General features: G+C 67.3%; 45 protein-coding genes, 3 pseudogenes and 1 riboswitch (1 of these 49 running past the window's edge). Of the genes and pseudogenes, 22 read left to right on the forward strand and 26 right to left on the reverse strand.

Features of this window, described 5'->3' with window-relative positions; translation table 11 throughout:
• Positions 1-224: 224 nt before the first annotated feature.
• Together groL and AWC17_RS04635 are read right to left on the reverse strand one after the other, a co-directional pair.
• A complete protein-coding gene (gene groL, locus AWC17_RS04630) occupies positions 225-1850 on the reverse strand; it encodes a chaperonin GroEL (RefSeq protein ID WP_046187105.1) in 1626 nt (541 codons plus the stop codon).
• Positions 1851-2053: 203 nt separating this feature from the next.
• On the reverse strand, positions 2054-2620 hold the full coding sequence (locus AWC17_RS04635; protein ID WP_047322695.1) for a TetR/AcrR family transcriptional regulator: 567 nt from the start codon (positions 2618-2620) through the stop codon (positions 2054-2056).
• 102 nt (positions 2621-2722) lie between these two features.
• Between AWC17_RS04635 and AWC17_RS04640 the strand changes: the two genes are divergently transcribed.
• Positions 2723-3631, forward strand: a complete 909-nt coding sequence (locus AWC17_RS04640) for an SDR family NAD(P)-dependent oxidoreductase (RefSeq protein WP_046186187.1) — start codon at positions 2723-2725, stop codon at positions 3629-3631.
• 55 nt (positions 3632-3686) lie between these two features.
• Here the strand turns inward: AWC17_RS04640 and AWC17_RS04645 are convergent, their stop codons facing one another.
• On the reverse strand, positions 3687-4388 hold the full coding sequence (locus AWC17_RS04645; protein ID WP_046186188.1) for a M24 family metallopeptidase: 702 nt from the start codon (positions 4386-4388) through the stop codon (positions 3687-3689).
• Positions 4389-4418: 30 nt separating this feature from the next.
• Between AWC17_RS04645 and AWC17_RS04650 the strand changes: the two genes are divergently transcribed.
• The gene (locus tag AWC17_RS04650) at positions 4419-4913 is read left to right on the forward strand and encodes a cupin domain-containing protein (RefSeq protein WP_046186189.1); all 495 of its coding nucleotides are present in this window, start codon (positions 4419-4421) and stop codon (positions 4911-4913) included.
• A gap of 5 nt (positions 4914-4918) precedes the next feature.
• On the opposite strand, the gene AWC17_RS32520 is transcribed toward AWC17_RS04650, so the two are convergent.
• The 3 genes from AWC17_RS32520 to AWC17_RS04660 all read right to left on the reverse strand — a co-directional run bounded on the left by AWC17_RS32520 (position 4919) and on the right by AWC17_RS04660 (position 7151).
• A complete protein-coding gene (locus AWC17_RS32520) occupies positions 4919-5077 on the reverse strand; it encodes a hypothetical protein (protein ID WP_156174201.1) in 159 nt (52 codons plus the stop codon).
• 132 nt (positions 5078-5209) lie between these two features.
• On the reverse strand, positions 5210-6670 hold the full coding sequence (locus AWC17_RS04655) for a flavin-containing monooxygenase (protein WP_046186190.1): 1461 nt from the start codon (positions 6668-6670) through the stop codon (positions 5210-5212).
• Entirely contained in the window at positions 6663-7151 is a 489-nt protein-coding gene (locus AWC17_RS04660; protein ID WP_052742825.1) for a VOC family protein, read from the reverse strand. The genes AWC17_RS04655 and AWC17_RS04660 overlap by 8 nt, the downstream gene beginning before the upstream one ends.
• Before the next feature lie 119 nt (positions 7152-7270).
• On the opposite strand from AWC17_RS04660, the gene moeA reads away from it, so the two are divergent.
• The 4 genes from moeA to AWC17_RS04680 all read left to right on the forward strand — a co-directional run bounded on the left by moeA (position 7271) and on the right by AWC17_RS04680 (position 12431).
• On the forward strand, positions 7271-8476 hold the full coding sequence (moeA, locus tag AWC17_RS04665) for a molybdopterin molybdotransferase MoeA (protein ID WP_046186192.1): 1206 nt from the start codon (positions 7271-7273) through the stop codon (positions 8474-8476).
• A gap of 195 nt (positions 8477-8671) precedes the next feature.
• On the forward strand, positions 8672-9394 hold the full coding sequence (locus AWC17_RS04670; protein ID WP_047322698.1) for a phosphatidylserine decarboxylase: 723 nt from the start codon (positions 8672-8674) through the stop codon (positions 9392-9394).
• Positions 9391-10254 carry a CDP-diacylglycerol--serine O-phosphatidyltransferase gene (pssA, locus tag AWC17_RS04675; protein WP_046187269.1) on the forward strand — a complete coding sequence of 288 codons (864 nt, stop codon included), beginning with the start codon at positions 9391-9393 and terminating at the stop codon, positions 10252-10254. Before AWC17_RS04670 ends, pssA begins: the two co-directional genes overlap by 4 nt.
• Complete coding sequence (locus AWC17_RS04680; RefSeq protein WP_047322699.1) at positions 10251-12431, forward strand: AAA family ATPase; 2181 nt, start codon at positions 10251-10253, stop codon at positions 12429-12431. Before pssA ends, AWC17_RS04680 begins: the two co-directional genes overlap by 4 nt.
• On the opposite strand, the gene AWC17_RS04685 is transcribed toward AWC17_RS04680, so the two are convergent.
• Positions 12405-13001 carry a TetR/AcrR family transcriptional regulator gene (locus AWC17_RS04685; RefSeq protein WP_085164326.1) on the reverse strand — a complete coding sequence of 199 codons (597 nt, stop codon included), beginning with the start codon at positions 12999-13001 and terminating at the stop codon, positions 12405-12407. The genes AWC17_RS04680 and AWC17_RS04685 overlap by 27 nt on opposite strands.
• Before the next feature lie 21 nt (positions 13002-13022).
• On the opposite strand from AWC17_RS04685, the pseudogene AWC17_RS04690 reads away from it, so the two are divergent.
• Positions 13023-13816, forward strand: a pseudogene (locus AWC17_RS04690) (DUF2867 domain-containing protein).
• Complete coding sequence (locus tag AWC17_RS04695) at positions 13813-14724, forward strand: SDR family NAD(P)-dependent oxidoreductase (protein WP_046185805.1); 912 nt, start codon at positions 13813-13815, stop codon at positions 14722-14724. The pseudogene AWC17_RS04690 and the gene AWC17_RS04695 overlap by 4 nt, the downstream one beginning before the upstream one ends.
• Before the next feature lie 13 nt (positions 14725-14737).
• On the opposite strand, the gene AWC17_RS04700 is transcribed toward AWC17_RS04695, so the two are convergent.
• The 7 genes from AWC17_RS04700 to AWC17_RS04730 are packed head-to-tail and all read right to left on the reverse strand — an operon-like array spanning position 14738 to position 19881.
• Positions 14738-15550, reverse strand: a complete 813-nt coding sequence (locus AWC17_RS04700) for an enoyl-CoA hydratase-related protein (RefSeq protein ID WP_046185804.1) — start codon at positions 15548-15550, stop codon at positions 14738-14740.
• Positions 15547-16566 carry a TIGR03617 family F420-dependent LLM class oxidoreductase gene (locus AWC17_RS04705; RefSeq protein WP_046185803.1) on the reverse strand — a complete coding sequence of 340 codons (1020 nt, stop codon included), beginning with the start codon at positions 16564-16566 and terminating at the stop codon, positions 15547-15549. The genes AWC17_RS04700 and AWC17_RS04705 overlap by 4 nt, the downstream gene beginning before the upstream one ends.
• A gap of 21 nt (positions 16567-16587) precedes the next feature.
• Positions 16588-17214, reverse strand: a complete 627-nt coding sequence (locus tag AWC17_RS04710; protein ID WP_046185802.1) for an LON peptidase substrate-binding domain-containing protein — start codon at positions 17212-17214, stop codon at positions 16588-16590.
• Positions 17214-18344: a glutamate--cysteine ligase gene (locus AWC17_RS04715; protein ID WP_046185801.1), complete on the reverse strand. Its 1131-nt coding sequence runs from the start codon at positions 18342-18344 to the stop codon at positions 17214-17216. The genes AWC17_RS04710 and AWC17_RS04715 overlap by 1 nt, the downstream gene beginning before the upstream one ends.
• A complete protein-coding gene (gene sodC, locus AWC17_RS04720; protein WP_046185800.1) occupies positions 18334-19053 on the reverse strand; it encodes a superoxide dismutase[Cu-Zn] in 720 nt (239 codons plus the stop codon). Before sodC ends, AWC17_RS04715 begins: the two co-directional genes overlap by 11 nt.
• 24 nt (positions 19054-19077) lie before the next feature.
• On the reverse strand, positions 19078-19554 hold the full coding sequence (locus AWC17_RS04725) for a LytR C-terminal domain-containing protein (protein WP_046185799.1): 477 nt from the start codon (positions 19552-19554) through the stop codon (positions 19078-19080).
• 18 nt (positions 19555-19572) lie between these two features.
• On the reverse strand, positions 19573-19881 hold the full coding sequence (locus AWC17_RS04730) for a nucleoid-associated protein NapA (RefSeq protein WP_046185798.1): 309 nt from the start codon (positions 19879-19881) through the stop codon (positions 19573-19575).
• A 203-nt stretch (positions 19882-20084) separates the two neighbouring features.
• Here AWC17_RS04730 and AWC17_RS04735 point away from each other — a divergent pair, with 203 nt between their 5' ends.
• The 5 genes from AWC17_RS04735 (at position 20085) to AWC17_RS04755 (ending at position 27458) form a co-directional block, all read left to right on the forward strand.
• On the forward strand, positions 20085-20678 hold the full coding sequence (locus AWC17_RS04735) for a peptide deformylase (protein ID WP_046185797.1): 594 nt from the start codon (positions 20085-20087) through the stop codon (positions 20676-20678).
• A complete protein-coding gene (locus tag AWC17_RS04740; RefSeq protein WP_047322705.1) occupies positions 20678-21514 on the forward strand; it encodes a GNAT family N-acetyltransferase, cg3035/Rv0428c family in 837 nt (278 codons plus the stop codon). Before AWC17_RS04735 ends, AWC17_RS04740 begins: the two co-directional genes overlap by 1 nt.
• 2 nt (positions 21515-21516) lie before the next feature.
• The gene (locus AWC17_RS04745) at positions 21517-22338 is read left to right on the forward strand and encodes an exodeoxyribonuclease III (protein ID WP_046187239.1); all 822 of its coding nucleotides are present in this window, start codon (positions 21517-21519) and stop codon (positions 22336-22338) included.
• Between the two features lie 204 nt (positions 22339-22542).
• Entirely contained in the window at positions 22543-22992 is a 450-nt protein-coding gene (locus AWC17_RS04750) for a hypothetical protein (protein ID WP_047322706.1), read from the forward strand.
• 50 nt (positions 22993-23042) lie between these two features.
• Positions 23043-27458 carry a cation-translocating P-type ATPase gene (locus tag AWC17_RS04755; RefSeq protein ID WP_141224492.1) on the forward strand — a complete coding sequence of 1472 codons (4416 nt, stop codon included), beginning with the start codon at positions 23043-23045 and terminating at the stop codon, positions 27456-27458.
• On the opposite strand, the pseudogene AWC17_RS34120 reads toward AWC17_RS04755, so the two are convergent.
• Positions 27424-27642: pseudogene (locus AWC17_RS34120) on the reverse strand (hypothetical protein); the annotation flags it as partial. The gene AWC17_RS04755 and the pseudogene AWC17_RS34120 sit on opposite strands and share 35 nt — an antisense overlap.
• Between AWC17_RS34120 and AWC17_RS04760 the strand changes: the two are divergent.
• Positions 27565-27840 (forward strand): hypothetical protein, encoded by a 276-nt coding sequence (locus tag AWC17_RS04760; RefSeq protein WP_141224499.1) that lies wholly within the window; start codon positions 27565-27567, stop codon positions 27838-27840. The pseudogene AWC17_RS34120 and the gene AWC17_RS04760 overlap by 78 nt on opposite strands.
• Before the next feature lie 8 nt (positions 27841-27848).
• Here AWC17_RS04760 and AWC17_RS04765 read toward each other — a convergent pair whose 3' ends face one another.
• The 3 genes from AWC17_RS04765 to AWC17_RS04775 all read right to left on the reverse strand — a co-directional run bounded on the left by AWC17_RS04765 (position 27849) and on the right by AWC17_RS04775 (position 32874).
• Complete coding sequence (locus AWC17_RS04765) at positions 27849-31697, reverse strand: SpoIIE family protein phosphatase (RefSeq protein WP_047322708.1); 3849 nt, start codon at positions 31695-31697, stop codon at positions 27849-27851.
• Positions 31694-32056: an STAS domain-containing protein gene (locus AWC17_RS04770; RefSeq protein ID WP_046185894.1), complete on the reverse strand. Its 363-nt coding sequence runs from the start codon at positions 32054-32056 to the stop codon at positions 31694-31696. The genes AWC17_RS04765 and AWC17_RS04770 overlap by 4 nt, the downstream gene beginning before the upstream one ends.
• 110 nt (positions 32057-32166) lie before the next feature.
• Positions 32167-32874: a PAS and ANTAR domain-containing protein gene (locus AWC17_RS04775; RefSeq protein ID WP_082123150.1), complete on the reverse strand. Its 708-nt coding sequence runs from the start codon at positions 32872-32874 to the stop codon at positions 32167-32169.
• A 104-nt stretch (positions 32875-32978) separates the two neighbouring features.
• Positions 32979-33089: riboswitch (TPP riboswitch) on the forward strand.
• Here AWC17_RS04775 and thiC point away from each other — a divergent pair.
• From thiC to AWC17_RS04800, 5 genes are all read left to right on the forward strand, one after another.
• Positions 33083-34729 carry a phosphomethylpyrimidine synthase ThiC gene (gene thiC / locus AWC17_RS04780; protein ID WP_046185892.1) on the forward strand — a complete coding sequence of 549 codons (1647 nt, stop codon included), beginning with the start codon at positions 33083-33085 and terminating at the stop codon, positions 34727-34729. It overlaps the preceding riboswitch by 7 nt.
• A gap of 5 nt (positions 34730-34734) precedes the next feature.
• Positions 34735-35565 (forward strand): bifunctional hydroxymethylpyrimidine kinase/phosphomethylpyrimidine kinase, encoded by an 831-nt coding sequence (thiD, locus tag AWC17_RS04785; RefSeq protein WP_276038842.1) that lies wholly within the window; start codon positions 34735-34737, stop codon positions 35563-35565.
• The gene (locus AWC17_RS04790; RefSeq protein WP_047322709.1) at positions 35562-36185 is read left to right on the forward strand and encodes an alpha/beta hydrolase family protein; all 624 of its coding nucleotides are present in this window, start codon (positions 35562-35564) and stop codon (positions 36183-36185) included. The genes thiD and AWC17_RS04790 overlap by 4 nt, the downstream gene beginning before the upstream one ends.
• A gap of 46 nt (positions 36186-36231) precedes the next feature.
• The gene (locus AWC17_RS04795) at positions 36232-36666 is read left to right on the forward strand and encodes a MarR family winged helix-turn-helix transcriptional regulator (protein ID WP_046186954.1); all 435 of its coding nucleotides are present in this window, start codon (positions 36232-36234) and stop codon (positions 36664-36666) included.
• Between the two features lie 19 nt (positions 36667-36685).
• The gene (locus AWC17_RS04800; RefSeq protein ID WP_046186955.1) at positions 36686-37555 is read left to right on the forward strand and encodes an LLM class F420-dependent oxidoreductase; all 870 of its coding nucleotides are present in this window, start codon (positions 36686-36688) and stop codon (positions 37553-37555) included.
• 15 nt (positions 37556-37570) lie between these two features.
• Here AWC17_RS04800 and AWC17_RS04805 read toward each other — a convergent pair whose 3' ends face one another.
• Both AWC17_RS04805 and AWC17_RS04810 read right to left on the reverse strand, forming a co-directional pair.
• Positions 37571-39070 carry a neutral zinc metallopeptidase gene (locus AWC17_RS04805; protein ID WP_141224494.1) on the reverse strand — a complete coding sequence of 500 codons (1500 nt, stop codon included), beginning with the start codon at positions 39068-39070 and terminating at the stop codon, positions 37571-37573.
• 195 nt (positions 39071-39265) lie between these two features.
• Positions 39266-39640, reverse strand: coding sequence for a hypothetical protein (locus AWC17_RS04810; RefSeq protein WP_047322710.1), 375 nt, complete (start codon positions 39638-39640; stop codon positions 39266-39268).
• A 120-nt stretch (positions 39641-39760) separates the two neighbouring features.
• Here AWC17_RS04810 and AWC17_RS04815 point away from each other — a divergent pair, with 120 nt between their 5' ends.
• Positions 39761-40372 (forward strand): hypothetical protein, encoded by a 612-nt coding sequence (locus AWC17_RS04815; protein ID WP_085164328.1) that lies wholly within the window; start codon positions 39761-39763, stop codon positions 40370-40372.
• A gap of 2 nt (positions 40373-40374) precedes the next feature.
• On the opposite strand, the pseudogene AWC17_RS04820 reads toward AWC17_RS04815, so the two are convergent.
• The 5 genes and pseudogenes from AWC17_RS04820 to AWC17_RS04840 form a co-directional block, all read right to left on the reverse strand.
• Positions 40375-40740 (reverse strand): annotated as a pseudogene (locus AWC17_RS04820) (HNH endonuclease signature motif containing protein); the annotation flags it as partial.
• Positions 40741-40922: 182 nt separating this feature from the next.
• Positions 40923-44009, reverse strand: coding sequence for a nocobactin polyketide synthase NbtC (nbtC, locus tag AWC17_RS04825; protein ID WP_231588654.1), 3087 nt, complete (start codon positions 44007-44009; stop codon positions 40923-40925).
• A complete protein-coding gene (locus tag AWC17_RS04830) occupies positions 43990-45333 on the reverse strand; it encodes a beta-ketoacyl [acyl carrier protein] synthase domain-containing protein (protein WP_046186052.1) in 1344 nt (447 codons plus the stop codon). Before AWC17_RS04830 ends, nbtC begins: the two co-directional genes overlap by 20 nt.
• Positions 45315-46073, reverse strand: coding sequence for a thioesterase II family protein (locus AWC17_RS04835; protein ID WP_047322711.1), 759 nt, complete (start codon positions 46071-46073; stop codon positions 45315-45317). Before AWC17_RS04835 ends, AWC17_RS04830 begins: the two co-directional genes overlap by 19 nt.
• Positions 46074-46223: 150 nt before the next feature.
• A complete protein-coding gene (locus tag AWC17_RS04840; RefSeq protein WP_046184374.1) occupies positions 46224-46802 on the reverse strand; it encodes a GNAT family N-acetyltransferase in 579 nt (192 codons plus the stop codon).
• 257 nt (positions 46803-47059) lie between these two features.
• Between AWC17_RS04840 and AWC17_RS04845 the strand changes: the two genes are divergently transcribed.
• Both AWC17_RS04845 and AWC17_RS04850 read left to right on the forward strand, forming a co-directional pair.
• A complete protein-coding gene (locus tag AWC17_RS04845; protein WP_046184375.1) occupies positions 47060-52090 on the forward strand; it encodes a non-ribosomal peptide synthetase in 5031 nt (1676 codons plus the stop codon).
• A gap of 9 nt (positions 52091-52099) precedes the next feature.
• On the forward strand, positions 52100-56620 hold the full coding sequence (locus AWC17_RS04850) for a non-ribosomal peptide synthetase (RefSeq protein ID WP_046184376.1): 4521 nt from the start codon (positions 52100-52102) through the stop codon (positions 56618-56620).
• Between the two features lie 110 nt (positions 56621-56730).
• Here the strand turns inward: AWC17_RS04850 and AWC17_RS04855 are convergent, their stop codons facing one another.
• A protein-coding gene (locus AWC17_RS04855) for a SagB family peptide dehydrogenase (protein WP_046184377.1) crosses the window boundary here: on the reverse strand, positions 56731-57671 show its 3' portion. The gene runs 481 nt beyond the window's last position; 941 of the gene's 1422 nt are visible here — the last part of the coding sequence; its start codon lies beyond the right edge, outside the window — the gene reads right to left on this strand; the stop codon is at positions 56731-56733.

Below are 57671 nucleotides of genomic sequence, written 5' to 3' on the forward strand. Positions count from 1 at the left end.
CACCGAGCCTACGAGCCAGACACCAGGTGATCAGGATCCAACCACCGCACCACGCGGCAACCTCACCCTGACACTGAGTCGAACCTACCGGTCGCCGAGTGTGGGCCCCGCGCACGGGAACCGCCTCGATTTCGTTCATAGCCCACGCGCTCGGCGCACGCGAAAGAGCCCGGCCCCACAAGGGGACCGGGCTCTTTCGTAAAGGGGACTTTTCGCTGTTGGACTTAGAAGTCCATACCGCCCATGCCGCCGGTCGGGTCGCCCGCGGGAGCGGCCGCCTTCTCCGGCTTGTCGGCGACGACGGCCTCGGTCGTCAGGAACAGCCCGGCAATGGACGCCGCGTTCTGCAGCGCTGAGCGAGTGACCTTGACCGGGTCGGCAACGCCGGCCTTGAGCAGATCCTCGTACTCGTTGGTGGCCGCGTTCAGGCCGGTGCCGGCCTTCGAGTTGCGGACCTTCTCGGCGACAACGCCGGGCTCCAGCCCGGAGTTGAAGGCGATCTGCTTGAGCGGAGCCTCCAGCGCCACCTTGACGATGTTGGCGCCGGTCGCCTCGTCGCCGGACAGCTTCAGCTCGTCCAGGGACGGAGCCGCCTGCAGCAGGGCCACGCCACCACCGGCGACGATGCCCTCCTCGACGGCGGCCTTGGCGTTGCGGACCGCGTCCTCGATGCGGTGCTTGCGCTCCTTGAGCTCCACCTCGGTGGCCGCCCCGGCCTTGATCACCGCGACACCGCCGGCCAGCTTGGCCAGGCGCTCCTGCAGCTTCTCGCGGTCGTAGTCGGAGTCGCTGTTCTCGATCTCCTGGCGGATCTGGGCCACCCGTCCGGCGATGGCGTCGGTGTCACCGGCGCCCTCGACGATGGTGGTCTCGTCCTTGGTGACGACGACCTTGCGGGCCTTACCGAGCAGGGAGATGTCGGCGGTCTCCAGGGAGAGGCCGACCTCCTCGCTGACGACCTGACCACCGGTGAGGATGGCCATGTCCTGCAGCATCGCCTTGCGGCGGTCACCGAAGCCGGGGGCCTTGACCGCCACCGACTTGAAGGTGCCGCGGATCTTGTTGACAACCAGGGTGGACAGCGCCTCGCCCTCGACGTCCTCGGCGATGATCAGCAGCGGCTTGCCGGCCTGGATGACCTTCTCCAGCAGCGGGAGCAGGTCCTTGACGGTCGACACCTTGGAGCTGACCAGCAGGATGTAGGGGTCTTCCAGGACCGCTTCCTGACGCTCGGCGTCGGTGACGAAGTAGCCCGAGATGTAGCCCTTGTCGAACCGCATGCCCTCGGTGAGCTCGAGCTGCAGGCCGAAGGTGTTGGACTCCTCGACGGTGATGACGCCCTCGTTGCCGACCTTGTCCATCGCCTCGGCGATCAGGTCGCCGATCGACTGGTCGCCCGCGGAGATGGCCGCGGTGGCGGCGATCTGCTCCTTGGTCTCGACGTCCTTGGCCGACTTCAGCAGCGTCTCGGTGATCTTCTCGACGGCCTTCTCGATGCCGCGCTTGAGAGCCAACGGGTTGGCACCCGCCGCGACGTTGCGCAGGCCTTCCTTGACCAGGGCCTGGGCCAGCACCGTGGCCGTCGTCGTGCCGTCACCGGCGACGTCGTCGGTCTTCTTGGCGACTTCCTTGACCAGCTCGGCGCCGATCTTCTCGTACGGGTCCTCCAGCTCGATCTCCTTGGCGATGGACACACCATCGTTGGTGATCGTGGGGGCACCCCACTTCTTCTCCAGGACGACGTTGCGGCCCTTGGGGCCCAACGTCACCTTTACCGCGTCGGCGAGGGCATTCAGGCCCCGCTCGAGGCCGCGACGGGCCTCTTCGTCGTACGCAATTATCTTGGACATTGGGAAGTGATTCCTCCGGATCGGGGATGACACCGGGTGACCGCGTGTGGCCACCCCATTACTTACGCTGGCCGGGTGCAGTGCCCGCGACGGACGACCCCAGGTGTCTGCTGGTCTCACCGTCCCGACCTAGCACTCGCCAGTCGCGAGTGCCAACGTCATTCTTAGCACTCGCCTATGCCGAGTGCAAGAACAGTTAGGCCTTATCGCTGCACGCGTAAACCGTCGATGACGACGTTGGTCGCCCGCTCCGCCAGGGCCGCGTCGTAGGCCTGCACCGCCTGGCATCCGACGAGGATTGCCTTGAGATCCCGCATATCGATGTCGCGGCGCGCGGTGCCCGCGTCCTGCGCGGCGCGCAACAGCTCGCCGAGCATGGCCTTGAAGGCGTCTTCGGCCTCGGGCGCCGCGCAGGCGATGTCGATTCCGTACCCGGCCAGGGCGTCGACCAGGCCGCGGTCCGCCGCCCCCCACTGCAGCACCATCGAGCGCAGAAAGGCGAACAGTGCCTCACCGGCGCCCTCGGTTTCCAGCATGGTGTGGCCGTCGTCCACGAGCCGCTGCATCCGGTTTTCGATCACGGCCGCGAAGAGCGCTTCCTTGGTCGGGAAGTGCCGGTAGACCGTGCCGGCCCCGACCCCGGCGCGCCGGGCGACCTCGTCGATCGGCACCGACAGGCCCTCGGCCGCAAAGGTGTCGTAGGCGACCTCCAGCACGCGCGCCCGGTTGCGCGCCGCGTCGGCGCGCAGCGGCCGTGCGGGTTGCGCCATCTGTTCACCTCCGATCGGTTGACAAAGCGGGGCGCGCGTTCCGTATAGTGAAGAACAACCGGAGCGCTCGCCCCGTTTACCTTACTAGCTTAGGAGCTTCCCATGGCCAAGTGGACCGCCGCGGACATCCCCGACCAGACCGGCCGGGTCGCCGTCATCACCGGGGCCAACACCGGCCTCGGCTACGAGACCGCCCTGGCGCTCGCCGACCACGGCGCCCACGTGGTGCTGGCGGTGCGCAACCTCGACAAGGGCAAGGACGCCGCGGCCCGGATCACCGCGAGGAGCCCGCACGCCGACGTCGCGCTGGCCGAGCTCGACCTGACGTCGCTGGAGTCCGTCCGCGCCGCGGCCGAGCAGCTGCGCTCCGCGCACGACCGCATCGACCTGCTGATCAACAACGCGGGCGTGATGTTCACACCGAAGGGCACCACCAAGGACGGCTTCGAGCTGCAGTTCGGCACCAACCACCTCGGCCACTTCGCGCTCACCGGCCTGCTGCTGGACCGACTGTTGCCGGTCGCCGGCTCGCGGGTCGTCACGGTCAGCAGCATGGGCCACCGCTTCGGGCGGATCCGCTTCGATGACCTGCAATGGGAACGCGGCTACAGCCGGGTGGGGGCCTACGGGCAAGCCAAGCTCGCCAACCTGCTGTTCACCTACGAACTGCAGCGGCGGCTCGCGCCACACGGCACGACGATCGCCGTGGCCGCCCACCCCGGCGGCTCGCGGACCGAACTGACCCGCAACCTGCCCGCAGTGGTGGGGGCCCTCACGGCCGTGGTCGAACCACTCTTCCAGGGAGCGGATATGGGCGCCCTTCCGACGCTGCGCGCCGCCACCGACCCCGGCGTGCTCGGGGGCCAGTACTACGGCCCCGACGGGTTCGCCCAACAACGCGGCTACCCCAAGCTCGTGGGGTCCAACGACCGGTCCCACGACGTCGACGTGCAGCGGCGGTTGTGGGCGGTCTCGGAGGAGCTCACTGGCGTCACGTATCCCGTCAGCTGAGGTCGATGGTGCCGACCCGCCGCGCCCGGCGCATGCGCCGCGCTTGCGATCGGCACTAGGGCAAGTCGAGTAGCTGCTCGTAGAAACCGCCGAAGCCGCGGGCCCGATCGGCCAGATGGATCTCCAGGATCCAATGGCACGCGCGTCCCGTCGGGTCAGTGCGCCGCATCGGCTTGTCCGACCCGGGCATGATGTACCACTCGACGCCGGGGCCGGCGATCTTCTTGTGCGGGAACTCACCGACCAGGTGACCGGCGATGGAACTGGCGAACTCGAAGCCCTCGGCGTGCGCCACCCCGACGACGAAGTCGTATAGCTCGGCGCCGGTGACGTCCGGGCGCCGGTCGAAGTACTCGCGGCCGGCCTGCCACACCCGGGGCAGCGCGTCGCGGAGCGATGTTTTGTCCGGGTCGTCGCCCAGCACGAAGGTGCGGCCGAAGTCGGCCTCCCACTCCGCGAAGATCGGTCCGAGGTCGAGGAAGACGATGTCGCCGTCGGCGACCACCCGGTCCGGCGGACGCTCGTTGAAGGGTTGCAGCGTGTTCTCGCCGGCCCGCACGATCCGCCGATGCCAGTGTCGGGTGACTCCGAGCATTTCCGCGGCGAGCTGGTTGATTTCGTCGGACAACTGCTGTTCTGAGATGCCGGGGCGGATCATCGCGCGCCGCTCGATCTCGCCGAACAGCTGCTCCGCCTTCGCCTGGGCGTCGAGCAGCCGTTCCGCCCGAATCTCTTCCTGCGCCGTCCATCCCGCCACCTGGCGATGCTATAGCCGCACACTGGAGGCATGTCCCTCGTCGTGCCGCCCTATCCCCCGCCCCGATACACCGAGGACCAGCCGGAGGTCAGTGCCTGGCTCAAGCCGGCCGGCTCGCCGCCCGATTACGAAACCGGCGGGGTCAAGTACCACTACCTGGCCAACCAACAGGCGACCGACGGCGACTACGGGCTGTACCGGGTCGACATCCCCGCCACCGGCGGCGGGCCGGGGCCGCACTTCCACCGGGCGATGTCCGAGGCGTTCTTCGTGCTGTCCGGGACGATGAAGCTGTACGACGGCACCGAGTGGGCCGAGGGGCACCAAGGCGACTTCCTCTATGTCCCGCCCGGCGGCGTCCATGGCTTCCGCAACGAGGCGGACGAGCCGGCGTCGATCCTGATGCTCTTCGCGCCGGGCGCGCCGCGGGAGGCCTACTTCGAGGGCTTCGCGGCACTGGCCGACATGACCGACGACGAACGCAGGGAGTGGTTCGTTCGCCACGACAACTATTGGGTGCAGTAGTCGGGTTAATGGTGAGCGAACTTTCGGTGCCGGGCACCGATTCGCGGCACGGGTGCGACGTAGGGTTTGGCCGTGCAGGTGAGGTCGAAGCGCGCCGCGGCGTGGTTGCGGATGAAGGTCGAGACGGCGTTCAGCGCCCCGATCCGGACCGCGGAGCGGGTCAAGCGACCGAGCCGCCGCGGCTTGAGCCGCGGGCTGCCCGGTCGGGCCGCCGCGCCCTCGAGGGGCCGCCGCCGGCAGGCGGCGCCGACCGCGTCCGCCAGGGTCCGCGTGCTACGGCGCAGGCCCCCGGCTAACTACCGGTCGAAGCGGTAATCGGCGTCGAAGCGGTAATCGGCGTCGACCAGCTCGCGGGTGCGCTCGAAGAAAGTCCGCCCGCTGTAAGGCAATTGCGTGACCACCTTCCCGCTGGGATGCCGGAAGTAGTTGTTGCAGGCGAGCCAGACCTTGCCCGCCATGGCGGCCTGTATCTCGTCGTTGTAGCGGCGCTGCGCGTCGGGCGTCACCTCCACGGTGTGCGCGCCGCCGCCGTTCATCCGGTCGAGGATGTGGCGGATGAAGGTCGTCTGCGCCTCGTGGATGTAGATGATCGAGTTGACGCCGTTCGTGTTGGGGCCGTACAGCGTGAAGAAGTTCGGGTACCCGGCCACCAGCGTGCCCAGGTACGCCTCGGCGCCGTCGCTCCAGTCGTCGCGCAGCTGCCGGCCGCCGGTTCCGTACACGTCGATGCTGGCCAGATAGTCGGCCGCCTTGAACCCGGTGCCGTAGATGATGGTGTCGACGCGGTGCTCGACGCCGTCGACGGTGCGCACTCCCCGTTCGGTCAGTTCGGCGATGGCGGTCGTCTCCAGGGAGACGTTGGGCAACGCGAACGTGGGGTACCAGTCGCGTGACATCAGCGGCCGCTTGCAGCCGGCGGGATAGTCCGGCGTCAGCTTGGCCCGCAGCTCGGGGTCGGCGACCTTGCGCATGAGGTAACTGCGGGCCAGCTCGGTGGCCTCCCGCGTCTGGGCGGCCTCGACATCGAAGCTGGACGACTCGTAGGCGTCGAAGGCCTCGTCGCGCAGCTTCTGTGCCATGGCGGGCTCGCGTTCGAACAGCTCGTGTTGCTCGGGCGTGAACGGGAAGTCGAACCGGGGCGCGATCCAAATCGGCGTCCGCTGAAACACGGTCAGATGCGCGGTCTCTCGCGCGATCGCGGGCACGTACTGAATCGCGCTGGCGCCCGTCCCGATGGACGCCACCCGCTCCCCGGCCGTCGACTTGCTGTGATCCCAACGCGCCGAATGGAATCGGCGTCCCCGGAACCGCTGTGCCCCGGGGATGTCCGGGATGTGCGGCACGTCGAGCATCCCGACGGCGCTGACCACCACGTCGAACTCGTGCTCGCGAGCATCGTCGTCGGTCAGCGTCCAACGGCGCCGGGAGTCCGACCAGCGCACGGCGGCAATCGAGGTGTTCGCCCGCAGGCGCGCGCCCAGCCCGTGCCCGCCCGCCACCGCCTCGAGGTAGGCCAAGATCTCGGGCTGGTTGGCGTACGTCTTGCTCCACCGCGGGTTGGGCGCAAAGGAATACGAGTACAGGTGCGACGGGACGTCGCATGCCGCCCCCGGAAAGGTGTTGTGGCGCCAGGTCCCGCCGAATCCGTCGGCCCGGTCGAAGATGGTGAACTCGTAGCCGCCCTCGGCCAGCTGGATGCCCATGGCGATGCCGCCGGCGCCCGCGCCGATGATCCCGACGGTCGGCTGCTCACCCATTCAGACCCCATTGCGCGTAGTACGGTCGCTGCGGGCGGCTCTTCTCCACCAGGATGAACACCACACCCCAGGGGTCGACGAACCAGGTGGTGCGGACCCGCGCCACCTCCGCGATTCCGCTGACCAGAAACCGCACGCCCTTGCTCTCCAGCTCCGCCCGGGTGGCGTCGATGTCCTCACAGATCAGCCCGACGTGCGACAGCCCGTGATCGGTGAGGGCGGCACGGCTGCGCTGATCGGAACTTTCCGCGCCGAGGTATTCGATCACCTCGAGCACCCGATCGCCGTCGCCTTCGAATCCCACGATGGCCGCTTTCATGCTGGGATCGCCCACCAGCTCGCCCATGTCGTTGCGAATGGCGTTACCGGTCATGACATACGGCGGCGAGAGCACACGCAGGCCCAACACGTCGCGGTAGAACGCCACGGCGGCCTCGCAATCCGGAACGCACACCCCGATGTGGGCCATTCCGGTAATCACGTTCTTGACTTTACGTCGACAAGCAGTCCCACGACGAGGAGCTGCAGCGTCGGCTCTGGTCCGTGTCCGAACAACTCACCGGGGTCACCTGCGGAATCTGACGGGCCGATAATGGCCGGGTGCGGTCGGTCGAAGAACATCAGCGAGTCGTAGCCGAATTGATCCGTCCCCGGCCCGCGGTCACCGCCGCGCTGGCCGAGGCGCAAGGGCTGGTCCTGGCCGACGACGTGGTCGCGCGGCTGGCGCTGCCGGTCTTCGACAACTCCGCGATGGACGGATACGCGGTGCGCGCCGAGGACACCGCCGGCGCCACACCCGAGGACCCGGTGGTGCTCAAGGTCGCCGAGGACATTCCCGCCGGGCGCACCGACGAGTTGACCCTGCAGCCGAACACGGCGCACCGCATCATGACCGGCGCACCGCTGCCGGCCGGGGCGACGGCCGTCGTGCCGGTCGAAGACACCGACGGTGGTGTGGATGTCGTGTCGATCCGCGCGCCGCGCGAGCCCGGCAGGCACATCCGGCGCGCGGGTGAGGACGTCGCCCCCGGCACCACCGTGTTGCGGCGCGGCCAGGTGGTGACACCCGCCGTGCTCGGCCTGGCCGCGGCACTGGGAATGGCCGAGCTGCCGGTCCTCCCACGCCAACGGGTGCTGGTGATATCGACCGGGTCGGAGCTGGTGCCGCCGGGCCGCCCGCTGCGGCCGGGGCAGATCTACGAGTCCAACTCGATCATGCTGGCCGGGGCGGTTCGCGACGCCGGCGCCGACGTGGTCGAGGTGGCGACCGCCGAAGACGATGTCGCACAGTTCAGCTCGCTCATCGACCGGTACGCCGACCAGGTAGACCTGATCATCACCAGCGGCGGGGTCAGCGCCGGCGCCTACGAGGTCGTCAAGGACGCCTTCGGCCGCGAAGGCGACCAGGGTGTGGAGTTCGTCAAGGTGGCGATGCAGCCGGGGATGCCGCAAGGCATCGGCCGGGTGGCAGGCGCGACGATCGTCACGCTGCCCGGCAACCCGGTCAGCGCCCTGGTGTCATTCGAGGTCTTCATCCGGCCCGCGCTGCGCAAAGCCATGGGCCTGCCCGACCCGGAACGCCCGCACCGGGCCGCCGTGCTCACCGAGTCGTTGACCTCGCCGCGCGGCAAGCGGCAATTCCGCCGCGCGGTGCTGGACCGCGACACCGGCACCGTCACCAGTTACGGCCCGCCGGCCTCGCATCACCTGCGGTGGCTCGCGTCGGCGAACGTGCTGCTGGACATCCCCGAGGACGTCGTGGAGGTGTCGGCCGGGACCGAGCTGCAGGTCTGGGACCTCGCTTGATTCAGGCCGGCGACGATGCAGCCCGCGCAGCGGGGTGTTGAGGAGGCGGGCAATCAGACTTAGGCCGCGGGGCGGTGACGGCGATCTTGGCGCGGCGCAGCTGCGGTGCCCACTCGTCGTTCGGATGCACATCGAAGGTGGGCGTTCCCCCTGCGGGCGAGAACCAACCAGCCACACCTTTCGTAAGATGGCCGCGTGGCACGACGCCCCCGCCCTATCGGCCCCACGGCCGAGGATCCAACGTTCAGCCCGCGGCACGCGTTGGAGTTGGTGCGCTCGACCGTTCCGCCGGTACACCCGGCCGGCCGCCCGTTCATCGCCGCCGGTCTGGCGGTGGCGCTGGCCGGACGCAGGCACCGTTGGATTCGACGGGCCGGACTGCTGGCGGCGGGTGCGTGCGCGGGGTTCTTCCGCCATCCACCGCGGGTGCCGCCGACGCGGCCGGGCGCGATCGTCGCGCCCGCCGACGGGGTGGTGTGCGTCATCGACTCCGCCGCCCCGCCCGCCGAACTCGGCATGGGCGAGACGCCGCTGCCGCGGGTCAGCATCTTCCTTTCGCTGCTGGACGCCCACGTGCAGCGCGCCCCGGTGAGCGGCGAGGTGATCGCCGTGCAGCACCGGCCCGGCCGCTTCGGCTCGGCAGACCTGGCCGCGGCCAGCACCGAGAACGAGCGCACCAGCCTGCGGATCCGGACGCCCACCGGCGCGGAGGTGGTGGCGGTGCAGGTCGCCGGGCTGTTGGCGCGGCGCATCATCTGCGACGCGCGCGTCGGGGACAAGCTGACGATCGGTGACACCTACGGCCTGATCCGGTTCGGCTCCCGGCTCGACACCTATCTGCCGGCGGGCGCCGAACCGCTGGTCGGAGTGGGCCAGCGCGCGATCGCAGGCGAAACCGTGCTGGCCGAGCTGTCATGATCAGCAAGCCGCGCGGCAGACCGTCGGTCAACCTGCAGATCCTGCCCAGCGCGATGACCGTGCTGTCCATCTGCGCGGGTCTGACCTCGATCCGATTCGCCCTCGAGCACCAGCCCAAGGCCGCGATGGCATTGATCGCCGCGGCCGCCATTCTGGACGGGCTGGACGGCCGGGTGGCCCGCATCCTGGATGCCCAGTCGCGGATGGGCGAGGAGATCGACTCGCTGGCCGACGCGGTGAACTTCGGAGTGGCACCGGCGATCGTGCTCTATGTGACGCTGCTGACGAAGTCGCCGGCCGGCTGGGTGGTGATCCTGCTCTACGCGGTGTGCGTCGTGTTGCGGCTGGCGCGGTACAACGCGCTGCAGGACGACGGCAGCCAGCCCGCCTACACGCACGAGTTCTTCGTCGGCATGCCGGCGCCGGCGGGCGCGGTGTCGATGATCGGGCTGATCGGACTCAAACTGCAGTTCGGTGAGGGCTGGTGGACCTCCACGACGTTCCTGTGCATCTGGATCACCGGGACGTCGATGCTGATGATCAGCAAGATTCCGATGCGCAAGATGCACGCCGCGGCGGTGCCCCCCAGCTGGGCCGCCCCGCTGCTGGCGCTGCTGGCGATCTGCGCGGCCGCAGCGGTGCTGGCGCCCTACGTCCTGATCTGGGTCATCATCATCGCCTACCTCTGCCACGTCCCGTTCGCGGTCCGCAACCAGCGCTGGCTGGCCGCGCACCCCGAGGCGTGGGCCGACGAACCCAAGCAACGCCGCGCCGCGCGGCGCGCGATCCGCCGGGCACAGCCGAACCGCCGGTCGATGGCGCGGCTGGGTCTGCACAAACCGGGTGGGCGCCTGCGATGAGCCGGCAGGGCGAGGGTGCGGCCCGTCAGCTCACACTCACCGCGCGGTTGAACACCTCCGCCGTCGACTCACGCCGCGGCGTCGTCCGTCTGCATCCGAGTGCGGTTGCCGCACTTGGCATCCGGGAGTGGGACGCGGTGTCGCTGACGGGCTCGCGCACCACCGCGGCGGTCGCGGGCCTGGCCGGCCCGGACACCCCGGTCGGAACCGTGTTGCTCGACGACGTGACGCTGTCCAACGCCGGGCTGCGTGAGGACACCGCGGTGATCGTCAGCGCGGTCACCGTCTACGGCGCGCGATCGGTGACGCTGTCCGGCTCGACGCTGGCCAGCCAGTCGATTTCGCCGGTCACCTTGCGGCAGGCCTTGCTCGGCAAGGTGCTGACGGTCGGCGACGCCGTGTCGCTGCTGCCGCGCGACCTGGGCCCGGGCACGTCGACGTCGGCCGCGACCCGCGCGCTGGCCGCCTCGGTGGGCATCAGCTGGACGTCGGAGCTGTTGACCGTCACCGCCGTCGACCCCGCGGGACCGGTCAGCGTCCAGCCCAACTCGCTGGTCACCTGGGGGGTGGGCGTCCCTGCCGGCGGCGCGCCACCCTCGCTGGAACTGGTCGACGTCGCAAGCCCGGAGACTGTCGTCGAGGAGCTCAAGGGTTCGCAGCCGCAGGCCGCCAAGCTCGCCGAGTGGCTCAAGCTCGCGCTCGACGAACCGCACCTGCTGAAGTCGTTGGGCGCCGGCGCCAACCTCGGCGTGCTGGTGTCGGGTCCGGCCGGCGTCGGCAAGGTGACGCTGGTGCGCGCGGTGTGCGACGGCCGCAGGCTGGTGAAACTGGACGGCCCGGAGGTGGGCGCCTTGGCGCCGGAAGACCGGCTCAAGACCGTGGGCTCGGCGGTGCAGGCCGTCCGCGACGGCGGCGGCGTCCTGCTGATCACCGACGTCGACGCCCTGCTGCCGGCCACCCCCGAGCCGGTGGCCGCGCTGATCCTGGGCGAGCTTCGCACCGCCGTGGCGACGGAGGGCGTCGCGTTGATCGCCACCTCCGCGCGGCCCGACCAGCTCGACGCCCGGCTGCGCGCGCCGGACCTGTGCGACCGGGAGCTGAGCCTGCCGCTGCCCGACGCCGGCACCCGCAAGGCGCTGCTGGAATCGCTGCTGAAGAAGGTGCCCGCCGGTGCCCTAGACCTCGATGAGATCGCCGGGCGCACACCGGGTTTCGTGGTCGCCGACTTGGCGGCACTGCTGCGGGAGGCGGCGCTGCGGGCGGCGTCGCGCGCCAGCACCGACGGCCGGCCGCCCGAGCTGAACCAGGAGGATCTCGTCGGTGCGCTGACGGTCATCCGGCCGCTGTCGCGTTCGGGAAGCGAGGAAGTGACCGTCGGCAACGTCACCCTCAACGACGTCGGCGACATGGCCGAGGCGCGGCAGGCGCTGACCGAGGCCGTGTTGTGGCCGCTGCAGCATCCCGACACCTTTGCCCGGTTGGGTGTCGAACCCCCCCGCGGGGTGCTGCTGTACGGGCCGCCCGGCTGCGGCAAGACCTTCGTCGTGCGCGCGCTGGCCAGCACCGGGCGGCTGTCCGTGCACGCCGTCAAGGGCTCCGAACTGATGGACAAGTGGGTGGGCAGCTCGGAAAAGGCCGTCCGCGAACTGTTTCGGCGCGCCCGCGACTCGGCCCCGTCCCTGATATTCCTCGACGAGATAGACGCGCTGGCGCCCCGGCGCGGGCAGAGCTTCGACTCGGGGGTGACCGATCGGGTGGTGGCCGCGCTGCTGACCGAGCTGGACGGCGTCAATCCGCTGCGCGACGTCGTCGTGCTGGGCGCCACCAACCGGCCGGACCTGATCGACCCGGCGCTGCTGCGCCCGGGCCGGCTGGAGCGGCGGGTGTTCGTCGAACCACCCGATGCCGCCGCCCGCCGCGAAATCCTGCACACCGCAGGCAAATCCGTCCCACTGAGCGACGACGTCGACCTCGACCAGGTGGCCGCGGAGCTCGAAGGCTACAGCGCCGCCGACTGCGTGGCACTGTTGCGGGAGGCGGCACTCACCGCGATGCGGCGATCCATCGATGCCACCGACGTGACGGCCGCGGACATCGCGGCGGCACGCCAAATCGTGCGCCCCTCACTGGATCCCGCGCAGGTGGAGTCGCTACGGGCCTTCGCCAAAGCTCCGTAGCACGGCCAGCACCGACGCCGCGACGTCGTTTTCCAGCCAGGGGGGCATCGGGTCGTCATGGGCGTGGCGGCGGACCACGGCATACGGCAGGTCCGCGACCGCTCGCGCGACGGCGTCGACGGACCGGGCCTTGGTGTTCCCATACAGTTGCCGGGCCAATACCGCAATTCGCTCGGTCAGCGGCGCGTTCATCGCGGCCAGCGTCTCCCGGAATGCCGCATCGGGTTCCTCGTCGAGCAGGTCATCGGGCCGGATCGTCAACAACAGCCGGGCGTCGTCCGGCAGCTCGCGCGCGAAGCTGACGGCGGCCACGGCCATGGCGACCGCGGTGTCCGCCGGCGTCTCGCCCTCGGCGGCCAGGGCCCGCGCCTGGAAGCGTTCCAGCGCGCGCAGCCACGCCGCCGTCAGGATGCCGTCGCGGTTGCCGAACCGGTGATAGAGGGTGCCCGCGGGCGCGCCGCTGGTTTTGGCGATCGCCGCGACGCTGGCCGCGCGCGGTCCGCCGGCGAGCACCAGCGCCCGGGCTGCGTCGAGGATCACATCGGTTTCATGCTTCCGCGGAGGTGCCACGATCTAGTACATTCCTTCTATATGGAACGATTATCCTATATCGATGAGCATGCCATAACTGTTGACGCGGGGCGCGCGGACACGTGGTCGGCGCTGTTGCGGGTGATGTGCCGGGACCCCGGCGATCCGTCGACCGTGCCGATCGGCTTCGTGCTGGACGAGGCGCGACCGCCGGCGCGGTTCGCGCTGAAGGGCCGCCACCTCTTCGCGGTGTACCGCTGGGTGTTCGAGCTGGACGAGCTCGCCGACCCCCCACGCACCCGCGTGCGCGCGGCCACCTGGGCGGCCTTCCCGAGCGTGCACGGGAAGATCTACCGGACGCTCGTCATCGGCTCGGGCGGGCATCGCGTCGTCACGCGGTGGACCCTGAAACGCATTGCGGCGGCCGCCGAGCACGCCGATTACGTGGACGTCTTCGAAGTGCCGCTGCCACAAGGCGACTCGCGCACAGCCGAGGAGACATTCCGCGACGCGGTGGGGCGGCGGCCGGGCGCGGGCGGAGGCGTTGTCTCGTGGATCCACCGCCACGTGCTGGGGTTCCGCCTCGGGCCGTATTCGTCGCCCGATCACATCATCGGCTGGACGATCACGCGTTCGGATGACGACGAACTCGTGCTGACCGCGCGCGGGCCGCTCATGCACGGCGAGCTGACGTTGCGACGCCAGGACGATCGGCGCGCCAGCCTCACCACGCGCGTGCAGTACTGCCGCAGATCACCGCGCGAGCGGTCTGGGCCGTCGTCGGCCCGTTGCACCGTGCCGTGGCGCCGCGGCTGATGAAGCGCGCCGCGGTGTGGCAGCGTGTACCGGCATGACCGAGCATTCGACCGCGCTGCACGTCGTCGACGGAATCGACCTGTCCGGCAAGGTTTGTGTGGTCACGGGCGCATCCTCCGGGCTGGGGCGCGAGTCGGCCCGGGCCCTGGCCACCGCGGGCGCGCACGTCGTCCTGGCCGCCCGCAACCCGGCGGCGTTGGCGGAGGCGGCCCAGTGGATCGCGACGGAAGTGCCGGGTGCGCAAACCTCGACCGTCGGGCTCGACCTCACCACGCTGGCCGGCGTGCGGGCGGCGGTGGGCGCAATCCGCGACATCGCGCCGGTCATCGACGTTTTGATGAACAACGCCGGAGTGATGTTCACGCCTTTCGGCAGGACGCGCGATGGGTTCGAGATGCAGATCGGCACCAACCATTTCGGGCACTTCGAACTCACCCGGCTCCTCGTCCCGCAACTCGCCGCCGCCGGCAGGGCTCACGGGCAGGCCCGGATCGTCAACCTGTCGTCCGGCGGACACGTCATGGGTGACGTCGACTTCGACGATCCCAACTGGGAGCGTCGCGACTACGACAAGTTCGTCGCCTACGGCGCGTCGAAAACGGCGAACATCCTGCACGCCGTAGCAGCCGACCGACGTCTGCGCGACAAGGGAATCCGCGCCTACGCCGTCCACCCCGGCACGGTTGCCACTTCGCTGGCCCGGCACATGTCCCGGGCGGACTTCTCGCGGCTGCGCGAATCGGCGGGCGGCCTCCTCGACGTCATCACACCCGACCGTGGTGCGGCCACCCAGGTGTGGGCGGCGGTCAGCCCCGAGCTGACCGGCCGGGGTGGGCTGTATCTCGAGGACTGCGGGGTCAGCGAAAGGGTGGCGCCTTACGCTCGCGACGAGCAGCGTGCGGCCGAGTGGTGGGAGCTCTCCGAGAAGCTGTGCGCCACAAGGTGAGCCGCCCGCTCGGTCAGGGCTCGGGCAGCGCGGTCCACTCGCGGGAAAGCCGCGAGGTGAACGACGGCGGCCGGCGCTCCAGGAACGCGGCGACCCCTTCGCGCGCGTCGGCGCCGCCCATCACGCGGTGGTGCAGCTGCGTTTCCAGCGCGGCGACCTGGCGCGGGGTGTAGTTGTTGATCGCGGTGTCCCACAGCAGCCTCTTGCACAGCGCCGCCGACATCGGCGCCACGTTGACCGCGATGTCGCGGGCCACCTCCACCGCGTGGTCGAGCACCTGCCCGGCGGGCAGCACCCGGCTTGCGACTCCGAGCGCGACCGCCTCGGCGCCGCCGAACGTTCGCCCGGTGAGCAGGATGTCCGCCGCCACCCCCAACGTAGTCAGCTGCGCCAGCGTCCAGTGCGACATGCAGTCGGGTATCACTCCCCGACGGACCTGCACCACACCGTATTTGGCGTCTTCGGCGACGATGCGCAGGTCCGCCTGCAAGGCTATGGTCAGGCCGATGCCGATCGCGTGGCCGTTGACCGCGGCGATCACCGGCTTGCGCAGCTCGAACGCTGCCGGGGTGATCGGTGAGGCCGAGAACTCCTCGCCCGGGGTGTCGAATGGGCCTGTGTCGCCGGAGAAGTCCGCCCCGGCGCAGAAGGCTCGGCCCGCCCCGGTCACCACGATGGCCCGGACGTCGTCGTCGCCGTCGCAGTCGGAGTACGCGCGGCTCAGCAGCGCGCCCATCTCGGCGGTGTAGGCATTGAGCTGCTCGGGCCGATTGAGCGTGAGCACGGCCACGCCCGCGTCGACGTCGACCGTCAGATCGGGGCTCATCGCAGGGCCGGGGTGCGGTGCAAGGCGCCGATCAGGTCGGCGACGTCCGCGGTGCGCGGCGTGTAGCCCGGGAAGTAGCAGCACACCTCGGTGGCGTGCTCGGAGAACCGGTCGGCGATCTGCTGCGCGCATTCCTCGGGGGTGCCGACGATCCCGATCCGGGCCACCACCTCGTCGCCGATCAGCCGGCGCATCTCGGCGAAGCGGCCCTGCTTGGACAGCGCGTTGAGCTCGGGCTGGACGTCGGCCCACCCCTCGGCCTCGAGCACGGGCAGGTAGGCCGGAGTCGAGCCGTAAAACGAAATCAGTGCCGCCACACCGTCGATCGCGGCCGCCAGGTCGGCTTCGTCGCGGCCGACGGCGACCATGGCCTGGGCGATGATCTGGAACCCGTCGGTCGGTCGCCCCGCACGGCGCAGCCCGTCGGCGACGGCGGGGACGGTGCGTTCGGCGAAGTGGCGGGCGCTGTTGAACGGCATCACCAGCAGCCCGTCGGCCACCTCCGCGGCGGTGCGCGTCATCACCGGGCCCAGCGCGCCCAGTAGCACCGGCGGCGGCCCGAACGGGTTGGGCCCCGGATTGAAGTTGGGCGCCATGATGGTGTGGGTGAAGAACTCGCCGCGGAAGTCCAGGCGGTGGCCTTCCCAGGCCGCGAAGATCGCCTTGATCGCCGCGATGGTTTCGGCCATCCGGGCCGCGGGCCGCTCCCACTTACTGCCGTAGCGCTTTTCGATGTGAGCCTTCACCTGCGAGCCCAGTCCGAGCCGGAACCGGCCGCCGCTATAGAGCTGCAGGTCGTAGGCGGCGTGCGCCAGGTGCAGCGGGCTGCGGGGCGGGGCGATCGCCACGTTGGTCATCAGGTCCAGGCCGGTCGCGCCGGCGGCGAGGATCAGCGGGAAGAACACGTCGTGCTGGCCCTCGAAGGTGAACAGGCCGTCGGCGCCCGTCGCGGCGATGTCGGCGGCGCTCGCCGCCGCGTGCACCGGCGAGCCGTCGACCTGCAGATGTACCTTCATCTAATCCCCTGTCGGACAGTGTTATTCGGAGAGCTGGAACTCCACCACCTCGGCGACCGCGTCCACGGCCTCGCGGAGCGCGGCCAGGCGATCGGCGGCCGACGGCGCCGACAGCACGGCGTATCGGTCGGCCTTGCCGATGGGGATGCGAGACGCCAACGCGTACAACCGTTGTCCGGGATCGCCGCCGGTGTGCTCACCCAAGAGCGCCGCGCGGTCCGGCAGCGTCACGCCGCGCGCGTCGGCGATCCGCTCGAACAGGGCCATCACCCGGTCCTCCACCTCGAGCAGCTGGGCGGCGGTGACCGGGCCCCCCGGCTCGTCGGGCCAAAGCATCACCGCCGCCCGCGGGTAGGGATCGTCGGGCAGCCATTCGGACACCCGGATTCGCTCCCCGGTCCGGCAGTGCATCGCGTACCGGCCCGCGCCGTGGTCGACGCATTCGGTGATCCGGGACAAAACGCCGACGTCACAACGGGAATCACCGCCGCCGACCTCGCGGCCCCGCGAGATCAGCACCACGCCGAACGGATCGCCGGTGTCCAGGCAGTGCCGCACCAGCGCACCGTAGCGCGGCTCGAAGATTCGCAACGGCAGGTCCTGGTCGGGCAGCAGCGCCGACTCCAGCGGGAACATCGCCAGCTCCATCAGATTTCCAGCTCGGCCACCAGCGCGTCGACGACCGCCCGCAGGTCGCCGTCGTGTTCCTCGGCCACCCGGCGCTGCCGCTGATAAGAGGCGCCCCGCCTAGGGATCTCGGCCACCGCGGCAAGCTCGTCGACGCAATTCAACGACTTGGCGACGGGCTCGAGCCGATTCAGCACGTCGTCGAGATCCTCGGTGACGAGCCGCTCGTTGCTGTCGGCGTCTTGGATGATGATCGCGTCCAGCCCGTAGCGGGCGGCGCGCCACTTGTTTTCCTGGTTATGCCACGGCGGCATGGTCGGCAACGTCTCGTCGGCTTCCAGCCGGCGGTCCAGGTCCACCACCAGGCAATGTGTCAACGCCACCAGCGCGCCCAACTCGCGCAAGTTGGACACACCATCGCAGACCCGTACCTCGATGGTGCCCAAGTGCGGCGAAGGCCTGATGTCCCAACGGACTTCGTCGACGTGATCGATGATGCCGGTCTTCTTCTGGTCGTAGACGAACCCTTCGAACTCCGCCCAGGTCTGGAATTGGAACGGCAAGCCGGCGGTGGGCAGCTGCTGGAACATCATCGCGCGGTTGCTGGCGTAGCCGGTGTCCACGCCAGTCCACCACGGCGAGGATGCCGACAGCGCCAACAGGTGCGGGTAGTACTTCAACAACGACGTCATGATCGGCATCACCTTGTGCGCCGAGGAGATCCCGACGTGCACGTGCACGCCCCAGATCAACATCTGTCGCCCCCACCACTGGGTGCGCTTGATCAATTCGGCGTACCGGGGCGCGTCGGTGAGCTTCTGGGTGGACCACTGCGCGAACGGGTGTGCGCCGGCGCAGAAGAGCTCGATTCCCCGGTCCCGGACGATCCGGTGCGCGGGCCCCAACGTCTGCCGCAGATCCTCCATCGCCTCTCCGGTGGAATTGCAGACACCGCTGACGACTTCGACCGTGTTGCGCAGCAACTCCTTGTGTACGCGCGGATTTTCGCCGATCTCGGCGATCACCGCGGTGGCTTCGTTGCTCAGGTCGCGGGTCTTTGCGTCGACGAGCGCGAACTCCCACTCCACGCCGAGGGTCGGCCTCGGCGAACGGGCGAAATCGATGCGCGCGTTGGACCTGTTAGCCGGCACCGATCACACCGCACGCGACCCGCTTGCCGGCGTCACCGGTGCTCATCGTCGTCTGGTCGGGGCCCGGGGTTCCGTTGCTCTGGCTGTAACGCTCCGGCGGGATGTTGCCGAAGTTGTCGGCGCCGGCGTGAATGATGATCGCGGTCTTTTCGCCGGTGAGCAGGTCGTCCATGGCGAACGCGTCCGTGGTGGTCATCATCATCGCGGACCCGTCCTTGCGCACCTGAAGCGAGGTCAGGTCACCGCTGGCGGGCTCGGCGGCGTGCCCGGGCGTTTGGAAGTGCCCTCCGGCGGACAGGAAATCCCCGGGCGCGCCACCGGTCGGGGCCACGGAGTTGGGCTCGCACTTGCCGACCTTGTGGATGTGCACCCCGTGGAAGCCCGGCGTCAGCAGCCCGTCGCCGGTCGTCGCGATGGTGACGGTGGCGTAGCCGTTGTTGAACTGGAAGGTCGCCGTCGCGACCTCGGTGCCGTCGGGTGCCCTCAGGTGGGTGGTGATGTTCCGTCCCGGCGGGGCGGCGACGGGCCCGCCCTCCGGGGTCCCGGTCCCCGTCGGCGCCGGCGATCCGGTCCAGACCGCCGGCGTGGTACCCGGGGTTATCGCCACGTGCTCGGGCGACGAGCACGCGCCCAGCAGCGCGACGGAAGCCGCTGCGGAGAGCGCGGAAATGGTGACGGCGGCACTGCGGTGACCAGCGAGCTGAGGCATAGCGGAAGCCTAGTCGCTTGAGCGTCAACCCGTAACGAGGACGATGACCCCGGGCGGTTGGCCGCTGAGGGCGGGGATGCGCGGTTCGACGGGCACGCCCAGGTTTTTGCCCACCGCGTCGGCGGTCGCGTGCTCGTCGTCGGCGTCGGTGTAATACACCGTGGTGGTGGACACTTCCGGCACGGTCAGGTTGTCGACCTTGGTGACCTTGAAACCGGCGGTCGTGAGCTGATCCTTGGTGTGCGCGGCGACGCCCTCTTTCGCCGAGATGTTGTACACCTGCACCTCGGCCTGGGTGCCCGCGGGCTTAGTGCTCGTCGGCGTGGGCGACGCGCTGGTGGCTGTCGACGTGGAGACCGGCGACGCCGAGTCCTCGTCGGAGCTGCCGGAGGAACTCAGCGCCTGCCAGCCGAGCAGCAGGAAAATGACCCCCAGGAACAACAGCACCATCACCATTGCCCGTAGGGGAAGCCCCGTGGAGTCGGGGACTCGCTCTTTCATCGAGCCCACTGTAGCGAGTCAGGTCACCTCGAAGCCGAGGCGCCGGGCCGCCCGCGCCTTCTGGCGGCTGGCACGCAGCCGCCGCAACCGCTTCACCAGCATCGGGTCGGCGGCCAGAGCCTCGGGCCGGTCGACGAGCGCGTTGAGCACTTGGTAGTAGCGCGTCGCCGACATCGAGAACAGCTCTTTGATCGCTTCCTCTTTTACGCCCGCGAATTTCCACCACTGACGTTCGAAGGCGAGGATGTCGTGCTCGCGGCGGGTGAGTCCATCTGCAATCTCAGAATCGTCCCCCGATCGATTTGCCCGCGCCATGGCGCTGTCCATATAGCTTCCCCTGGACCCTTCCGGCGAATTCTCGGCTGCTCTGATGACTTGACTTACCTGAGGGCGTGTTTCGGCGAATATTGAACCACGGCGCAAACCCTCAAGCCGTCATCCAGACCCGCGAGTCGGCCGATTGCCTCAGATTGCCCGTACTCAAGATCGCCGGCTTCGATGCCCACGCGCGTGCGGTAGCTTAGCCGACCATGGCAGTCGTACCAATCCGGATCGTCGGCGATCCGGTCTTGCACACCCCGACGCAGCCGGTGCCCGTCGGCGCCGACGGCTCGCTGCCGGCGGACCTGCCGGAGCTGATCGCCGACATGTACGACACCATGGACGCCGCGCACGGAGTCGGCCTGGCCGCCAACCAGATCGGGGTCGGGCTGCGCGTCTTCGTCTACGACTGCGCCGACGACCGCGGCAGGACCGACCGCCGCCGCGGCGTGGTCGTCAACCCGGTGCTGGAAACCTCCGAGGTACCGGAGACCATGCCCGATCCGGACGACGATGACGAGGGTTGCCTCTCTGTCCCCGGCGAGTCGTTTCCCACCGGCCGCGCCACCTGGGCGCGGGTCACCGGTCTGGATGCCGACGGCAAGCCGGTCGACATCGAGGGCACCGGCCTGTTCGCGCGCATGCTGCAGCACGAAACCGGGCACCTGGACGGCTTTCTGTACCTGGACCGTCTCATCGGTCGCCACGCCCGCAGCGCCAAGCGCGCCGTCAAGGCGCACGGCTGGGGCGTGCCCGGCCTGTCGTGGCTGCCGGGCGAAGGGCCGGACCCCTTCGGTCACTGATGGTCTCGTGGCCGGACGTGGGCACGCGGGTGACGCTTCGCTACCGGCGTCCGGCCGGCTCGGTCCCGCCGCTGACCGATGCGGTGGGACACCTGCTGGCGGTCGGCCCGGTGGTGCGGGTTCGGACGAAGACGGGCGCGGTCGTCGAAGTGGCGGCCGACGACGTGGTCGCCCTGCGGGTGCTGACCGACGCACCGGTACGCACCTCCGAAATCCGGGCGCTCGAGCATGCGGCCGCCGCGGCGTCGCCGGGCGTGGAACGGGCCTGGCTCGAAGGCTGGCTGCTGCGCGCCGGCGATGGGGTCAATTATGCTGTGCCACTCGATGTTTCGGCTCATGCCGGTACCGTTGCAGCGATCGCGGCCTGGTATGAGCGCCGCGGCCTGACACCGCGACTGGCGATTCCGGATCGTTTGTTGCAGCTGCCTTCGGGGCTGAGCGCCGAACACACCGAACGCGTTTTGGTGCGCGCCGTCTCCGCTTCGGCACCGGCCGAACCCGACCCGTCCATCACGCTGTCGGCCGGCCCGGACCTCACCGACGGCGAGCTGATGGTCGGCATTCATTCCGGCGCGCCGATCGCGCGCGCGGCGGTGACCGATGCGCCCGACGGCACGCGGTGGGTGGGCCTGTCGGCAACGCGCACAGCCGAAGACCAAGCCACCACGGCGACGTGCGAGGCGCTGTTGGCCTGGGCCGCCGCGAGGGGCGCGACGCGCGGCTACTTGGTCGTCCCCGGCACCGGCACGATGCCACTCGCCGACGCGCTGGGCTTCCGGGCGCACCACCGTCGCCGCTACTTCCCGGCCCGCTCTGCCGCCTGGGATACGGTCTAGCCATGCCCGAAGGGGTCCTCCGGCTGGCCACCTGGAACGTGAATTCGATTCGCAGCCGCCTGCCCCGCGTCGTCGACTGGCTGGCCCGCGCCGACGTCGACGTGCTGGCCATGCAGGAGACCAAGTGTTCCGACAGCCAATTCCCCACCCTGCCGTTCTTCGAACTCGGCTACGAGGTAGCGCATGTCGGCTTCAATCAGTGGAACGGCGTGGCGATCGCGTCGCGCGTGGGCCTCGACAATATGGAGATCGGCTTCGACGGCCAGCCCACCTGGAGCAGCAAGCCGGAGGTGGCCGCGACGGCCGAAGCCCGCGCGCTGGCCGCCACCTGCGGCGGGATCCGGGTCTGGAGCCTTTACGTGCCCAACGGCCGCGCGCTGGGCGATCCACACTACACCTACAAGCTGGAATGGCTTGCCGCACTGCGTGATACGGCAGCCGGATGGTTGCGCGACGATCCCACCGCGCAGATCGCGCTGGCCGGCGACTGGAACATCGCCCCGACAGACGACGACGTCTGGAGCACCGAATTCTATGCCGGCGCCACCCACGTCTCCGAGCCGGAGCGCCGCGCGTTCGGCGCCATCGTCGACGCGCAATTCACCGACGTGGTAAGGCCTTTCGCGCCCGGCCCGGGCGTGTACACCTACTGGGACTACACCCAGCTGCGGTTCCCGAAACGGCAAGGCATGCGCATCGACTTCATCCTTGCCTCCCCGGAATTGGCCGGCCGCGTGACGGACGCCCAGATCGTCCGCGACGAACGCAAGGGAAAAGCCGCCAGCGATCACGCACCGGTACAGATCGATATCCGGCGCGACTGAATCGCGATTACTTCGCGCCCCGCGCATAACCAGGTTAAGCTCAGGCAAATTAAATGCGGCTGCTCGTTGTCTGCGCGTTTGCAAGGTGGCAGGCTTTGATTTGTTAGAAGCGACAAATAGTGTTGTTTTGCTGTTAACGATGCGTTCAGCGGCCTCGCTGGTGACGCGGGTTCACGGCAAGGGCAGGAAAGCCAGGGAGTCATCATGAGTGTCATCGGCGGAGCGGTCCGAGGCGTGGGTCAGGCGGTGAGTCGCGTGGCGACCACGACGACCGCGGCCGCCGGCGCTGTGGGTGGCGCGGCGGTCAACGGAGTCATCGGCGGGGTCACCGGAGCCGCCGAAGGCGTCAAAAAGGGAATGAGTAGCGGCAGCCACTCGGCGCCGGCGGCCGCGGTGGCCTTCGGCGCGCTGGGCGTCGCGGGACTGGTCGAGTGGCCGGTGCTGCTGGCGGTCGGCGGCAGCGCCCTGTTGCTGCAGAAACTGAGCAGCCGCAAGCGGGAACCGGCCAAGCCAACGGCAAAGGCGAGCCTCAAGGCGGTGCCGGTGGAACCGGCCCCGCAAAAAGCCGCGCCACAGAAAGCGGCCGCCAAGTCGACGGCCAAGAAGGCGGCCGGGCGCCGGCCCGGCGGCAGTCAGTTGCGTAGCACCAACTAACGGGACTGTCCGAACCCGCTTTGAGCATTGCGACCGCGTTACGACGATCTATGCCGTTGCGCGCCGTCGCGACCGGCGTCCAGGCGACCACCTCCCTCGTCGAGGCCGGCATCACCATCGCCGCGATTCCGCTGCGCGAAGGTGCCCGGGCGATCTCGGGCGAGCTGCCCCAGGAGATACCGGCAACACTGAGCCGGCGGTGCTGGCGCGGTGCGGAGCGGGCCTGGATCGAGGTCCGCGGCCTGGACGGCGCCACGAATGACGAACTCGGGCGCGCGGTGCTCGACGGGATGCTGGCCCATCCCGGGGTCACGTCGGCCGGCCTGAACTACCCGCTGTCGCGTGTGGTGGTCACCATCGGCGACGCGGACACGTCGCTGCGCGACCTATGCCGCATCGTCGACGCCGCCGAGAGGCATTGCGGCTCAGAAAAAGTGGTGAGGCCGGCGGCACCCCCGACGAGTCTGCCGGGCGACGGCGTGGTGCTGACGACGCGGGCCGCCACCGCGGCCGCCAGCGCGGCCGGGCTGGGCATAGCGCTGACCGGCCGGGCGCTGCGCTGGCCACGCATGCCCATCGGTGTCCTGGCGGGTGTGGTGGCCATCGACTACCAACCGTGGCTGCGCCGTCTGCTCGAGGACCGCATCGGCCGGCCCGCGACCGACACCGTACTGACGCTGGCCATGACGGCCGCCGAAACCGTCACGCTGTCTCCCGCATCGTTGTCGGTGGGTCTGCTGATGCAGTCGCTGAAAGCCGCCGAATGCCGGGCGGAAGCGCGCGCCTGGGTCCGGCACGAGCCGCAGCTGGCCAGTCACGCCGATCACCCGCACACCGACCCGTCGGCGGGTTCGAAGCCGCCGCGCGGCCGGCCCGCCGACCACCACGCCGATCGATTCGCGCTCGTCCAGGCGATCAGCGCCGGGATCGTCGGCGCCACCACCCGAAACCTCAACCAGGCGGCCCTGGCCGTCCTGGTGACCACCCCGGCGGCCAACCGCACCACGCCGGAGGCCTTCGCCGCGGCGCTCGGCCAGGGGTTGGCCGACCGGCACGCGGTCCTGTCGTTGCGTCCGGAGGCGCTGCGCCGCCTGGACCGGGTGGACGCGATCGTCATCGACCCCCGCGTGTTGTGCACCAAGAGCTTGCGGGTGTCGCTCATCCGCGGCGCCCGGGAAGCCGAGCTCCCCGCGGCATGGTCGCGCGCCCAGCTGATGCTGGAGAATGTTCGCCTGCGCCCGGGCTGGCACCCGGTGCCCGGAATATCGCCCAGTACGCCGACTTCCAAAGCGGAGGCGCTTTTCTGCTTCACGCACGACCCGTTGGCGTCGGCCGTTGTCGCCGAGGCGCACCGGACGGGATCCGAATTGGTTTCGGTCGAGGACGATTCGCTGGGCGAATTGCGCCCCGCGTTCGACGAGATCAGGCCGCTGGAGCGGGCGTCCATCGACGACGCCCTGGCCGGCGCCGTGGCGGATCTGCAGGCGGCGGGCCGCACCGTCGCCGTGCTGTCGTCGCCTGGGGCGCAATCGATTTGGTCGGCCGACGTGGCGCTGGGCATGATGCCCGAGCCCGGGGCCGGCCCACCGCCGTGGTACGCCGACCTGCTGCTGCCCGACCTGGCGGCCGCCTGGCGGGTGCTGCACGCGCTCCCGGCGGCCCGGGCCGCCGCCCAACGCGGCGCCGGGATCTCGGCCGGCGCAACGGCGATGGGCTCGCTGCTGATGATCCCAGGTGTCCGTGGCATCGGGCGCGGACCGGTGACCAGCGGCGCGGCGGCCGGTCTGCTGTCGGGATATCTGTTGGCGCGCGGCATCATCAAGGCGGACACGCCGCGCCCGGCTCCCGTCCGGGAATGGCATGCGATGGCGGTCGAGCACGTCCGCAGGGCGTTGCCGCCGCCCGGCTCCGAGCCGGCCGGCGATCCAAGGCAACTCGCGCTGGCCACCCTCGGTGCCCCGCAACCCGAAACGCCCATGCACGCCTTGCTGCAGTTTCTGGCCGCCGTCCGCGCCGAGTTGACCGACCCGCTGACCCCCGTGCTGGCGGTCGGCTCGGCGGCCAGCGCGGTGCTCGGCTCGCCGGTCGACGCCGTCCTGGTCTTCTCGGTGTTGGCCGGGAACTCGATGCTCGCCGCCAGCCAGCGGCTGCGCGCCGAAAACCGGCTGAATCATCTTCTGGCACAACAGATCCCACCGGCACGCAAGGTCGTATCCGATGACGCCGGGGATCGGGTGTACACCGACGTCATCGCGGCGCAGCTGCAGCCCGGCGACGTCATCGAGGTGCGCACCCACGAGGTTGTGCCCGCCGACGCCAGGATCATCGACGAGGTCGACGTCGAGGTTGACGAGTCGACGCTGACCGGTGAGTCGCTGTCGGTGGAGAAGCAGGTCGAGCCAACGCCCGGCGCCACTCTCGCCGAACGCCGCTGCATGCTCTACGCCGGGACGACCGTGGTGGCGGGTACCGCGGTGGCGGTCGTCACCGCGGTCGGGGCCGACACCCAGGAACGCCGCGCCGCCGAGCTGGTTTCCGGCGACCTGTCGTCGGACATCGGTCTGCAGCACCAGCTCAGCCAACTCACCAACCGGGCCTTCCCGGTCAGCATGACCGGCGGCGCACTGGTCAGCGTGCTGGGGCTGTTGCGGGGCTCGGTCCTGCGCCAGGCGGTCGCCAGCGGGATCGCCATCGCCGTCGCGGCGGTTCCCGAGGGGATGCCGTTGGTGGCGACCCTGGCGCAGGCGGCGTCGGCGCGGCGGCTGACGAAGTTCGGCGCGCTGGTCCGCGTGCCGCGTTCGGTGGAGGCGCTCGGCCGCATCGACGTGGTCTGCTTCGACAAGACCGGAACGCTCAGCCAAAACCGTCTGCGGGTGGCCGAGGTCGTTGCGGCGCCGGGAACTTCGCGCGAAGAGGTGCTGCGCTGCGCGGCGCACGCCGCGCCGCCGTCCAACGGCAACCCGCACGTGCACGCCACCGACGTCGCCATCGTCGAGGCCGCTTCAGCCGCCCTTGGGGCCGTGAACGGCCACAACTCGACCGCACCCGTCGCGCACCTGCCGTTCCGCTCCGGCCGGTCCTTCTCCGCCTCCGTCACGGACACCGAGCTGGCCGTCAAGGGTGCGCCCGAAGTGGTGCTGGCCGCCTGCGGGGACGTGAGCCCGGCCATGGAGGAGACGGTCGCTCACATGGCAGGCAGCGGCCTGCGGGTGATCGCGGTGGCGCGGCGGCAGCTGAGCCCCGCCCAGGCACAGGCGATCCAGCGGGAGCCCGACGACATCGCCGAGTTCGCCCGGGACGGGCTGACCCTGACCGGGTTCCTGGGATTGTCCGATACCCCGCGCGGCGAAGCGGCCCGCCTGCTCGGGGATCTGCGCCGGCTTTCGGTGGGCGTCAAGCTGATCACCGGCGACCATCCGATCACGGCCAAGGCCATCGCCGAGGAGCTCGGTCTGAGCGTCACCGCCGAGCAGGTTATCAGCGGCGCCGACTGGGATGCCTTGTCGCGCAAGGATCAAGAACGGGTGGTGACCGAGCGGGTGATCTTCGCCCGGATGACACCGGAGAACAAGGTCCAGGTCGTTCAAACCCTCGAGAGCGCGGGTGTGCGCACCGCCATGGTCGGTGACGGGGCCAACGACGCCGCCGCCACCCGCGCCGCCACCGTCGGCATCGGCGTTGTCGCCGGCGGCAGCGACCCGGCGCACATGGCCGCCGACGTGGTGCTGGTCGACGCCCGCATCGAGGGCCTGCTGCACGCCATCGAAGAGGGACGCCAACTCTGGCAACGAGTGCAGGCGGCGGTGTCCGTGCTGCTCGGCGGAAACGCCGGCGAGGTGTTGTTCGCCATCATCGGCAGCGCGATCACCGGGACCTCGCCGCTGAACACGCGGCAGCTGCTCTTGGTGAACATGATGACCGACGCGCTGCCGGCGGCGGCCCTCGCGGTCAGCAAGCCCAGCGGCCGGGTCGACCCGGGCATCTCGAGCGTTCGGGGCCCGGATCAGCCCGCGTTGTGGCGTGCCGTCGCCATCCGCGGCGTCACCACCGCCGCCGCGACGACGGCGGCTTGGGCGATGGGCAGTGTCACCGGTCGCCCCCAACGGGCATCCACCGTCGCGCTGGTCGCCCTGGTGGGCGCCGAGCTGGGTCAAACGCTGCTGGATTCACACGCCCCGCTGGTGGTGTTCACCGCGGTGGGCTCGCTCGCGGCGATGGGGACGCTGATCAGCATCCCGGTGGTCAGCCAATTGCTCGGCTGCACACCGCTGGGTCCAGTTGGCTGGGCACAGGGGCTGGGATCCGCTGCCGCGGCGACCGTCGCGATAGGCGTTTTGAATCGTGCGCTGACGGATCCGGACAAATCGGCCGATGCACCCGTTGAGGTGGGTGAACCTCGACGACCCCAGCGCGCCACAGCAGCGCATAGAGTTCCAGTAACGGCACCTTCAGCACCAGAGCAATAGATGAAACTAACGGATCGCCCCCGGTGTCGGTCATCGTCGACATAGGTCCGACGGTGGCCGCACGACCCGGCGAATCGGCAAACCCTTCGTTACTGAAAGGCAAATGATGGCGGAAAAGAAGGCGCGCAGGGGGACGTCGCAGCGCGAAGCGGTGCAAAAGATCCGCGAGGGCGAAACGTTCCATGTAAATCTTCCGGTGCTCGGTCCGATGGAGATTCCCCGGCCCGAGCAGCTGGCCTATTTCGGGGGCCTGGCCGCCCTCGCGGCGCTCGAACTCATCGACTGGCCCGTGGCCGTGGTCATCGCCGCCGGCCACATCCTGGCGAGCAACCACCACAACAAGCTCCTGGAAGAGCTCGGCGAGGCCATGGAAGAGGCTTGAGCACAGGCCTAGCCGGCCGGTACGGCATGGTCGAAACGCAACGTCACCCGAGTGCCCCCCGCAGTGCGGAGCGTGTCGACGTGATCGGCCAGCCCACCGATCAGGGTCAGACCCCGGCCGCGGCGCCGGCTGCGCAGGCTGGCCGAGGAATCGCCCACCCACCGTCCGGTGTCGCTGACCGTGACCGCGAGGGTCTGCTGGCGCAGGAAGGCCTCCACGGAGACCGTTCGGCGCGGCTCGCCGTCGCTGCCATGCTCGACCGCGTTGGTCACGGCTTCGCCGGTCGCCAGCAGGATGTCCAGTTCGCGCTTCGGGGCGACGGCGATGCTGGCCAGCCACTCGCGTAGCCGATCGCGCGCGACGGGAATCTGACCCGGCGCGGCCGTCACCACGGTGGCGAAGCTGCGCGGGGTTTCGTGACTCGGCCGCAGCGCGAGCACGACGACGTCGTCGCGGTAGCCGGTGGGCGGGGCCAGCCGGGACAGCACCTCGGCACAGACCGACTCGACCGGAAGGTCGGCGCATTCCGCGGCCGCGGCCTTGAGGCGTCCGAGGCCGTCGTCGAGCGTCTCGCCGGCCCGCTCGATTAGTCCGTCGGTGTAGAGCAGGATCAGGCTTCCTGGTGGCAGATTCGCCGTCGCGGTGGCGTCGGACGGATAGCTGTCGGCGTCGTGTTCCTTGATGGCGACCGGGAGACGTCGGCCGGACGTCAGGAACACCGCGCGATGGTCGGGAAAGACCAGCAGCGGATAGGGGTGGCCGGCGCAGCTGTAACTCACCGTGGCGCAACCGGTATCCGGTTCGGTCTCGACGAGGGCGTAGGCCACCGTCGCGCAGCGCGCACCCGCGACGCTGGCCCCATACCGGTCCAGCGCCCCCAGCACCGCGCTCGGCTCGCCCGCGGTCAGGGCCGACGCGGCCACCGCGGCGCGCAGTCTGCTCATCACGATCGCGGCGGGCAGCCCGTGCCCGACGACGTCGCCCACCGATATCCCGACCCGGCCGGCGCGATCCAGCGGGGTGACCGAATACCAGTCACCGCCGACGCGCATAGCCTCACCCGCGGGCTGGTACACGGCCGCCACGACGGCGGCCGTCGAGCCCCGGTCCAGGTCCAGCAGGTGCTCTTGGAAGTCGACGGCGATGCGGTGTTCGCGCGCCATGACGCGGACCCGGTCCAGGGCCGAGGACGTCAGCTCGGCCACGCGACTGAACGCATCGCGTTCGGCGGCGTCGAACTGGCGCGGCGTGGGCCACAGCAGGGCCAGCACCCCGATGACGCGGCCCGCGTGATCCCGCAGCGGATGGGCGACGCAGGCGCGAACGCTGCCGGCGGTGTCCTGCACCGCGTGCTGATAGCGCGGGGGCAGGTCGAAAGTGTCCGTGATGACCATCGACTCGCCGGTGCGCACGACGTCGGCGCCCACGACCGGGGAGTCGAGCTCGGTCACGTGGTAGCGGTCGCGCAATTCCCCGGGCAGGTGGCCGGCGTATTCGAACCGGATGTGGCGTTCGCCGTCGAGGACGCCGATCGTCACCGTGGCGGCATCGCCCGAGCCGAATGGCGATTCCAGCAAGGCATCCATGATCCCGACGACCGAGTCGGTGGCCTGCAGCGCGGAGTCGAGTTGGACCAGATCCGAGGCCGCCACGCGACGCTGGCGGTCGCGCTCGCGGGCCACCGCGGACAGCCGCGACTTCACCCGGTCGACCAGCTCCTGGGAACGGAACGGCTTGGGCAGGTAGTCGTCGGCCCCAGCCGCGTAGCCCTCGTCGACCGCCTCCGCCCCGGCCCGGGCAGACAGCATGAGGACCGGTGTGGCCGCCAATTCCGGGTCCGCACGGATGGCGGACACCAGCCCGAAACCGTCGATGCCCGGCATCATGACGTCGGTGACGATCGCGTCCGGGCGCAGGTTTCGAATCGCCGCCAGCGCCGACTCGCCGTCGGCGGCAAGGACCGTCTCCCAGTGAGCTGACAGGACCCGGTCGAGATGGTGTCGCATGTCGGCGTTGTCGTCGGCGATCAATACCAAATGGCGCGACCTCTCGGATGCGGCCGTCGACCCATCGCGATCCGAGATGGGCGTCAGCCATTGCCGGGCCTCCGCCACGTATGGGTTGGTCTCGTCCAACGGGCCGACGGGTGACTGATCGGCCGCCGCGCCGATTGATTGCGGCAGCCGGATGGTCACCGTTGTCCCGCGGTCCAATTCGCTGTCGATCTCCACCGTTCCGCTGTGCAGCTCGACGAGCCCGCGCACCAGTGAGAGGCCGATTCCGGTGCCCTCCACGCTGCGGCCCCGAAGGTTGTCGGCGCGGTAGAAGCGGTCGAACAGGCGGTCCAGGTCCTCGGCCGCGATCCCCACCCCGGTGTCGCGCATGGTGACGACGCAATGCGCGGGTTCGGCACGCACCTCGATCGAAATCGAGCCCCGCAGAGTGTATTTGACCGCGTTCGAGAGGAGGTTCAGGATGATCGTCTCCCACATACCCGGGTCGAGGTCGGCCAGCACCGGGGAGCAGTCCACGACGAGTTCGAGCCCGGCCCGATGGCAGAGCTCGGTGAAAGACGACGCTATGTGGGCGGTCAGGGCGCCGACATCGGTACACACCAGCTTCGCGTTCGCGCGGCCGGCCTCGATGCGGGAGAAGTCGAGCAACGACTCGACCAGGCGCTGCAGGCGCCGCGCGTTGCGGCCCGCCGTGCTCAGCCGGTCCGCCAGCACACTTCCCGGCGCCGCTTCGGACAGCGCATCGTCGAGCGGCCCGAGGAGCAGCGTCAGCGGGGTGCGGAATTCGTGGCTGACGTTGGTCAGGAACGCGGTCTTCGCCCGGTCCAACTCGGCCAGCGCGTCGGCCCGTCGCCGTTGCTGTTCGTAGGAGACGACGGAGGCAAACGCCGCGGACAGCTGGTCGGCCAGCAGTTGGCAGAACCCGCGGTACATCGAATCGAGGGGACGCCGGGCACTGACCCCGATCACCACCGCACCGGCGTTCGAGGTTTCCCCAAGCGGCAATACCAGGGCCTGCCGGGGACAGTTCTCGCCGAAAAGCTCCGTGATCCCAGGGATTACGTCCTCAAGCCGGTCGATGACGCGCGCGGCGCGGGAACGTGGCGTCCCGTCCCTACCCGTGAGCTCGGCCAACGAGCCCGGCAGCAGCGGGCGGATGGACGGTGTGGCCCCGCGCAGCGTGCTGTCGCGCGCCCCTTCCCCGTCGCCCGAAACATATACGGCGATGAACGGCAGGTCCAGCGGCTGCGCGTCGCATACCGCGACGGCGCTGCTCACCGCGTCGTCGATGGCGTGTGCGTCCAGCACGGCGGTCGCCACCGCGTTGAGCAAGTGGAGCCGACGCCCACTCAACACCCGGTCGGTCGTTTCGATCACCGCGCAGAAAATCGCCGTGACTGCGCCGTCGCCGCCGATGATGGGGCTGTAGGTGAAAGTGAAGTACCGCTCCTGGGACTGGCCGCCGGTCATCAGCGGCAACATCAGGTCGTCGGACCAGGTCGCGACGCCGGTGTCGATCACGCTGGTGAGCATCGGGGATATCTGCTGCCAGATCTCCCACCACACCTGCTCGGCGGGGCAACCCAGGGCGGCCGGATGTTTGTCCCCCAGGATCTGCGCGTAGGCGTCGTTGTACATCAAGAACAGATCGCCGGGCCCCAACCAGAGCACAATGGGAAACCGCGAGGTCAGAGCAACTGCCACGGCCACCCGTACCTCGGCCGACCATTCCTGCGGCGAGCCCAACGGATGGCTGTCCCAGTCGAATTCGGCGAAGCGCCGGCCCATCTCCCCGCCCAACCCGACCGCGGCCGCCAGATCGGCCGGCAGCGCCGGGTTCATTGCCGTCGCTTGTGTTGCAGTGCCTCGGCCAGCGTGGGGTAGATGTCGAAGATCCGATCCAGTTCGGTCACCTGGATCGGCCGAAGCACTTGGTCGTGGTCCGCGACCAGGCGGACCGCCGTCCCGGCTGCCTTGCCTTCGTCGTGACACTCCAGCACGGCGTTCAACGCCGCGCTTCCGAAGAAGTCGACCGCTTGCAGGTCGACGACGACCAGCCGGGCCGGGTGGGTCTCGGCCAGCTTGAGCGCGGCGGTCAGGTGGGTGGTTACCTCTTCGACGGTACTGGAGTCGACGCCGCCCTTAACGCGCACGACCACAGCGTCCTTGAGTGCCTCATGTTCCACCGCCAACAACTTCAGCGCCTTTCGCAGCTCGTCCGGATGCGCGGCATGCGCCGCTCCAGAGAATCCTCCAGAGAGTGTAGGAACACTAACTGTTTGCGGGCTGCCGCGTTCGCGTATTTCTCCGGTTACCCAGCAGACTCTGGGGATATCCGTTCGTGCACCGTCAGCAGCACATGATCGAACTGACTTTGGAGGGCGGTCGTCGAGCCGTCCAGGGTTGCCACCTCGGCGAGCAGTTGCCGGGCCAGCGCCCGCAGCTTCACGTTGGTCTCCTGCGACCGCCACTGCAGCACGCGAAAGGCCTGCTCGGCGCTGACCCGGTAGACGAACATCAGCACGCCCTTGGCCTGTTCGATCGCCGCACGGTTTTCGAACAGGTCCGGCAGCGCCTCGTCGAGCACCTCTTGCCGGGTCTCGTCGAAGGTGTTGGTGAGGTCGATGTAATACCCCGCGGTGCCCACCACGGCGCCCGAATCGTCGTGCATGCGGTCGGCCACGACGATCGCGTCGTGCACTTTGCCGGCGGTGTCGAGGAAGCGGTGCCGGCTGGAGAACGACTCCGCCGACTGCAGGGCGTAGTCGAGCAGCTCTTGCACGTGCGCGCGGTCGTCGGGGTGCTTGTGCGACAGCAACAGCTTCGTCGTCGGCTCGACGGTGCCCGGTTCGTAGCCGTGCATCCTGGCTACCTCGTCGGACCATTCCCAGCGCTCACCGATGAACCAGAAGCGGAAGGCACCGACGTTCAGATACCGGGCGACCGCATCGACGGGGCTCAGCTGCTCGCTGGGCGACCCGGCGGGTGTCGCCCCGTCCGTCTCCGTTTGCTGTTGCACGTTTGCATTTTTCCATTCCGGGGATAGCCCCGGCTACCGCCCCGGCCAAATAGGCCGCCAGCCTGCCAGGCGGCCCGCGGTGGGGGTAACGTCGCGTGCGGACCATCCAAAAACGCGGGAGCGCACGTCGAATGCGCTGAGAGGACGGCTCGGGGCCGTCGACCGTACGAACCTGACCGGGTAATGCCGGCGTAGGGAGATGAAAAAAATGACCGATGTCCTTTCCCAAGCCGTCGAGGCTTCCGTCACCACCGGACCCATCGCGGGCAGCAGCAAGGCGTACCGAGAGCTGGACGGGGTCCCGGGTGCCCGGGTTCCGTTCCGGCGGGTCAACCTTTCGACCGGGGACCATTTCGACCTCTACGACACCTCCGGCCCCTACACCGACGGGGACGCGGTGATCGACCTGTCGGCCGGCCTGCCTCCGCGGCCCGGGGTGGTCCGCGACCGCGGCACCCAGCTGCAGCGAGCCCGGGCGGGCGAGATCACCGCCGAGATGGCGTACATCGCCGCACGCGAGGACATGCCCGCCGAGCTGGTGCGCGACGAGGTGGCCCGCGGCCGCGCGGTGATCCCCGCCAACCACAACCACCCCGAAAGCGAGCCGATGATCATCGGCAAGGCCTTCGCGGTCAAGGTCAACGCGAACATCGGCAACTCCGCGGTGACGTCGTCGATCGCCGAAGAGGTCGACAAGATGGTGTGGGCCACCCGCTGGGGTGCGGACACCATCATGGACTTGTCCACCGGCAAGAACATTCACGAAACCCGCGAGTGGATCCTGCGCAACTCCCCCGTGCCGGTCGGCACGGTGCCCATTTACCAGGCGCTGGAAAAGGTGAAGGGCGACCCGACGGAACTGACGTGGGAGATCTACCGCGACACCGTGATCGAGCAGTGCGAGCAAGGCGTGGACTACATGACCGTGCACGCCGGCGTGCTCCTGCGGTATGTGCCGCTGACGGCCAAGCGGGTCACCGGCATCGTGTCGCGCGGTGGGTCGATCATGGCGGCCTGGTGCCTGGCCCATCACCGGGAGTCGTTCCTCTACACCAACTTCGAGGAGCTCTGCGACATCTTCGCCCGCTACGACGTCACCTTCTCGCTCGGTGACGGGCTGCGGCCCGGCTCGATCGCCGACGCCAACGACGCCGCGCAGTTCGCCGAGCTGCGCACCCTGGGCGAGCTGACGAAGATCGCGAAAGCCCATGGCGCGCAGGTGATGATCGAGGGCCCGGGGCACGTCCCGATGCACAAGATCGTCGAGAACGTGCGGCTGGAAGAGGAGCTGTGCGAGGAGGCTCCGTTCTACACGCTGGGCCCGCTGGCCACCGACATCGCCCCGGCCTACGACCACATCACGTCGGCGATCGGCGCGGCGATCATCGCCCAGGCCGGCACCGCGATGCTGTGCTACGTGACCCCCAAGGAGCACCTGGGCCTGCCGGACCGCAAGGACGTCAAGGACGGCGTGATCGCCTACAAGATCGCCGCCCACTCCGCGGACCTGGCCAAGGGGCATCCGCGCGCCCAGGAGCGCGACGACGCGCTGAGCACGGCGCGCTTCGAATTCCGCTGGAACGACCAGTTCGCGCTGTCGTTGGACCCCGACACCGCAAGGGAATTCCACGACGAGACCCTGCCGGCCGAACCCGCCAAGACGGCGCACTTCTGCTCGATGTGCGGGCCCAAGTTCTGCTCCATGCGGATCACCGCCGACGTCCGGGCCTACGCCGCCGAGCACGGGCTCGACAGCGAGGAGGCGATCGAGGCGGTCATGAGCGAGGGCATGGCCGAGAAGTCGCGTGAGTTCGCCGAGCACGGCAACCGGGTGTACCTGCCGATCACCCAGTGAGCAACCTGCCTCCCGTGCTGCCTGTGCCACCACCGGGCACCACGCCGCTGCGGGTGCTGTCCATTGCCGGATCCGACTCCGGGGGCGGCGCGGGCATTCAGGCCGACATGCGCACCATGGCGCTGCTGGGCGTGCATGCCTGCGTTGCGGTCTCCGCGGTAACTGTGCAGAACACAGTGGGAGTCAAGGGATTTCACGAGGTGCCGGCCGATGTCGTCGCCGCCCAGATGGAAGCGGTGATCACCGACATCGGCATTCAGGCCGCCAAGACCGGAATGCTGGCGTCGTCGGCCATCATCGCCGCGGCGGCCGCCACCTGGCGCCGGCTCGGGCTGACGGTTCCGCTCGTCGTCGATCCGGTGTGCGCCTCCATGCACGGCGACCCCCTAATGGAGGCATCCGCCCTGGATGCCCTTCGCGGCGAACTGTTTCCGCTGGCCACGCTGGTGACGCCGAATCTTGACGAGGTGCGGCTGCTGGTGGGCATCGACGTCGTGGACGCGGGGTCGCAGCGGGCGGCGGCCAAGGCGCTGCACGCGCTGGGACCGCGGTGGGCGCTGGTCAAGGGGGGCCACCTCCGGTCATCCGATCGCAGCTGCGACCTGCTCTACGACGGTGCCGACTGCTACGAGTTCGACGCGGAGCGGTTGCCCGGCGGCAACGACCACGGCGGTGGCGACACGCTGGCCACGGCCATCGCCTGCGCGCTGGCGCACGGCTTCACCGTGCCCGATGCGGTCGGGTTCGGAAAGCGGTGGGTCACCGAATGCTTGCGCGCCTCCTATCCCCTGGGCCACGGACACGGCCCCGTCTCGCCGCTGTTCCGGCTGTCATGAATCTCGAGCAGATCGCGGGCATCGCGCACCAACCCGAGGGCACGCCCGCCGGGGTGGCGGTGCTGACCCACGGCGCCGGCGGCAACCGGGATTCACCGCTGCTGCAACAGGTTTGCGACGAATGGGCGCGGCGCGGCTGGCTCGCGGTCCGATACAACCTGCCGTATCGGCGGCGCCGGCCCACCGGACCGCCGTCCGGCTCGGCCGCCACCGACCGCGCCGGCATCGTCGAGGCGATCACGCTGTGCCGCGGCCTCGCTGATGGTCCGCTGATCGCCGGCGGGCATTCCTACGGCGGGCGGCAGACGTCCATGGTGGTGGCGGCCCGCGAAGCACCTGTCGACCTGCTGACGCTGTTCTCGTATCCCGTGCACCCGCCGGGCAAGCCGGAGCGCGCCCGCACCGAGCACCTGCCCGACATCAGGGTGCCGACGGTGTTCACGCACGGGACGTCGGATCCCTTCGGCACGCCCGACGAGCTGCGCGCCGCCGCCGCGCTGGTCACTGGCACGACCGCCGTCGTCGAGATCGCCGGGGCGCGACACGATCTGCGGTCCAAGACGTTGAACGTGGCGGCGCTGGCGGTCGACGCCGCGCTGCAGCTACTCGGCCGCAATTAGACAGCTTGGACTGGCCAGTTGTAACTGTCTAATCTAGGCTGGGGTCGTGGACGGCATTGCCGAGTCAGCCGCTGCGGCAGCCCGCGATCTGCGGGTGATGTTCAGCCGGCTGCGACGTCAGTTGAGAGACCTCGCCACCGACGGCGACCTGACTCCCTCGCAGACCGCGGTGCTCAACCGGCTCTGGAAAGAGGGGGCCTCATCGGCGAGCGTCCTGGCTTCAGGCGAGCGGGTACGTCCACAGTCCATGGCCACGATAGTGGCCGCCCTCGAGCAGCGCGGGTTCATCGAGCGCACGCCCGACCCGGAAGACGGCCGGCGGCAACTGATTTCGCTGACCGCGGCGGGCCGGCGACGCGCCGAGAGCAACCGGCAGGTCCGGGAGGAGTGGCTGGCGCGCGCCATGCACGAGCGGTACTCCGAGCGCGAGCGTCGCGTCATCCTCGATGCGCTAACCCTGCTCGAGCGCTTGACCGAATAGTGAGAGAGCAAGGGCCGCAATGGAAGTAGGACTGCACTTCATCGATTTTCTGCCAGGTGATCCGGCGGCGCTGGGTCCGACGCTGGCCAACTCGGCCAAGGCCGCCGAGCAGGGCGGGGCGACGCTGTTCACGCTGGCCGACCATTTCTTTCAGATGGAAGCCATGGGACGGGCGGAGGACCCGTTCCTCGAGGGCTATACGTCACTGGGCTTTTTGGCCGGACAAACGACCAAGATCGACCTGAGCCTGCTGGTCACCGGTGTTACCTATCGCTATCCGGGATTACTGGCCAAGGCGGTCACCACCCTGGACGTCTTGTCGCAGGGCCGCTCGATGCTGGGGCTCGGTGCGGCCTGGTACGACCGCGAGCACGCCGCCCTTGGCTTTCCTTATCCGCCGTTGAGCCGGCGCTTCGAGATGCTCGAAGAGACGCTGCAGATCTGCAGGCAGATGTGGAGCGACAACGACGGGCCCTACCGGGGGAAGCATTACCAGTTGGCCGAGACGATCTGTGAGCCGCAGCCGATTCGGCGCCCTCCGATTCTGATCGGCGGCGATGGCGAGAAGAAGACGCTGCGCCTGGTCGCGCAGTACGCCGACGTCTGGAACAGCACCGTGACCGACGCCGACGAGCTGAAGCACAAGATCGAGGTGCTGAACCGTCATTGCGACGCGGTCGGCCGAGACCCGAGCGAAATCCGCATGACGGTGGGCTTTTTCGTGAATCCCTTCGAGGACCCCGATGGGTACTTCAAGACCGTCGAGCGCTACGCCGAACTGGGCGTGGAGATGGTCAATGCCGGTCCGTTCCCGGGCAACCCCGATCCGGTCGGTTTCATCCGCCGCCTCGGCGATGAAGTGATACCCACGCTCGCCCAGATCGGTTGATACGCCGCCTTTCGGTCATACCGGGTAGCGGGAGTAGCACGCGTCCATGTTGCCGGTCACGCCGCCGCGGAATGCCGCTATCCGGGTGAAACCGGCCGGCACGCTGGTGCCGTCCGCGTCACTGGCGACGAGGTGGTTGGTGAGCAGCCCGGCCACCGCTTCGTCGAGATCACCGGCCGTCAGCAGCAGCTGCTTCTGCGACGACAGCTCGATGGGTTCGGCCAACTTGCGGTGCACCACGCCGGTCAAGCACGCCGTGCGCAGGGCGGTCCACGGACTCTGCATGGCCAACCCGCGTTCGTGCTGGACGGCCAGCGCGTACCGCGACATCACGACCGACAGCGCGGTGTCGTCGCCCTGTGGCAGGGTTTGTTCGTTCTCGTCGGCGAGCTTGCCCATCGCCGCGAGCTTGGGCAGGTCGATCACGATCGTGTTGGTGGCGGGGCAGTAGGACGCCGGCGCGCTGGTTTTGGCGTCGGGACAATCGGCGGGCTGGTAGGACAGCGCCGGCGGATTCTTCGGGGAGAACACCTTTCCCAGGAGTTCCATCAGGGTCGACAAGGTGTCCTGATCGATCGGGACCTCACCGGTCTCCGGATTCCCGGTGCTGCTGTCGACCCGCAGGGCGTTGGGCAGGTCCCCGCGGCGCTGCTCGATTTCTCTCTTGTCGATCCGCGCGCAGGCCGAGGCGCCGTCGATGAAACCCGTTTGGAAGGCGCTGATCCGGTCCAGGGCCGACCCATGTTCGTCGTCGTTCTCGGTCTCGCTGTCCATCACCGGGTCCCGGGTGGTGATGATCCCCGCCAGCACGTGGTCGAGCCCGTCGGCGGTGCTCAGCGTGAACCGCGGCGACTTACCGTCGGCGACCCAGAACAGGTAGACGCCCGCGAAGCAGTCGGCCTGCTGCTCGCGCACGATCGTGGGGTCTCGCCTGGTCACCAGCTTCGCCATGGTCTGCAGGGCGTGGCCGAATTCGTGTGCCAGCACACCGTTGACGGACATGTCGCCGAAATACCGTTGCGCGACGGGCATGAACACCCCGCGGTCCCAGGCGATCAGGTTGCAGCGCGACGTATAAAAGGCGTTGACGAGTTTATAAGTATCGTTGTGGCAAATGATGGGGCTTGTCGCCTCGTTGGAGTTGTACGACACCATCTTGCCGACCGGGACGAAATTCCCTTTCAACGATTGGCCGTACACCGACTTCCAATATTCCTCGATGTCGTTGACCGACAGCAACGACAACTTGTCGATAGCACCGTTGTCGGTGTTGACCACCGTCCCGGTCGGACCGGGTGCGTTCGAGCGGATCCCGCTGGGGCCGTTCGTCGCGGGCAGGCCGCCCACCCGGAACGGGTCGTTGAGCATCGACAACGCCCGCCCGTCGACGAAGGATGTACACCCCGCCACGACGATTGCCGCCGCTGCGCAGCTCAACGCCGCCCTCAGCAAGGTGGCCGCCCTGCGCGGGCGGCCACCGGCCGGCTGACGTCGATTGCGCGCACGGCTGTTCATACCAACCTCATCCCGACCGGCTGCAGGGCAGCACCAAAGGGTCTCATTCTAGAGCGGTTGGCTAACTAGGACAGCCCGAATGAAGACCACGCTTGAACGCCGGGCCGGCGACAGCGGTGGGGGGTTGCGGGCGGCTTACCCGCTGCGGAACGAGAAACGCCGGTCAGGTATTCAAAGTGGAAATAGCGAACTCCGCTAGGGGCGCGGTGCCGTCGGCGTAGGCGTTTGCTGAGGTCCCATCGGACCACCGGGACCCATTCCACCGGGTCCCATCATGCCGCCGGGTCCCATCATTCCCGGCCCCATCATGCCGCCGCCGGGCCCCATCATCGGGCAGGTACCGCTACGCCCGCCGCCATAGCCGTGGTGCCAACCGTAATGGGCGCCCGAGGACCAGCCCAGGAAGAGCCCCGAGAAGAAGATCACCGCGGTGACGAACACGACACCGGCGACGATGAGCACCCATGCGAGCACTTGATTCAGCCGACTGTGCGCGCCAAATCGATTCCCGTCTCCGGATTGGCCGGTCACGGTGGTCGGTTCGACGCTGGATTCAGGAGTTTGCGTCATGGTCGAACAATGTCACACGCATACCCGCCCGGGGTAGGGACCATTGGCCCTAGAAAGAGCGACGCGTATCTGGTCGGCTTGCCCTAATTGCGCGGGAATGTGTCCTGGAGGGATGCGGCGATGGCTGGGTTGACGCGGCGGGCGGCGCTTGCCACGCTCGGCGTGCTCGGCGCGGGCAGCATCCTGGGTCTGGGATACGTGCGTCGCAGCATCCTTCAGCTGCCCTCAACGGCTATCCGCCTCACGGACGGTGGGGGTTTTATGGGCGCCGGTCACATGGACATGAGCCGCTACATGGAGATGTTCATGCGGCACAGCGAAATCGACCGTGTTGTCGAGGACATTCCCGGTGGCGTGCGCACCACCACCGAATCGAAGTCCCCGGACCTGACTGCCCAACTGCAGGCCCATGTCTCGAGCATGTACGCCCATCTCGATCAGGGAACCGAAGTCAGCTGCATGAGCCAAAGCCTGCCGACCCTTTTCCGTCATGCCGGCGGCTACCGCCGCCAGCTCACGTTCACCCCTAAGGGCGTGATCGCCGAGGAGACCGCCGACGATCCGGCCCTCACCGACGTCATTCGCGCGCACGCGCGCGAGGTCACCGGGTTCGTGGAGGCGGGAATGCCCGCCATGATGCAGCAGATGATGGGTCCAGGCGGAATGGGCGGAATGGGCGGAATGGGCGGAATGGGCGGAATGGGCGGCGGCCGGATGATGGGGCCGCGCTGACTTTAGAAGGGCGGCGGTTCGTCGTCTGGGGGTGCGGGGCCGCGGGGTGCGGGTTGGGTGGCCAGGCGAAGTTGGCGGTTGTGGTGGCGTTCGGTGGCGATGCGGCGGGCCCGGTTTTGGGCGCGAGTCCTGGTGCGTAGCGGCATCATTGCGGTGCGCTCGCCGCAGCGCTCGGGGGATGTGGGTGCGGGCACGTGGCCGGTGGGTGCGCACAGGCTGGGGAACAGCAGTGCGCTGCCGGGGGTCGTGACGTAGGTGTGCCCGTCGGGCAGCCGCCAGACGATGGTGCCGTCGGGCAACTGCTCATCCCGCCAGCCCCAGAACGTTTTCAGCAAATGATGCTGCCGGCACAGGCATTTCAGGTTGCTTATACGTCGTTAGTGTGCCTCCTGGTCCCGTCCTTCGCGCCAGCGGCTTGCGAACGATCTGCTCGGGACTATGCCTCGCTCCATCGTCGCCATATCTTGTCGAGTCTTCCTGCCAATAACGTGGGCCGCAAGACTCTTAGAATAGTCTAGATTAGCCTAGAACCGCTCGGCTGCTGCCTAATTCACTGTGCGCCCAACTGCGCGAGAACATCGGCAATGGACGCCCCGCCGAGGAGATCCGATACCTCAAGATCGTGATTGAATTCGATCTTGATACGACGACGTAACTCTAGTGCTTGCAACGAATCCAGGCCGATCGCCACCATGGGGACATTGGTGTCAATCGACTCGGGGCGATCGATACCAATGGACTCGGCCAACAGGTCCATCAACCGTCGCGGGAGCATCGGCTCAACGGACGCGCGGGTCGCTGGGTCCTCGACGTCGCGTGAGGTCAGCTGTGAAACCAATGGGCCGTAGCCGAACACATCCAGCACCGATCGCGCACGAGCGAAATCGAACGCCCCGACGATGGCATTCCTGCCCAGCCGGTTCATTCCCAAAGCGATTGCATCGGCAGGAGACATTGGGACGACCCCGATGGCCGCCAGCTGCGCCATGCTAGCTTCATCGAGGTCAAAGTGAACGGTCCACTGACCCCACTGCACGGAAACACAGTCCAACCCATCGGCTCGCAGTCGGTGCGCCATGGCGTCGAGCATTCGATTGGCCGCCGAGTAGACCACCTGCCCGCGTCCGCCGATCGTCGCCCTCGCCGAGGAGCACAGAATCACGCGACAGTTCTCCGCTCGGGGAAACGCTTCCAGTACCCGCCAGATGCCCACAACCTTGGCGCGCAACGCATCGTCTACCTTCACGGCGGTAATGTCCTCGAGTTCCATAGCCGAATAGTCGACGGCGGCGTGGATTATCAGATCAGCCGGGATGTCTTGGTTTTCCGCAGCCAGTTGCGATACTGCCGCCTGGTCGCCTACGTCGCACTTCGTGACACAGATTTGCGTGGCTGTGACCGAGCGGATCTGGTGCAGTCGATCTGCGACTGCAGCGGCCCCGCCCGATCTGCTTACCAACGTGATTCGCCGGACGCCGCGGTGTGCGAAGTGGTCACAGAATTCGAGCCCGAGCTTTCCCGTTCCCCCGATGATGAGCACATGTTCATGGGGCACGCCATCGGAGTCGACTACCGAGCTGTCGCAAGCGACGATCCGTTTGGCGTACAGACCGCCGTTGCGGAATGCCAACTCCGATTCTTCACCAGTGTGCAGCGCCGCGACGACCGCACGCCCCGAATCTGAGGTGGTCGATTCACCCGGCAGGTCGAGGTGCCGGAATCCTACGCCCGGATAGTTCGCGCCAATGCTGCGAAAACCCGCGCTTGCCGCTGCGTGCACCGGGTCTGGCGGTGCGTCGTCAGCAACTACCGCCTCACCGCCCACCGTCACCAGCCAGCAGTCGGTAACTGCATCGGTGACGCCTGGCCACCACGTGCGGTTGGAAAAGAATTCCGTGACTTCGGCCGCGGCGGCGAAGTCGTCTATCTTCGGCGATTGCGGAAGCAGTATGACAAGTGTATTGAAACGACTTGTGACGCCGTCACTTTCAATATTGATCACGCGAGCCGCGGCGCCAGCTTCGCCGGCCGCAGCGCAGATGGCAGTGGCCAAACCCGCGCAGGCTTTCGTGTGGTCGACGATTCCGATGTCGCGCGGCGGCACAAGTGAGCGCTTTGACAGCCGAACCCATTCCTCGACGAGAAGGCGCGCCGGTGTGGTTTCCGCGTTCAGATCACGGGCTGACTCCGTTGGCGCGGCAACCGGATTGCCGGCAGAGGCCGGAGCGGCGCGCTGGGGCAGTACCTCGTCATATGGCAGCCACAGCGGTATCTCATTCATCCGGGTGTTGGGAAAACCGGATAGCGGAAGCGAGACGGCTTCGTCAGACGCGGTGCGCAGGCACTCCCATGAGTAGTCCAGGTCATGTACTGCAAGGTTCGCGAGATTGCGGGTGAACTCATTGAGATCCGTGGCCGTTCGCTCCGACGTGCCGACCACGACGGCCGAGCTTTCGTCCCGAAGGCCAGCGAGATTCTCTTGAATCGCCAACTGTAGTGTCGGGTGCTCGGCCAGCTCCACGAACGTGTCGACGTTGCGCCGCACCGCTTCCGCGATAGCCTTGTCGAATCGAACGGTGTTGCGGAGGTTCCAGGACCAATATTCGTCGACGGGCAGGCCCTGGTCCACGGAGCCACCGAGAGTTGCTCCAATGCAGTCTGTTTCGGAGCCGAGAAACTCAAGATTCTGCAGTCGTCGTCGCGCGCTGGCACGTACCTCGGCGCTGAGCTCATGCATCAAGCTGGTGTGTGCGGGATACCGGACCCGGATGACTCGAGCGAACGTGCCCTTCTGGGTCAAGGCGTCCACGATGCCCTGCACCGCTTCGCGTTCACCGGAAATACAATGCATGTTGGGCGAATTGACCACCGACAGTTGCACCCAACCCGAGCAACGCGCGATCAAATCCTCGCAGGAATCCCGGTCGGCAGCCACGACTGCCACGGAGTAATCATCGGAGGCCAACTTGTCGGCGAGGTGTGCGCGGATCCCGACGACGAGGACGGCATCGGCCAAAGTGATCTTGCCCGAAACGTAGGCCGCGCCGATCTCCCCTTGGCTGTGTCCAATGGTGGCGTTCGGCGCCACGCCGAATGATCGCCATGTCGCGGCCAGTGCGGCCATTTGGGTAAACAGCGCGGGCTGGACAGTCAACGCACTGTCAGCGGCCGGAAGATGTTCGTCGAGAAGGTAATTCAGCGGTGATTCGCCGAACTGCATCTGGAAGGCCTCGATGCAGCGGTCCGCTTCGGCTCGAAATGCGGGAATCGATTCATAGAAGAGCCGCCCCATCCCTGGTCTTTGGTTGCCCTGCCCGGGAAAGACGTAGGCCACTCTGCGGGTGATGGCGGTTGCGTTGGCCCGGACCAACGAAGGATGTTCTCGTCTATCAACCAGTGCCCGTAGGGCGCTGACCAGATCATCGCGGCTGGTCACCATCGCTAGGGCGCGGTGCCGGCGAGCTATCCGCGTCCGAAACAGCATTTCGGCTATCCGGTCAGGTGCCACTCCAGGATGATCTACAGCATAAGAAAGGAGGCCCGCGGCCTCGTCGAGGAGCAGATCGGCGGTATCCGCCGACAGCAGGACGGGCGTGGTGCCGTTCGGAAGCCGGTAACTAGGAATCACTTTGCTCACTCGAGGACATGGCGATGATCGCGTGTGCATTGGCGCCTCCCGCGCCAAACGAGGAGACGGCACCGTAGCGAACGCCGTCCTTGGGCTCCCAATGGTGCAGTTTTGTCGCCAGCCGCACGCCCGTCAGATCCCAGTCCACCGCCTTAGTGGGGTTGTCCGAGAACAGAGTCGGTGGAATGTGACCGTGCTGGCCGGCGAGCAGCAGCTTGATCAGTCCGAGGATTCCGGATGCCGCCTGGGCATGTCCGGCATTCGACTTCATCGAGCCTAAGAGCGCATGGGATCCCGCCGCGCCGTAAGTGTTGAAAAGGGCGATCAATTCCACTGGGTCGCCCGCCAAGGTTGCGGTCCCGTGTCCTTCGATCATTCCGACGTCGACTGGATCAACCCCCGCGGCATCGAGCGCCTTACGGATGACCTGTTCCTGCGCGCGCACCCGAGGAACCAGGATCGGCTTGCCCTTACCGTTGTGATTGGTGCGGATGGCGAGGATGCGTCCATAGATCCGGTGTCTCATTTGACGTGCTCGGGATTCACGCTCGATGAGAACCATTCCGGCGCCTTCGCCCCAGACGGTGCCGGTGGCGTCGTCCGAGTAGGCGCGGCAGTGCCCGTCACTGGAAAGCGCGTTGAGTCTGGCGAATTCGTAGAACGCACCGGGGGACCCCATCACGCACACCGCGCCGGCGAGTGCCCATTCGCACTCGCCGTCTCGCACCGCCGTCGCGGCCAGGTGCAGTGCGGTCAGTGAGGATGCACATGCCGTATCGACGCAGATCGACGGACCGGTCAGTCCCAGGCAATGCGAGATCCGGCCGGCGGCCCCCAGTTGTCCCAACGAGGCGATCCGATGTCCACTGTAGGCGTCGGCGACCGCCGCGCGTGGACCGTACTCCATCGGTGACATGCCGACGAAGCATCCACCGTCCGCGCCTTCGAGCGTGCCCGGATTGACACCAGAGTTCTCGAGCGCTTTCCATGCCACCCGCATCGCCACCCGTTGCTGGGGATGCATCACGATGGCCTCGCGGTGGGTGATGCCGAAGAAGGGCGGGTCGAATGTCGTCGCGCCGTCAAGAAAACCACCCGCGTCGCAAACGGGTCCCCAACCGTCGAGCTCGGATATCGACAGAAGATGATCGATTGGCCAGCCGCGATTGCGAGGGAAGGGGGTGAGCAACTCCCTACCTTCGGCCAGGGCCGACCACAAGGCGTTGGGGCTGTCGATTCCCCCGGGCGCCTCGACAGCCATTCCGGAAATGACGATCGGGTCGGCTGGCGTCGTCGACGTAGATCCGCTGACGCTCACGCTGTCTGCTCGCATTGTGCGCTCGCCGCCAACAACTCCGCGACGGCGTCAATGTGCGATTTCAGATAGAAGTGTCCGCCGTCGAACATCGTTACCTTGACGGTGTCGGTATGCCTGCCCCACCCATAGAGATCACCCAGGGTGATATATGGGTCCAAATCACCGCCGATGGCATGAATCGGAGCCGCTACCTTGATGTCTTTGGCGCAGCAATACGCGTCAAAGGCGTTGTAGTCTGCCTTTATTACGGGAAGTGCCAGCCTCATCAATTCTCGGCTCGCAAACACATCCGTGTCGGTACCCTCGAGCGCCGCGAGATGATTCAGGATGTCCTCGTCGTCTTTGGGATGCGGCGGCTTGGCCGCGACATTTGAGGGAGCAACCGCCGCCGAGACGGTAAGGTGCCGCACATCAATCCCGTGCGCTTCCGCAATCCGGACGAACTCGAAGGCCACTAACGCTCCCATGCTGTGGCCGAATGCGATGAGCGGGACTCCGCGATTGTGCTCCGACTTCGAGAAGTCATGGAATGCTCCGGCGGCGATCTCGGGAAGCGAGTTCAACGAGGCCTCGGCCGCCCGATCCTGGCGCCCGGGATACTGGATGACGACGACTCTGAATTTCGCGCTCAGAATTTTCGAGAAGTCGCGGTAGGCCGACGCGCCAGCCCCGGCATGCGGAAAAACCAGCAGCACCATGTTGCCGGGGGAATCCGATTCGTGAAACTGTCTGAGCCACCCCTCTATGCGCGGCATGCACTACAACCTCTCGCCCATCCGTCGCCGTTCTGCGATCCGGTTTGGTGGTTATTATCGCCACTCACGTCAGGCGACTTAGCTGAGGCTAACATAAACTTTCTATCATCCGCGGCTCGGTCCGGTCCGTTCAGCTCGGGGTTTGCTGCCTCAACCGAATATGCTCATCCCCTCTCGGTCACGGACCATGAGCGCAGCACGCTTATCCGGCAGATCGAGGTCCGCGATGCGCCGAAATCCGGCGCTTTCGAGCGCGCGGATCACCCGCACGTTCTCGATGTCGGGCTCGGCGACCACTCGGGTGGCGCGAGAATCCGCTTCGAGTTGCCACGTCGAGACCGTCTGCAGCAGGTCAATGCCCAGCCTTCGTCCGCGGCATGGGGCTGGACCCAGCAGCATGTGCATGCCGGCGTCGCATGGGTGCGCGGCGTAGTACTGGGCCAGCGGATCGAGATCGGCGCGGTAGAGCTCCCAGTAGCTGATCGGGACGCCATCCAGCAGACCCATATATGGAGCCAGATGCGTGCTGTCTTGCTGCCGGCGCAGATAGGAGGCGATCCGGTGCCGCGCCCATGGCTTCCGCCAGAAGCGGGCCACCTCAGGGTCGTTCATCCACGAGTGGACCAGATCGAGGTCACGATCGAGGTCGAGCCGACGCAGCGTGAACACTCCCGAGAACGCGTCATGATCCAGTGCCGCGTGGTATTGCCGCATGTCCAGCGTGTCCACCACGTACCTCCCAACCGAACGGCCCGCATGGTCGCCGTGAGCGCATGGGGTAGGTGTCTAAGCTCCGTCATGCGACAGCCGTAACAGCCACGCGAGACATCCGACTTACTATAGGCTAACCTAAGGCAGCCCTGTGAGCGCTCGGATGAGAGGACTTCCTTTGATGCGGTTGGTGTCGCTCGGGCTACAGACCTGTGGCGCAGGACCCAGCAGACTCTGATCGATCCAGCGAACTGAAATCAGGGGTGAGGCGAGCCATGGCAGACGATGCCGAGACTTTGCAGGAACGTCGTCTCGAACTGCTGCGAAGGCGTATCGCCGAAAAGGGTCTGGCAGCGGGGAAGATGGCCGATGAGGCACGCATCTGTGCGGGAGAGCGTTACCGGCTGTCAGTTGGTCAGCGCCGGATGTGGTTCCTGCAAACCATGGCCCCCGCCGACACCACGTTGAACATCTGTGTTGCCTACCGACTGACAGGCGCCTTGGACGGGGCGCGCTTGCGCAGCGCCTTCAATGATGTCGTGGCGCGCCACGCTGTTTTGCGCACCACTTACGGCGTGGACAGCGAGGGTGAGCCGTATCAGGTCTTTCACGATGGCGTCGAGAACAGTTGGCGAACAGATGATTTGACTCATCTTACCGATGAGGAACGCGAACGGCAGATCCAGGCTTTAACGCGAGACGAGTTCGGCCGACCATTCGATCTGACGAGCGAGCCGCCGCTGCGGATCAACTTGATACGTATCGGTACGGAAGAATCCGTACTATTGCTTGTCGCGCATCACATCTGTTGGGATGACGACTCCTGGGCTGTTTTCTTCCGCGAACTCAGCGCTGCCTACAACGGTCGCCAGCTGGGCCGGCCCGCACCGCAGTTTGTCGCGGTCGAGGTGCTCGAGACCTCAGAAGAACCCAGCACTGCCGACATCGGCTATTGGGTTGACACATTGCGGCCGTTACCCGAACCGCTGGAACTTCCCGGTGCGGGTGCCGCGCATCCGTCCCGGCGGGCCGAACGTCAAACTCGGGCACTGCCCGCCGACCTCTTCAACCGGGTCGAGAACTTCGCCCGAAAGCGCTCCGCCTCACCGTTTATGGTGCTGCTGGCGGGCTTTGGTGTGCTGGTTCGTCGCTATACCGGCGCGGCGGATTTCTTGGTTTCCATCCCCGTCACCGATCGCAGGGCGGCGGCCGAGGGAGCCATCGGGTATTTCGGCAACACGCTGTTGCTGCGGATCGGTGCGCGAGCGCACGACACGTTCACCTCGCTCGTGGACTCCGTCCGCGAAACCTGTCTTGGCGGCTTCGCCCACAAGTCGGTCGGCATCGATCGAGTGGTCCGCGAGATCAACCCGGAGCGCATGGGACACGACGGCATGGACGGCCTAGTCCGGGTGGGTTTCAGCATGCGTAAGAGCGCAAGTGGATTCGCCTTGGACGGCGTCGCCGTGCGACAGCTCGAATTGGGCGCGGTCGCTGCGCCCCTTCCGCTTGCTCTGGCGGTCGTGCTGGACCCCGATGGCGCGTTCGTCGAAGTCGAGTATCAGGCGGATGTGTTGAGCTCTGCGCTCATCGAGCAGATGGTGGTTCATTACCTCCAGCTGTTGGACAACGCGCTGGCCGAGCCCGAACGTCGCGTCACCCGCCTGGACATCCTCGGCCCTGAGGAGCGAAATACCGTCCTGGCACGATCGCATGGCGAACTCGTCGACACGCCCGCCACCACGATGGTCGCGATCCTCGAAGCGGCCGCAACTGCCGCGCTGGACGCGGTTGCGCTTTCCTCGGATGAGGTTGATCTGAGCTACGCCGAACTACATCGGCGCGCGAATCGCTTGGCGCGCTGGCTTATCCAGCAGGGGTTCGGTGCCGACGACATCATCGGCCTGCGCATCGCGGCGTCGATCGAGTTCGTCGTCGCCTTGCTCGCCGTACTGAAAGCCGGTGCGGCCTACCTACCGATCGACCCGGCATACCCGGCCGAGCGCATTGATTACCTGGTCACCGACGCCCGCCCGCGGACGGTCATCGGACCGCAGGAACTCGAGGCCGCTGGGCGGGCGGCCGCGCAGCTGTCTGACGTCACGGTGACCGAGGCCGATCGGTTATATCCGCTGCTTCCCGACCACTTGGCTTACGTCATCTACACTTCGGGCTCCACCGGCCAGCCCAAGGGCGTGGCGGTTTCACATCGGGCAATCGCCGAGCACGTGGAGGGTTTCATCGCCGAGTGGTGCCTGACCGCCGAAGACCGCTGGCTGCAGTCGTCGTCGGTGAGCTTCGATGCTTCATTGGCGGACATCTTCCTCACGTTGTCGCTCGGCGCGCAGTTGATCGTGCCCAACCCTGCCAAGTCCCGGGCCTTCGGTGACGTCGACTACGTGGCCGATCTGATCAGTCGCCGCGGCGTCACCGTGCTGCACATGGTGCCATCCATGCTGAGCACTCTTTTGATGCTGCCGCAGGCCAAACAATGGCGGACGCTACGTCACGTGCCCGTCGGCGGAGAAGCGCTTCCCGGTGAGATTGCCGACGAATTTGTCAGCTGCTTCGACGCTCAATTGCGCAATCACTACGGTCCAACCGAGGCCGTCGTCTGCTCGACGCACCACCTGGTAGAGGGATCGCACGGCATGCGCGTGGTGCCTATCGGCACCCCGAACCGCAACGTCTACGCCTACGTACTTGACGAGGAGTTGCAGCCGGTGCCGGCCGAGGTGATCGGTGAGCTCTACCTCGGTGGCGCCCAGTTGGCACGTGGATACCTCGGACGTCCCGGACTGACCGCACAGCGGTTCATCGCCGACCCGTTCAACCCCGGCATGCGGCTATACCGGTCGGGAGATCTGGTTCGCCGCAATATCACTGGCGCCCTGGAATTCGTCGGCCGCGCCGATGAGCAGGTCAAAATCCGCGGCTTCCGTATCGAACTTGGCGAGGTTCGATCCGTGATTGCGACGCACCCAGCGGTGCGCCAATGCCTGGTCGTCGCAGACAATACCGAAGCCGGTCCCACGCTCGTCGCATACCTTGTGCCTCTTGATGATTCTGCGCACCTGGACTTGGAGGGGATACGCGCACACACCGCCTCGGTACTGCCGGAATACACGGTGCCAAACGCCTTCGCGGTGATACCTGAGATCCCGCTGACGGTGAGCGGCAAACTGGATAAGCGGGCGCTGCCCGCACCGACGCCTACCGCGCTACGTAGCTACCGTGCCCCGGCGACGATCACTGAGCGCCGGATGTGCTCGATCTTCACCCGCCTGTTTGGCTGGGAGCGGGTCGGCGCCGAGGATTCCTTCTTCAGCCTCGGCGGCCATTCACTGCTGGCGGCCCGGTTGGTCGCACAGATCCGCGCCGAGTTCGGTGTTGAGCTGACCATTCGCACGGTGTTCGATGCTCCCACCCCGGCCGGATTGGCGGCCCAGCTGGTCGATCAGTTCCGTGCCGAATTCGATATCGACCTCGACGAGATGGAGGCCGAGCAGCCATTTGACGAGGCGATGCCAGCTCAATCGCCCCGTCCAGCGCTCGTCGAATCCGTTCGCCCGGAACGGCTTCCCTTGTCCTACTCCCAGCTCGCTGCGTGGTTCCAGTATCGGATCGAAGGCGCACGCGACGGCTTCAACATGCCGTTCGCGCTTCGCTTCGAAGGCCCGCTGGACCCCGCCGCGCTCACCGAAGCACTCAACGACGTGGTGGCCCGGCATGAGCCGCTGCGAACGAATTTCATTGAGTACCTGGGTGTCCCGTACCAGATTGTGCACCCCGAATTGGAAGTGGATCTACCGATCTCCCGGATCACAGCAGACCGCTTCGACGAAACGGTGGCCGAGTTGCGTCGGCATGTCTTGACGCCGGAGCGCGGTCCACTGATCAGGGCGAACCTGTTGGCGCTCGAGTCGGATAGGCACGTGCTGTTCTTGATCGTCCACCACATTGTCAGCGATCACGCCTCACTCGGCGTCTTGTCCGAGGACCTCATCGTCGCTTACCGCGCGCGGCTGCGGGGAGAGCCGCCTCAGTGGGCAGCGCTGCCCGTCCAGTTCGCAGATTACGCACTGTGGCAACGAGATGCTTTCGATAAGTCCAGTGGATGGGGACGGGACGAGCTGGCATATTGGCGTGACGCATTGGCCGGACTGCCCGATGTGATCTCGGTGGCGGCCGACCACTCGCGGCCGCCGGCGCTCGGGAAGCGCGGGGAGGTGGCGAGTTTCACCGTGTCCGCGGCCCGCCGAGCGGCGCTCACGCGGCTCGGCGAGCAGAACGGCGCCACCGAGTTCATGGTTTATCAAGCTGTTCTTGCGACGTTGCTGCACAAACTCGGTGGCGGCACGGACATCGTAATTGGCAGCCCGGTCGCATCTCGCGTCGAATCGGCCACCGCGCATTTGATCGGACTGTTCGCCAACGTCGTGGTCCTGCGCAACGATTTATCCGGCGATCCAAGGCTGCGCACCATCGTCGCGCATAGCCGCGATACGGTGCTCGATGCCTTCGCGCATCAAGAACTCCCCATCGAACGCTTGGTGGAGGCGCTCAACCCGCCGCGCTCGCGGTCCTGGAACCCGTTGTTCCAGACCTTGATCCACTTTCGCGGTGAGGACTGGGCGCTGACACCGCGCGACCTGACTGGGACCGGGGAAACCACGGTCTGTCCGCTTTCAATGGACTTCGACGTGTCATTGCTGGATCTGGACATAGGCATAAATGTGACGGAGGGCGGAGAACTCGACGTTCGAATCGTCGCCAATGCCGATCTCTACGAACCCCACAGCGTCGCACTCATCGCCGATGCTCTGAATACCGCGCTCGACGCCTTCGCGACGACACCGGACCGCCCGGTGTCCATGTTGGAGTTGCTACCCACGGCCGCCATGGAAAAGCTTCTCGCTCCGCCAACCCCGGCCGTCGTTGAGCCGTCGCAACCGGTCACGCGGGGTTCTGCAGAAACCGAGCAGCTCCTCATCGCCCTCCTAGAGGAATTACTCGACATCACCGGTGTCGATCCCGAGGACAACTTCTTCGCTCTCGGCGGTGACAGCATCATCTCCATCAAGTGGTCGGCGCAGGCCACCGAGCGGGGACTGACCCTGACCCCGGCAATGGTGTTCGAGCACATGACCATCGCCGAGCTGGCAGCGGCAGTCGACACGGCCGCTGATCAGCCTGTGGCCGAAGCGGAGCCGGCGGCAGGGCACGAATACACGCCGATGAGTGCATCAGGCCTGAGCCCCGAGGCATTGGCCGAACTCACCGCATCCTGGCTCAAGGAGTCGTGAACCCCAGTCATGAGCCCGGCTCCGCGTCAGATCGAGGACGTTCTTGCCCTCAGTCCGCTGCAGGAAGGGCTGTTTGCCTTATCCCGACTGGCCGAGGACGGCATCGACCTGTACTGCATGCAGTTCGTTGTCGATATCGACGGACCGGTTGACCTCGAGCTGCTCCACCGCAGCGCTCAAGTCATGCTGGACCGGCATCCCAATCTACGCGCCGCCTTCTGGGATCGTGACGTACCGAAACCGGTGCAGATCGTGCCCACCCAGGCCGTGCTGCCATGGTCCGAACGGGCCTCGTCGCCAACGGAATTCGACGCCATCGCACGCTCGGAACGGCGCCGCCCGTTCAACTTGAGTCGTGGGCCGGCACTGCGGGTCGTCCTGCTCACGGTCCCCGGCGAGACCAGGCACCGGATGATTTTCACCGCGCACCACATTCTGGTGGACGGCTGGTCACTTGCGGTGTTCTTCACCGAAATGCTCGCCATCTACCGGGCCGGGGGCTCGGCCGACGGGCTACCGACTCCACGTCCCTATCGTGACTACATCGCCTGGCTCGCCCGGCAGGACCGGGCTGCCGCGATTGCTCAATGGACCGAGTACTTGCGGGGCGTGTCCGCACCGCTCATGGTCGCCGATGGCACCGTGGCGGCAGGTGATGGCGTGCCGGAAAAGACGGAACTGCGGTTGCCCGCGGCCGATACGGCACGGCTGCGAGACTGGGCGGGTCGCAACGGTCTCACACTCAATACCGCAGTGCTTTTCGCCTGGGCCGTCGTGCTCAGCAGGCTCACCGACCGTCGCGACGTCGTTTTCGGCACCGTCATCTCCGGCCGTCCCGAAGGCTTGCTCGGCGTGGAGACCATGGTCGGGCTGTTCATCAACGCCGTGCCAGTTGTGCACCAGGTCTGCAGGACTGACTCGGTGGTCGAGCAATGCACACGGTTGCAGCGCGAGTCGTCGGCGATGCGTGACGTCGGTTATCTCGGCCTGTCGGAAATTCAGCGTGAACATGGCCGAGGAACCTTGTTTGATTCCCTGTTCGTCTTCGAGAACGCACCGATCGAGGACGCCATCCGCACCGTCAGCACACCTGACGGCGCGCGCTTCTGTCCCGTAGAGATGGAAAGCCTGACGCACTATCCGTTGACCGTCGTGTCGCACATGAGCGGCGAGGCGCTGGTGGTGCTCGTCGAGGCGATTCCCGAGGTGCTGCCTCATCTTATGGCCACGGATATCGGCCAGCGATTGCTCGCCGTGCTGCGTCAACTCCCCGATGTCGGCGACGACACCCCCGATGCGCTGGATATCCTCACCACGGCGGAGCGCGCTGAATTCGAAGACCTTGCGACACGGTCGGTACCGACTGCGGAGAGCGCCTCGGTGTGGGAGATGTTCGAGCGGCAGGTTCGCGCCGCGCGAGACGCCGTTGCCCTTACTACCGGAAGCGGTGAGCGTTACACCTACGCCGAACTACACGCCGACGCTAGCCGGCTGGCCCGGGAGCTTGCCGAACAGGGCATAGGTCCGGAAAAAGTCGTTGCACTGGTGCTGCCGCGGTCGACCCGCTCCATAGTCGCCATCCTGGCGGTGCTCGCCGCGGGTGCTGCCTACCTGCCGATTGACATCACGCTGCCGAACGCTCGTATCAAAGCTATTCTGAACCAATCTGATCCGGCAATTGCTCTCACTGAGGCCCGCTACTCACAGTTGATAGACCCGGATCTGAGCACATTGGTTCTCGATGAACCCGCTGTCGCCGAGATCATTTCGGGACATGCCGGCGCCGCCCCGCCGGTTAGTCGCCATCGCGAAGACAGCGCTTATGTCATCTTCACCTCCGGTTCAACCGGTGAACCCAAGGGCGTCGTCGGTACCAATGCGGCGTTACTCGGCTATTTCGCCGACCACCGCGAGCGCGTCTATCGGCCGGCCTCCCAGCGCCTGGGTCGCCCGATGCGCATCGCGCACGCCTGGTCTTTGAGCTTTGACGCCTCGTGGCAGCCCATGGTCGGCCTGCTCGATGGCCATGCGCTCCATCTGTTCGACGCCGAGGAAATGCGCGACGCGGACCGGTTGGTGGAAGGCATTGCCGCATACGAGATCGACATGATCGACACCACCCCCTCGATGTTCGTACAGCTGCGCGCGGCCGGGCTCCTGGATCACGGTCTTTCGGTGCTGGCCCTCGGCGGCGAGGCGATCAACCCCACCGTGTGGGAGCAGTTGCGCGCACCGTCATCCACAACGGTATACAACTGCTACGGGCCCACGGAAATGACCGTCGAGGCGATCGTGGCCCCCGTCAAGGACTACCAGGAACCGACGATCGGCACGGCGAACGCCGGAACATTCGCCTACGTACTGGATTCGGCGTTGCGGATGGTCCCAAACGGCGTCGTGGGGGAACTTTATCTATCCGGGGCGCAGCAGGCCCGTGGCTATGTCGGTAGACCTGCGATGACCGCCGCTTCGTTCGTGGCCGACCCGCTGCGCCCGGGACAACGCATGTACCGCACCGGTGACTTAGTACGTCGCCTACCGCACGGGGGCTACTCCTATGTGGGGCGCGGCGACACCCAAGTCAAAATTCGCGGCTACCGCGTAGAAACAGTAGAGATCGAAGCCGCACTGCGCGACCAGCCCGGAGTGCACGACGCGGCAGTCTCCGTCGTACGTCGTGACGGCGCGACCAGCCTGTGCGGTTTCGTTGCGTGGCAGGCGGAATCGGATGGTGATCTCGCCCGGCTGCGTTCCGCGCTCACCAACCGTCTGCCGTCGTATATGGTTCCGGTCCGGATCGTGGCATTGCCGAAGCTGCCAGTGAACACCAACGGCAAGCTGGACATCGATGCCATCGACCGGCTGGCCGAGAACACGCTCGCGCACGTCGCTGAGAATGGCATGGGATCGGCATCCACCGATACGGAACGGTTGCTGTGCGAAACATTCGAAGAGCAGTTCAACGGCCTGGTCCCGCACGTCGACGAAGACTTCTTCTCGCTCGGACTAGACAGCATCGTGGCGATCTCGCTGGTCCATAAGGCTCGTCGGCGTGGCCTCACATTGAGTCCACGGATGCTGCTCACCGCTCCGACCATCCGTCAGCTCGCGGCGACGATCGACGCGCCCAGCGCTGACACCGTCGTCGAGAGCGTCGCATACGGTGAGGTGCTGCCACTGCCGATGGTGAGCTGGCTGTATGAATACGGGAACTACCGCCGGTTCACCCATACCGTTTTGCTCCAATTGCCCACCGAAATCGACCGCTCGTCGATCGAGTCGATGTTGCAGCTGTTGCTCGACCGGCACGACACGCTACGATCCATTCTGGCTGACACTCCCAATGGACCACGCCTGGTTACTCGTGAACCCGGTGTGGTGCGTGCCAGCGACCTGCTTACGCGGGTCGAGCTGTCTGATTCCACTGAGGCACAACTGCATTCGGCCATACCGGAATGGTCACGAAAGGTCACAGACGAGATCGATCCGCGCGCGGGCGCGATGGTGCGATCGGTGTGGTTCGCGAGCGCCGAGAATATCCTGCTGATCACCGCACACCACTTGGCCGTAGACGTGGTGTCCTGGCACATCATGCTGGGTGACACCGCGGAGACGTGGCGCTCCATCAAAGCGGGCGTGGCGCCGAACATGCTATCGGAGTTTACTTCTTACCGCCGGTGGTCTCAGCTGATGTGGGAACGAGGCCCCATGCCATGCGTGGCGGCCCAACGCGAATATTGGATAGCGCAGGTCCGCGACCCCGATCCGGCGTTGGGTGTTCGACATCCAGACCCGGCCCGGGATACTTGGTCCACCCTGCGAGTCACGCGGGTCGCCACGCCGGTCGCTATCACCGAGCGGGTGCTTTCCACGCTTACCAGGGATAAGGGTCTGCGGGAATTTCTTCTGGCCGCAACAACCATAGCCATTGCGAGCTGGCGGAGGGAACGCGCGCAGGACCCGGCCTCGGGCACGCTTGTCACTTTGGAGGGCCACGGACGCGCAGACGCCATTCTGGGCACCGACACGACGAACACCGTCGGTTGGTTCACGACGGCGTTCCCCGTGCGGCTTGGCGTGGGTGCAGCGGCGGTGGATGTCGAACAGGCCGAGACCGATCCCGCAGCGGCCCGCGCACTGCTGGACTCGGTGGCCACGCAACTTCGCGAGATACCGTACGACGGTCTGGATTACGGTCTGCTTCGGTACGTTGACGGTCTACCCGAGTTGCAGGCCGCTGCCGAACCGCAGATTCAGTTCAGTTATCTCGGTCGTCTGGACCTCACTAGTGTCAGTCATCACCCCTTGTCGCTTGTCACCGGGCCGCTTCTCGATGTGCTCCCGATCGATCCCGAACCGGATCTGCCGTTGCGTTTTGGGCTGAACATCAGCGTGCTGGTGGCTACCATGCCCGAAGGCACGCAACTGATCGCCAACTGGCGCTGGAGTGATGCCCTGTTTGCGCCTTCCGATATCGACCAACTGACGGACCTCTGGCGGCGCGGCATCGACGTGCTGGCCGGCGAATAGGCCGGGAAAGTCGGGAAATGAGGCCGCTCGCGGGGTGATTCGGCATTGGCCACCACCATGATCGCGCGGGCGCGAATGGTCGCGGCACTGGCTGATGAGGAAGTTCTGTCTCAGGGCCGGCTCGGCGGCTGACTTTCGGCGGGCGAGCCGACGATGATGCTGCCGACGCTGCACTCCTGAAGCTCATTGACCCCGGTAGCCGCGACAAACGCGGCGGTATCACTGAATCCCTGAGCGCACGCACCAAGACCCATCGCAGTAGCAGCCAGATAGATCGTCTGCATGAGGACACCGACATTTTTCAGAATGGCGGCGTAAGAAATCTGCTCGTAGGTCCACATGATGCGACCGCTGCGCGCGGCCATGACCACGAGCACTTGCGGTTCGGCGCCTCCGGCCAGAGTCGCCGAAGCCGGTTTCAATAGTTGGGACACCGCCCGCGCATCCGCGGCGGCCACTGGTCGGAGCACGTGGTCGAACGAATCGTAGTGGTACATGCCGGGTTCGAGTCCGGCGACATTTCGCACCACCGGGTAGAGCTCGAGCTCATAGAGGCCGCCGCCGGAAGGGTATGGCCGTGATAGGAGTTCCTCGCCCTCACCGACCGGCTGGGTGCTCCTTGTTCGGGCTGTGCGGTATAGCAACTCGGCCAGCTGTTCAACGCTGATTGGGTGACCGTCGTCGAACGCCCTTGTCGAGACTCGATCTTCCATGACGGCCGTCAGCGAGGGGTCTTGACTCCGCTTCGCCGTCAGGTCGGGAACGGGCAGGGCGATCGGTTCACCCGGATAGTTCGCCCGCCGGGCCCGGGGCTGCGGGAATCGGCCCTTCGCCCACTTGGTCGGACCAAAATGCTCCCACGTGACGGTGCGCTCACCGAGCGTGCTGCGGCGGTGAAACCACAGATCCGGTGCGCTCCAGCTGACGGTTCCAAATCTGGAGTCCTCCTCACCGCGGGCGACAAGGATGCCGCACCAACGCAGGTCCTCGACGAATTGCGATGTCACTGCAATAGGCAAGTCAGAAACGCGTGTCGACGGCCCGTCGAGCA

The organism is Mycobacterium nebraskense (assembly GCF_002102255.1).
GTDB classification, from domain to species: Bacteria; Actinomycetota; Actinomycetes; order Mycobacteriales; family Mycobacteriaceae; genus Mycobacterium; species Mycobacterium nebraskense.

Excerpts from the sequence above, each read along its gene's own strand:
- AWC17_RS04680 (WP_047322699.1), top strand. The coding sequence starts at position 10,251 with ATGAGCCGGCAGGGCGAGGGTGCGGCCCGTCAGCTCACACTCACCGCG.
- AWC17_RS04750 (WP_047322706.1), top strand. The coding sequence starts at position 22,543 with ATGAGTGTCATCGGCGGAGCGGTCCGAGGCGTGGGTCAGGCGGTGAGT.
- AWC17_RS04800 (WP_046186955.1), top strand. The coding sequence starts at position 36,686 with ATGGAAGTAGGACTGCACTTCATCGATTTTCTGCCAGGTGATCCGGCG.
- AWC17_RS04765 (WP_047322708.1), bottom strand. The coding sequence starts at position 31,697 with ATGAACCCGGCGCTGCCGGCCGATCTGGCGGCCGCGGTCGGGTTGGGC.
- AWC17_RS04810 (WP_047322710.1), bottom strand. The coding sequence starts at position 39,640 with ATGACGCAAACTCCTGAATCCAGCGTCGAACCGACCACCGTGACCGGC.
- AWC17_RS04740 (WP_047322705.1), top strand. The coding sequence starts at position 20,678 with ATGGTCTCGTGGCCGGACGTGGGCACGCGGGTGACGCTTCGCTACCGG.
- AWC17_RS04700 (WP_046185804.1), bottom strand. The coding sequence starts at position 15,550 with ATGAGCCCCGATCTGACGGTCGACGTCGACGCGGGCGTGGCCGTGCTC.
- AWC17_RS04650 (WP_046186189.1), top strand. The coding sequence starts at position 4,419 with ATGTCCCTCGTCGTGCCGCCCTATCCCCCGCCCCGATACACCGAGGAC.
- AWC17_RS04755 (WP_141224492.1), top strand. The coding sequence starts at position 23,043 with ATGCCGTTGCGCGCCGTCGCGACCGGCGTCCAGGCGACCACCTCCCTC.
- groL (WP_046187105.1), bottom strand. The coding sequence starts at position 1,850 with ATGTCCAAGATAATTGCGTACGACGAAGAGGCCCGTCGCGGCCTCGAG.
- AWC17_RS04695 (WP_046185805.1), top strand. The coding sequence starts at position 13,813 with ATGACCGAGCATTCGACCGCGCTGCACGTCGTCGACGGAATCGACCTG.
- AWC17_RS04835 (WP_047322711.1), bottom strand. The coding sequence starts at position 46,073 with ATGCCGCGCATAGAGGGGTGGCTCAGACAGTTTCACGAATCGGATTCC.
- AWC17_RS04725 (WP_046185799.1), bottom strand. The coding sequence starts at position 19,554 with ATGAAAGAGCGAGTCCCCGACTCCACGGGGCTTCCCCTACGGGCAATG.
- AWC17_RS04830 (WP_046186052.1), bottom strand. The coding sequence starts at position 45,333 with ATGCGAGCAGACAGCGTGAGCGTCAGCGGATCTACGTCGACGACGCCA.
- AWC17_RS04790 (WP_047322709.1), top strand. The coding sequence starts at position 35,562 with ATGAATCTCGAGCAGATCGCGGGCATCGCGCACCAACCCGAGGGCACG.
- AWC17_RS04705 (WP_046185803.1), bottom strand. The coding sequence starts at position 16,566 with ATGAAGGTACATCTGCAGGTCGACGGCTCGCCGGTGCACGCGGCGGCG.
- AWC17_RS04815 (WP_085164328.1), top strand. The coding sequence starts at position 39,761 with ATGGCTGGGTTGACGCGGCGGGCGGCGCTTGCCACGCTCGGCGTGCTC.
- AWC17_RS04635 (WP_047322695.1), bottom strand. The coding sequence starts at position 2,620 with ATGGCGCAACCCGCACGGCCGCTGCGCGCCGACGCGGCGCGCAACCGG.
- AWC17_RS04735 (WP_046185797.1), top strand. The coding sequence starts at position 20,085 with ATGGCAGTCGTACCAATCCGGATCGTCGGCGATCCGGTCTTGCACACC.
- AWC17_RS04710 (WP_046185802.1), bottom strand. The coding sequence starts at position 17,214 with ATGGAGCTGGCGATGTTCCCGCTGGAGTCGGCGCTGCTGCCCGACCAG.
- sodC (WP_046185800.1), bottom strand. The coding sequence starts at position 19,053 with ATGCCTCAGCTCGCTGGTCACCGCAGTGCCGCCGTCACCATTTCCGCG.
- AWC17_RS04760 (WP_141224499.1), top strand. The coding sequence starts at position 27,565 with ATGGCGGAAAAGAAGGCGCGCAGGGGGACGTCGCAGCGCGAAGCGGTG.
- AWC17_RS04640 (WP_046186187.1), top strand. The coding sequence starts at position 2,723 with ATGGCCAAGTGGACCGCCGCGGACATCCCCGACCAGACCGGCCGGGTC.
- thiC (WP_046185892.1), top strand. The coding sequence starts at position 33,083 with ATGACCGATGTCCTTTCCCAAGCCGTCGAGGCTTCCGTCACCACCGGA.
- AWC17_RS04850 (WP_046184376.1), top strand. The coding sequence starts at position 52,100 with ATGAGCCCGGCTCCGCGTCAGATCGAGGACGTTCTTGCCCTCAGTCCG.
- AWC17_RS04845 (WP_046184375.1), top strand. The coding sequence starts at position 47,060 with ATGGCAGACGATGCCGAGACTTTGCAGGAACGTCGTCTCGAACTGCTG.
- AWC17_RS04805 (WP_141224494.1), bottom strand. The coding sequence starts at position 39,070 with ATGAACAGCCGTGCGCGCAATCGACGTCAGCCGGCCGGTGGCCGCCCG.
- pssA (WP_046187269.1), top strand. The coding sequence starts at position 9,391 with ATGATCAGCAAGCCGCGCGGCAGACCGTCGGTCAACCTGCAGATCCTG.
- AWC17_RS04745 (WP_046187239.1), top strand. The coding sequence starts at position 21,517 with ATGCCCGAAGGGGTCCTCCGGCTGGCCACCTGGAACGTGAATTCGATT.
- AWC17_RS04730 (WP_046185798.1), bottom strand. The coding sequence starts at position 19,881 with ATGGACAGCGCCATGGCGCGGGCAAATCGATCGGGGGACGATTCTGAG.
- AWC17_RS04655 (WP_046186190.1), bottom strand. The coding sequence starts at position 6,670 with ATGGGTGAGCAGCCGACCGTCGGGATCATCGGCGCGGGCGCCGGCGGC.